The sequence below is a fragment of the Corynebacterium jamesii genome, from assembly GCF_046097395.1.
Taxonomy (GTDB): domain Bacteria; phylum Actinomycetota; class Actinomycetes; order Mycobacteriales; family Mycobacteriaceae; genus Corynebacterium.
Genome location: NZ_CP175789.1, coordinates 1,667,399 through 1,725,069 on the forward strand (window position 1 = coordinate 1,667,399; position 57,671 = coordinate 1,725,069).

Sequence of the window (57,671 nt, forward strand, 5' to 3'; positions counted from 1 at the left end):
CGTAAAGTCCATGAGCGTCCCCTCTTCTGTTCTATGTTTTTCGCCTTGTTGTTCTTGGTAGCTTATCGCAACTTTTTATCGACGCCTCCTCGTTCCACCCGGCCACCGCTCCAGTGCTCGCCCTCCAGCTATCTGACTAAAAATTAGGTAAATTTAAGCAGTGCATTGAGCAGCATTCAACAAAGCCCACCATCAGGGGGGAACTTAGCGCCGACCCGCGGCATTACATGCCACGGATCGCTAGCCGTCACTGAGAGAAGGAGACCACTCCCACATGAACAACGTTCGCACTTCCACCTCTGCCCGCCTGTCCAAACGCCTCGGCGCCGCCCTACTCACCGGCACCCTGGCCATCACTGGCCTCAGCGCCTGCTCCTTCAACTTCAGCCTTGGTGGAGAGAAGAAGGTTGCCAAGGAGGACGTGGAAAAGGAAATCTCTAAGCTCGTAAAGCAAAAGGTTGGCGACTACCCCCACGAAGCCGAGTGCCCCGACGGCCTGAAAGCGGAGGAAGGCGCGAAGCTGGAATGCAAGCTCCACATTGACGGCAGCACCTACTCCGTGGACGTCACCGCGAACACTGTCGAGGACGAAGATGTCCAGTACGATATCAAGATCGCCGACCAGCCGGACTAAACTCCGGCCAGACCGATCCCCGGCCTTCCGCACCGAAGTACGGTGCGGTGGGGGGCTGGGGTGGCGTCCATAAGAAAAGAGCTAGAACAGCCCCGACGGCTCATCCGAATAGGACCACAGCAGGTTCTTGGTCTGCTGATAGTGCGCGAGCATCATCAGGTGGGTCTCACGACCCAAACCGGACTTCTTGTAGCCACCAAAGGCCGCGTGAGCTGGGTAGTTGTGGTAGTTATTCACCCACACACGACCCGATTGGATCGCACGGCCAGCCTTGTATGCGATGGTGCCGTTGCGGCACCATACGCCTGCTCCCAGACCGTATTCCGTGTCATTGGCGATGCGCATGGCCTCGTCGAAGTCCTTGAAGGTAGTCACAGCCAGGACCGGGCCGAAAATCTCCTCCTGGAATAGGCGCATGTCATTGGTGCCCTTAAAGATGGTGGGCTCGATGTAGAAACCGCCACTGCGGCCCGAGATCTCGTTCACACCACCACCGCACAGCACCTGCGCGCCCTCCTCAGGGCCGGATTGCAGGTAGCCAGTGATCTTGTCCATCTGCTCCTGGGAAGCCTGTGCGCCCATCATGACGTCCGTGTCCAGAGGGTTTCCGACCTTGATGGACTTCACGCGCTCAATAGCCAAGGCCAGGAAATCTTCGGCGATGTCTTCCTGCACCAGGGCTCGGGACGGGCAGGTGCAGATCTCACCCTGGTTCAGCGCGAACATAGCCAGGCCCTCCACACACTTGGCGCGGAACTTGTCATCCTGGTCCATGATGTCGCTAAAGAACACAGACGGAGACTTGCCGCCGAGCTCTAGGGTGACGGGGATAAGCTTCTCCGCTACCGCCTTGTTAATGATCTTGCCGACTTCCGTGGAGCCAGTGAACGCGATCTTGTCGATGCGGTCAGAGGCGGTCAGTGCGGCGCCTGCTTCAGTGCCCAGCCCATTGACGATGTTTAACACGCCCTCCGGGATGATGTCCTGGATAAGCTCCGCGAACAGCAGGATGCTGGCGGGGGTCTGCTCGGCAGGCTTCAGCACGATGGCATTGCCGGCAGCCAGAGCGGGGGCGAGCTTCCACGCCGCCATCAATAGCGGGAAGTTCCACGGGATGATCTGTCCCACCACACCCAGCGGCTCGTTGAAGTGGTAGGCGATGAGGTCTTCGCTGATCTGGGAGGTGCGATCTTCCTGGGCACGGAGGGCGCCGGCATAGTAGCGGAAATGGTCGACAGCCAACGGAAGATCAGCTGCGAGGGTTTCACGCACCGCCTTGCCGTTATCCCAGGTCTCAGCGACGGCCATCATCTCTAGGTTCTCTTCCAGGCGGTCGGCGATCTTCAATAGGACGGCTGCGCGGTCCTGTACGGAGGTCGCTCCCCAGCCGGGCTGAGCCTTCTCTGCCGCGTCGATTGCCTTCTCAATGTCCGCCGCCTTCGAGCGCGGGACCTGACAGAACACCTCACCGTTGATGGGCGAAACGTTGTCCATGTACTCGCCGTCGACCGGCGACACCCACTGGCCGCCGATGAAGTTGTCGTAGCGCTCCTTGAAGTTGACGAGGCTTCCTTCGGTGCCGGGATCAGCATAGATGGTCATGAGAGTGCTCCTTGCGGTAACGAGATGGGATATTGAAACTACAAAAGCTCCACCCCGAATGTTTGGAGTGGGAAACTTTTGTCAGCCAATATAGTGACGCTCGTCACTTTTTACGACCCTGCTGTTTTTATATTTATATCGCCGGCAATCCCCCAGCCGTCACCAACCTTTAGACCTCACTATCAGCGACCCCGAGGGAAGTGATGACCAGCCCCGGAGCACCAGTCACGCCAGCGTCAGCCTCACCACTGCCGTCGATATCCACGCGCACCGTGTCGCCGTCGCGCACCTCGCCGGCCAGTAGCTTCTTGGCCAACTGGTCGCCGATCGCCTTCTGAATCAGGCGGCGTAGCGGCCGGGCGCCGTAGGCAGGATCGTAGCCGTGCTCGGCCAGCCACGACTGGGCGTCATCGGTAACATCCAGGATCAAACGGCGAGCCGCAAGGCGCTCAGCAAGAGCTCCCACCTGGATAGACACGATGGATTTCAGCTGGTCAGACGACAGCGGCTCGAAGATCAGCACGTCGTCGAGTCGGTTGATAAACTCCGGCTTAAAGGCGCGCTTCACGGCCTCCATGACCTCCTCGTCAGTACCGCCGGCACCCAGGTTCGAGGTCAGGATTAGGATCGTGTTGCGGAAGTCCACGGTCCGCCCCTGGCCATCGGTCAGACGACCTTCGTCCAGCACCTGCAGCAGCACGTCAAAGACGTCTGGGTGTGCCTTCTCCACCTCGTCGAACAGCACCACCGTGTACGGGCGGCGGCGAACGGCCTCGGTTAGCTGACCACCCGCGTCGTAGCCGACATATCCCGGAGGGGCACCGACAAGGCGAGCGACAGAGTGCTTCTCGCCGTACTCCGACATATCGATGCGCACCATGGCGGTCTCGTCATCGAAGAGGAAGTCGGCCAGAGCCTTCGCCAGCTCTGTTTTGCCCACGCCCGTTGGCCCCAGGAACAGGAACGATCCGGTCGGACGGTTCGGGTCTGCAACCCCGGCACGTGCGCGGCGCACCGCATCAGACACGGCATCGACAGCACTGTTCTGGCCAACCACGCGGCCACCCAGCACCAGCTCCATGTTCAGCAGCTTCTCGGTCTCCCCCTGCAGCATCTTGCCAGCGGGCACGCCGGTCCAGGCGGAGACGACATCGGCGATGGTGTCGGGGGTGACTTCCTCGGTCAGCATCATGCCTTCCTGCTGCTCAGCCACAGCCTCCTCGGCCGCGGCCAGCTTCTTCTCCACGTCCGGAATGTGACCGTAGCGCAGCTCGGCAACCTTGGCGAAGTTGCCCTCGCGCTCGGCAATTTCGGACTCGCGGCGCAGGTTATCCAGTTCCTCCTTCAGCTCGCGCAGGCTGTCGATACTGCCCTTCTCGTTCTCCCAGCGCGCGGTCAGGCCGGCCAGCTTTTCCTTCTCGTCAGCCAGCTCGCTGCGCAGGCGCTCGAGACGGTCCTTCGACGCAGCGTCGGTCTCCTTCTCTAGTGCCATCTCCTCGATCTCCAGGCGGCGGACCACACGCTCTACGTTGTCGATCTCCTCGGGGCGCGAATCGATCTCCATACGCAGTCTAGAAGCAGCCTCGTCCACCAGGTCGATGGCCTTATCCGGCAGGAAGCGGCTGGTGATGTAGCGGTCGGACAGGGTGGCGGCCGCCACCAGCGCGGAGTCCTGGATGCGCACGCCGTGGTGCACCTCGTAGCGCTCCTTCAGGCCGCGCAGGATACCGATCGTGTCCTCTGCGGTCGGCTCACCGACGTAAACCTGCTGGAAACGACGCTCCAGTGCGGCATCCTTTTCGATGTACTTGCGGTACTCGTCCAGGGTGGTCGCGCCGACGAGTCGCAGCTCACCACGGGCCAGCAGCGGCTTGATCATGTTGCCGGCGTCCATGGCGGAATCTCCGCCCGCACCGGCGCCGACGATGGTGTGCAGCTCGTCAATGAAGGTGATGACCTCGCCCTCGGCCTCCTTAATCTCGTCCAGCACAGCCTTCAGCCGCTCCTCGAACTCGCCGCGGTATTTCGCACCGGCGACCATAGAGCCCAGGTCCAGGCTGATCAGCTTCTTGCCGCGCAGGGACTCCGGCACGTCGCCAGCGACAATGCGGCGGGCCAGACCCTCGACGATTGCGGTTTTACCGACGCCAGGCTCGCCAATGAGCACAGGGTTGTTCTTCGTGCGACGGGAGAGCACCTGGACGACTCGCCGGATCTCCTGGTCACGTCCGATCACTGGGTCGATTTTGCCTTCGCGGGCACGTGCAGTCAGGTCGGTGGAGTACTTCTCCAGTGCCTGGAACTGGCCTTCCGGCTCCTCGGTGGTGACCTTTCGGTTACCGCGAACGGATTCGAAGGCGCCGCGGATGGCCTCGAAGGTCGCGCCCGCCTCGTGCATCGCCTTGGCGGCGTCGGAATCACCCTTGGCGATACCGGCCAGCAGCACCTCAGTGGAAACATAGGTGTCTCCTAGCTGCTCCGCCAGCTCCTGGGCAGCGGTCAGCGCGTTCAGCGCGTCGCGGTTGAACTGTGGGTTCGCCATATCACTACCGCTGGCCTGCGGATATCCAGCGACCAGGTTCTTGGCTTTGGTCGCGATTGCCTGCGGTTGTACGCCTGCGGCCTGCAGTACGGGCAGGGCGATGGAGTCTTCCTGCTCCAGCAGCGCGACCAGAAGGTGCGCCGGTCGGATATCCGGGTTGCCCTTGGCGGAGGCATCCTGGAGTGCAGCCTGCATCGCAGACTGGGTCATTGTGGTGGGGTTGAAGCTCGCCATTTCTACATCTACCTCCTACGGCTTCATGCCGGTCGCGGTTTCACGCTCCCGACTTTACTTGAGTACACCTCACTCAACCACCACAGCCTTGAGTCTATTCCACTCAATTTACGTATATGAGTGTGATTTACCCCACATATTTACCCCCGATCTACTTTTCTATCCAAAATCTATCTTCCATCGAGGGAGTGAGGGTTAGATGAGAGTTATCCAAATCGGAAGTTCTCTACATATATCCGTAAAAGGGATGAAGGGATCATGCTCAGACTCCGCAAGAAGAAAGCACCCGCCCGCCAAGTAGCCTCCGCCATAGCTGCTACAGCTTTGGCACTGACGCTGCCCGGCGCGCTTACCGCCTGTTCGGGCTCCTCCACCGAACCTTATGCCCCAGGCAGCACTGCCAAGTTGAAGATGGCAGATAGCTACTCACTCACACACCCCGTGGGCACGGGCGGCACGCAGCCCTTCCTCGACAGGATGGAACAGGACCCATCCATAGACGTCGAGTACTACGCCTCTGGACAGATGGGCAAGCAAGCAGACATCCCCTCTGTACTCCGCAGTGGCGTGGTCGACATGGCGGTCATCTCCCCCTCCTACGTCAGCTCCAGCTTTCCACTCAGTAGCGTGGGCGACCTTCCGGGGTTTAGCTCCGATGCATGCGTGACCGCCTATGCACTTCGCGATCTAGTGAAACCAGGGGGCGTCCTTTATGAAGAAGAACTCGAACCCATGAAGTTCATGCCGCTGTGGACCGGTTCGATCCCAGGCTACGAAGCGATGACCGGCGGCAAAGACCCCTCTCACCCCGCCAACTTCCACGGTGCGGTGCTGCGCTCCACGGGCGGCGCGCTAGACCGCGTGATCGATGAGATCGACGCAGCAGGTGTAAGCATGCCCATCGGCGACATGTACGAGGCAATGTCGCGCGGCACCGTCGAAGGAACGCTCGCCAGCCCGATCTCGATTACCCCCTACGGGCTAGAAGACGTGGTCCACGCCAGCACCTACGGCGCCCAACAAGGCAACTTCACCTTCTTCTACGGCATCAACCTAGACACCTGGAACCGACTCAACGACCAGCAGAAAGAGGTGCTGACCGATGCGGCAGACAAGTCCCAGCAATCAGTCTGCGAGGAGCTCAACGCAGCCCGTGAAAAGTCGGTGCAGAAGATGAAAGATGCCGGCGTGCGCTTCTACGACGTTACCGACGGCGAAACGGCGAAGGAGTGGGAGAACATATCTCAGCCTGTCCTGGACAAGTGGATCGAAGTCGCCGAATCCAAGGGGCACCCCGCCCAGCAGGTCGTCGACGACTTCGAGGACGCGCTGAAGCGCCATGCAGGTCGTGCGGGTGCGGGCGTCACCGATCCGAAAGCACGAGCGGAAGCAAAGAAGGAGCAATCATGACCAGTAGCAACTTCGTCCACCCCGGCCATCACGGCACCGCCGAACGCAGCAAATACGGCTACCACACCGAGGATCACCCGGGCTTCGACAAGATACAAAACACCATCTCCGGAGTATGCGCCTGGATCGCCGGCGCGGCCATTCTGGGCCTGGGGCTCGTCACGCTCGCTGAAGTCATTGCGCGCGAGTTCTTCAGTGCTCCCCTCGGCTGGAATATTTCCGTCACAGAGCGCTATCTACTTCCCATTACTGCCTTCTTTGGACTGGTCACCACCTATCGAACAGGCACACATATCGCCGTAGAATCGCTCTTCAACAAGCTCCCGCTCCGAGCGCAAAAGACTACTCTGCTGCTCATTCATCTGGCTGTGGTTATTTCCATGGTGTTCGTATTTATCGGCGGGTGGAACCAGACGTACATGGCATTCTCGCTGGGCCACGCCACTCTGCCCGGCATGGCCGATCTCGCCACCCCCGACTGGACTTACCGCGTGATCGTGCCGATTGCCGCCGCGCTGTGCGCCTTTGCGGCGGCGCTGGATTTCCTCCGGGAGCTCATCACCCCGTGGGATCGCCCCTACACCGACTATGAACCCGGCGAGGAAGAGGTATAGACCATGCTTGCGCTCTCAATCATTGTGCTGTTGGTCGCGCTGATCGTCCTGCGCGTCCCCGTCAGCTTCGCCATCTTCGGCGCGGCCACCGTAGGCCTCATTGCGCTCGGCGGTATCGAACTGGCCATCGCCACGATGGAGACCTCGCCGTTTGCCGCCGTGCGCTCCAACTCTTTGTCCGCCGTGCCGCTGTTTATCCTGATGGCACAGCTGATGCTGATGTCTGGCCTCCTCGATTCTGTTTTTGACGCCGCCAAGGCGCTCGTCGGCCGCATCCCCGGTGGTACCGCCATCGCCTCCATCGGCGCAGGCACCGCATTCGCAGCCGTCTCTGGCTCCTCCACCGCCGCGGCGGCTACGCTGGCGCAGACGTCCTCTACCCGCATGATCGACGAGGGCTACCACAGGGGCACCGCCACCGGCCTGGTCGCGGTGGTCGGCACGCTGGCAGCCATGATCCCGCCCTCGATCATTTTGGTCTTCTACGCGATTACCGCAGAGGCTCCAGTAGGCGATGTCCTGGTCGCGGGTTTCTTCCCCGGCGTGGTTGTAGCTCTGGGGTTGGTATTGGTGATGTATATCGGCTTCCTCAAGGATCGCTCCAGTGCGCCACAAGGCGAGCCAGTTCCCTTCAAAGAAAAGGGCCTCCAGCTGCTGAAATCATCCCCATTGCTGCTGATCTTCCTGGCGGTAGTCGGCTCCATTTTCACCGGCATTGCCACCCCCACCGAGGCCGCCGCACTGGGTGTACTGGCGGCCCTCGTCCTGGTAGTCGCGAAGGGCCGTTGGAATACCAAGAAGTTCGGCGAAACTGTGCTGGAAACCGTGAAGACCACCGGCATGATCTTTGCCATCATCATGGCCGCGCACGTGCTGGGGCACTTCCTCACCGAAACGCGCGTGACCCCAAAGCTGGTCAGCACCATCGGCGAATCCTCCCTGCACCCGCTAGTGGTCATGGTTCTGATCGGCGCGGTGTACCTGATCTTGGGCTTCTTCATGGATCAGATCGCCATCATCGCCCTGACTGTGCCGGTGACCCTGCCCATCGTCGAATCTCTAGGCTACGATCCGGTCTGGTTTGGTATCTTCATCGTGCTGCTGGCCGAGACCGGCATGGTCACCCCGCCCATGGGTCTGAACGTGTTTGTCGTCTCGAAGGCCGTACGTATCAACCCCATGATCGTGTTCAAGGGAGCATTCCCCTACGTCGTGATCATGCTGGTCATCGCCCTGACCTTCCTACTGTGGCCCCAGCTGGTGCTGTGGGTGCCAGAGTTAGCGGCTTAACGGTTCCAACGGGCACTGTGGCGTCTTAAAACCTCAATAATCCGCTCCGCATCGCGCGCGATCTCTCGCCCCATCCCATGACGATACCCCCCTCTGCACAGGCCAAAGCTTCTGAAGCCAGCATCATTACGCCGTCCGCATCGAACTATGGGCAAAAGGCCCCCGGGAATGCGCCGTGGATACGAAGTGACACTACCTTGTGGAGTGTGATCCATATGTATAAAGACCGCTACATTATCCTGCAAGCATCCACCTTCACCGAAGAGAATGTGGATCTCGACCTCTTTTTCGACCGGTTTCGCTGGGCCGAATTATCCCTGGGTTTTGCCTACACCGGCGATTCCGACGGAAAGGTAATCCCTCTTAGCCTTTGGGAAATTAATGATGCTACCCACGACACTATTGAAGATCTGCAGACTATTCGCGCACACTTAACCGTGCGATCGAAAGAGGATCGCTTCCCTCTTCGCCCGTTATTTGCCGTGTGGGACTCCGCATTGCCAAGTTCCGCGCTCTCAGCTCTCCACTCCATCAGTATGAGCGCGATTTCCGACTTCGGCATACCTTCAGTTTCCGATATCGAAGCTATCTCCGCTTGCGAGCGAAGCGTCAACGCATATGAACAGGACGAACCTTGGGCCAGCTCCGTCAAATCGCTCGAACAGACCATCTCTCGTCACCACATGAAGCAACGAGGGAAGATCACCGCATTCTCCGGTGGAAAAGAGGTTTCCAAGGAGGCGTACTACGCGGAAAGCTTTCGCCCCGCACTAATCTCCAGCGCCTTTGAAACTATCTTGCACGCCCTCCCCCAGGGAGAGGACTGGCGAATCACCGCCACTTCTTCAACGACGAACTCAGCTTAAGCCGCTAACGGTTCCAGCGGGCGCTGTGGCGTCTTAAAACCTCAATAATCCGCTCCGCGTCGCGCGCGATCTGCTCGGTCGAGGCAATGACGGACACCGAGGCCACCGCCGCTCCCTGACTCTCGACGCGCACGGCCACACCATCCGCGCCGTTCAAGGCCACGCCGGGGGCCACGCACTCGCCGGTCGCGCGCATGTCTGGGTACCATCGCTGGAACTTATTGATGGTCTCCTGCGAACTCTCGGACGCAGCAAGAATCCCCCACACCTGCTCGTGCCCCAGCCCGGAGAGGATCGCCCACCCCGCCGACGTCTCGAGCGGCGGGCGCTGCAAACGGTTCTGCGCCAGATACTCGAACTCGGGGTCCGACAGCGCATAGTCGAGGTAGTAGACATTGTCGCCTACCAATGACGCCAACACGGCGATATAGCCCGTCTCTTCCACCACGTCTTCCAGCATCTCGTGGGTGACCTGATCCACGGGGCGGCTACCGGCGAGGGTGCTCAGCAGGTACGGCGCCAGCCCCAGGCGGAAGGCTTTATCCCGTTCCTCCAGGTATCCGGCCGCGACCAGGCCATTCACCAGGGATTGGGTGGAACTTACCGGGGCGCCGATGGCCTTGGAAATGTCCGTGAGCCCGCGCGGCTGCGGATTACGAGCCACAAACTCCAAAATGTCCGCGATCCGATCCACGGTGCGGTGGCGGGACCTACCGGGCTGCCGGTCAATAGGAAAGGGGAACCGCGGCGCGGACTCGGAGTGGGGCGCGTCGGGCATCGGGGGTTCCTTTCAGCTTGGAGCGGCAGAGCTAACCAGAACGATAGCCGAAAAAATTAGTTTCGCTACTGAACGTCACAACTCCAAGCCATCAGAATCCTGTGGTTGCCGCTTCTTACAAAATTCGGCGTGCAGTGGATCTTCCTCGCTTAGGGGCGGACGCCCTACACATTCTCGAACGCCGTCAACGTGTTCATTTAAGCTATCCGAAATACGTGCCCATAGTGGATCGATAATGAAATCAATACCCGCACGTCGAGCATGCTTCGCCGCAGGTACAAAATCACTGTCCCCAGAAATCATTATGACCTGTGTGACAATACCCCGTTCTGCCATGGTGGCTATATCGAGGCCGATCCTCATATCCACGCCTTTTTGGGTGATATCCAGATAGAAATCCTCAAGCCGTAGATCATCGACGCTCATCGCACCGCGACACAGCTTCTTCAATGGCTCAGATTTCAGTATGTAGCCGTTTTGCGTCTCTAATTCTTCGCCCCGACGGAGGGCGACCTTGCGCTTCTTGACGATTTCTTTGAGAAATTCAGAGTTCCACCTGAACTCTTCACTCTTACCGAGATTGACTTGCTCTTGTGTCAACGGATGAAATAGGACCCTTTCCGACGGCTGACAGTCGTAATAGAAGATTCGATAGAGGTTTGCCTCTGCTGTACGGATATGACGGCGACAATATTCCACTAATTCGTTAGCTCTTTCAGCAGGGTCTTTGTCTCCAAAGAGCCGCCTGGCTCGTCTCCTGTAGAACCCTCCGTCTACCAAGATTGCAGTCACCACTGGCAACTGAGCCCCCATCTTCCTCCCCTTCACTAATCCCCCGGAAGTATGAAAGCCCTAGTCATCGGCACTCTCCTGATCAATGGAGGGTCAACGGCTTGGGCTGATGACCCTGATTTTAGTCAGAGCTACTCCTTACGCAACCCCAAACCTCATACTTTCCCAAGCGAAGCGAGAAAAGTTTTCGCAAAAACCTTTCGCAACGAAATCACTTCCCCTAGACTCAATGGTACGCAAATCGGTATTGCTCTACTTATATACGTAAGGAACTGACTGGCATGACCTCCTCACCGCTCGACCTCACCTCTTTCAACAGCCTGCTCTCCGACGAAGAGCGCATGCTGCAAGAAGCCATGGCGGACTTCGCCAACAAATCCCTCAAGCCCAACGTGCAGGAGTGGTTCGACAACGGCACCCTGCCAGCCAAGGAGCTCGGCCCGCAGTTCGGACAGCTCGGCGCCCTGGGCATGCACCTGGAAGGCTACGAGTGCCCCGGCGCCTCCGCCGTCGCCTACGGCCTGGCCTGCATGGAAATCGAGGCTGTGGATTCCGGTCTGCGCTCCTTCGTCTCCGTCCAGGGCTCCCTGGCTATGTTCGCTATCCACCACTGGGGTTCCGAGGAACAGAAGGAAAAGTATCTGCCGAAGATGGCCGCCGGTGAGTACCTGGGTTGCTTCGGCCTGACGGAGCCCGATGCGGGCTCCGACCCGGCGTCCATGAAGACGCGCGCAACCCGCGACGGCGACGAGTGGGTCCTCAACGGCACCAAGATGTGGATCACCAACTCCCCCGTCGCCGACGTGGCCGTCGTGTGGGCTCGCACCGAGGACGGCTTCGCAGGTTTCATCCTGGAAAAGGGCATGGAGGGCTTCACCGCCCCGGAGATCCACAAGAAGCTCTCGCTGCGTGCCTCCATCACCGGCGAGATCGTGCTGGACAACTGCCGCGTACCTGATTCCCAGCGCCTACCGAAGATCGACACTCTCCGCGGCCCGCTGACCTGCCTCAACGAAGCTCGCTACGGCATCATCTGGGGCGCCCTGGGTGCCGCCCGCGACAGTCTGGAAACCGCCATTGAGTACACCGAGACCCGCGAGGTATTCGGCAAGTCCCTGTCCAGCTACCAGCTCACCCAGGCGAAGCTGGCCAATATGTCCGTCGAACTCAACAAGTCCGTCTTGCTGGCCCTGCAGCTCGGCCGCCTGAAGGATAAGGGCGAGCTCGCCCCGCACCAGGTTTCCGTCGGCAAGCTGAACTCCACCCGCGTGGCCCTGGAGATCGCCCGCGAGTGCCGCACCCTGCTGGGTGCTTCCGGCATCACCCTGGAGTATTCGCCGCTGCGCCACGCCAACAACCTGGAATCGGTGCTGACCTACGAGGGCACCGCCGAGATGCACCAGCTGATCATCGGCCAGGCTCTCACCGGCAAGGGCGCCTTCCGCTAAACCCCCGCAGCCCGCTCCCCCCAACCCTCCTTAACCCTCCTCAACCCTCCTTAACCCTCCTCAACCAGAAAGGCACAAATGGGCCCCCTTGAAGGCATCGTCGTGGCCGATTTCTCCCGCGTCCTCGCCGGCCCCTACGCGACCATGATGCTGGCGGACATGGGCGCACAGGTCATCAAGATCGAACGCCCGGGCGTTGGCGACGACACTCGCTCGTGGGCACCACCCGTCAACGCGCAAGGCATGTCTACCTACTTCGCCGGCGTAAACCGCAACAAGAAGTCGGTGGAGATCGATCTCTCCACCGACGAGGGCCGCCAGCAGGCCCGTCGTATCGCCGAAGAAGCCGACATTCTCGTGGAGAACTTCCGCCCCGGCACGATGCAGCGCATGGGGCTGGATTACGAGACACTCCGCCAGCACAACGAAGGCCTGATTTACGCCTCCCTCTCCGGTTTCGGCTCCGGCAAGGGCGCAGACATCGGCGGCTACGACCTCATGGTGCAGGCTGTCGGTGGCCTGATGTCTATCAATGGCGAAAAGGACCACCCCGTGAAGGTCGGCGTGGCACTCGTCGATGTACTTACCGGCCTGCACATGGGCATGGGCATCCTGGCCGCCCTGCATTCCCGCGCCTCCTCCGGCAAGGGTCAGCACATCGAGATCAACCTGCTGCACACTCTGCTTTCCTCCCTGGCCAACCAGGCCAGCGCGTTCGTCGGTGCGGGCGTCATTGGCAAGGCCATGGGCAACACCCATCCCTCCATCGCCCCCTACCAGGTGTTTAAGACCCAGAAGGGCGACCTCGCCATCGCCGCAGGTAACGACTCGCTGTACCACCGGACCTGCCGGGTGCTGGGGCTCGAGGAGTTTATTGATGACGCCCGCTTCGCCACCAACAGCGACCGTGTCGCTCACCGCGCCGAATTGGCCGCAATCATCGAGGGCGCATTAGCGCAGGCCAGCGCCCAGGAATGGTTCCAGAAGCTGCGCAGCGCCGGAGTGCCCGCGGGCCCGGTAAACAACATCAAGCAGGCCTTCGAGTTCGCCGAATCCTTAGGCCTGGACCCGATCGTGGAGGTCGAGGGCATGCGCAGCGTGCGCAACCCGATCAACTTCTCGGCAACCCCGATCGAGTATCACACCGCCCCGCAACAGCTCGGTAATCAGGCGTTCCAGTAGAGGAGGTTCCAATTCACAGGTTGGGGTGCCACAATGAGTGGCAACCCATTCCTGGAGAGCAAGGAGACGTCGAATCCGTGGCACGCCACTCTTCACAAGACGAATACACCTTCGCAGAGCTGCTCGCGCTCATCGAAGAACATCGCCACGGCCTCATACAGCTCACTCGCGAGAAACTCCACGCCATGAACCTCAAGCCCCGGGCCGTGCATTTCCCGCATGTCACCGGCGCCGACTACACCAACCTCTCCCCCGACTTCTCCCAGACGATGGAGCTGGACGAGTCCTACCTAGACCGCACCATCCGCTTCGTTCGCCGCGGCATCACCCGTGGCGGGGAGTTTGCTTCCCTTCAGGCGAAGTTTTTGGTGGCCTCCGGTAAGGACTTCCGTAAATTCGGCGTGAGCGCGGAGCATTACGCGGCGCTAGAGTCCGCGTTGGTGGAGGCTGCTGGGGAACATATTGGCGTCACAAAAAAGCTCAGTGACACAATCAACCTCGGCTGTAGCCTGCTTGCCTACGGCGCGCTCGAGGACGAGGAGGCGGACCGTCCCGCCACGTCGGCCGCGCGGGTGCTCGAGGTGCTTCGCCCGTGCGACGCCATCGCGGTGGTACGTGCGCAGTTGGACCCGCCGTTGCCGTACTGGCCCGGCCAGCATGTGGAGGTGCGTACTCCGCACACTCCCCAGCGATGGCGGGTGCTCTCCCCGGCAATCCCTTTCAACGAGGATGGCTTGGTCGAGTTCCACGTGCGTGCGGTCGGGAATTTTTCCCATGCAATCGTGGAGGACACGCAGCCGGGCGAGCAGTGGGTGCTGGCAAATCCCTACGGGGACCTGCAGGTCTCCGGCGAGAAGCCGGTAGTGATGGTGGCCGGCTCCACGGGCCTGGCTCCGGTGCGGGCAATCCTGCTGGACCTCATTCAGTCGGAGGAACACCCGCCGATGGTGCAGCTCTTCTACGGCGCGCAGAACCCGGAGGAGCTCTACGAGTGGGAAGGCCTACTGGGCTTCGAGGATGCCTTCGATTGGTTGGACGTGTACCTGGTGGTGCAGGAAAACCAGCCCGCACCGGAGGATTTCGAGGCCTACACGGTGCGCGGACTGGTAGGTGATGTGGCCGCCGAGCGCGGAGCGTGGCGCGCCGCCGAAGTGTTAATCACGGGTGGCCCGGACATGAAGCGCCACACTGTACAGGCTTTCCTGCGTGCCGGCGCGCAGCGCGAGCAGTTGCGCTTCGATGCGCCACATAACTAGCTAGTTGCCTGCTTCTGCTCTTCGATATCGCCGACTACCTCGACTCCCAGGCCAAGCTCGCGGTCCGTGCGGTGGCCATCCAGCACTGGCAGGGACTTTCGGACTTTATCCACGTAGTTCGGGTCGATGTCGATAGTCAGCACCTGGGCGGCGTAGCCGGTCTCCGCCAAGCGGGCGCCGTTCGGGCCGATAGCCACCGAGTGGCCGATGCCAGTCGGGCCGTCGGCGGTGCCGTAGCGCTCCGGGGATCCGGGGCGCGCCATGCCGGCGGCAATGAGGTAGCTGGTGGAATCCAACGCGCGAGCGGCGGTGAGTTCGCGCCACTGCTCCAGCTTGCCCGGACCATCCGCCCAGCTAGAGGGCACAACCATAACCTTGGCACCCGCCGCTGCCATGGCCACAAAGTGCCCGGGGAAGCGAATGTCGTAGCAGGTGGCTAGGCCCACACCCACGCCGCCGACATCTATAACCACGCGACGGTTGCCGGGCTTGACGGTATCGGATTCGCGGTAGCCGAAGGCATCGTAGGTATGGATTTTGTCGTAGTGCGTCACAAAATCCGGCCCTGCAACCAGCAGGGTGTTGTGCACGCGACGGAACTGGTTGGCCTCCGGAGAATCGCTGGGCTGCTCCTCCACCAACTGCCCGCTCGGGGTGCGGTACACAGTATCGGCCGGGGTAAACATGCCCACGACGGCGGTAGTACCGTGCTTTTTGGCCGTGTCGATCACCGCCTGAGCGAAAGGCCCGTCCAGCGGTTGGGCGATGGTATCCAGCCGCCCGCTATCGAAGGGAAACATTGCCGCTTCCGGGAAAACGACCAGGTCAGCACCATTTGCCGCACCGGATGCGATGTACTTCAGCACGCGAGCCAGGTTGGCTTCCACGTCCGGCTCGGCCTTCATCTGAATGACAGCGATACGCATACCGTCCACCCTAGCGACATTGCCGACGTCGTGCCCCCCTTTCTACCCACCCCGCGACCCGCCCTGTGGATAAACCTGAGTTATCCACAGCCACGAGAACTTTTTCTTTTGTGTGCGCCCCTAGCCTCCCTACACTCACCCCTCAGAGACAGGTTGCATCCACAGGGGGAAATAAATTGCAGTATTCGACAATGGGGTTTCTAAACTATCTAGACACGATGGATCTAAACCCGGGGGCAGTACACAGGCGCTGCAGACAGATAGGTGAAGACGGGGTGCAGTGCGCCTCGGCGGGCTACTCGGTGGCTACCGCCACGGCGCCAGATGTACCGGGCGGCGCGACCACGCGCGCCGTCGCAACGGCCGCAGACAGGCTCCATGCCTCCCTGACGGGATACGGCCGACAGCTGGGAAACATGAGCCGCACCATCGCCGCGTACGCGGATGATGTAAACGCCGCCGACGGCGAAGGCGCACACGCGCTGGCGGGAGGGCACCGATGACAACCGCCACCCGCACAGTAACGGTCGATGCCGTCGAGCACGCCAATGTGGAGGCGCTGCGCACCGCAGCTGAGTTGTTCAAAAACAACGGCGACAAGGCCTCCCGCCACGCTGCGAATGCACGCGAGCAGGCCACATGGGGTGCGGACTGGTCGGGGCAGGCGGCAGACGCAGCTAACCACGCCACCGATTCCGCCGCCAACCAGCTGGATATCGCCGGTTTTAGCAGCAGAACCGTGGGCCAGGTCACGGACACCCACGCCGCTGTGCTGGACCCGACTCGGTCGGTGGTTCGCATGGTCGTCGGGCTGGCCCATAGCGCGTTAATGTCGGTGCACCAGGATGGTGAGGTCTCCGCCCTACACCTCGCTTTCATCCCCGGTATAGGCGGAACGGCGCAGGGTATCGCGCAGGCCCTTACCGGCATCCTGCGCGGGGCACTGAAGCTAGCCAGTGTGGTGGATCGTGCATCGGGCGGCACCATATCCACGATCAGCAGCGCGGTCGTGCCACCGCGCAGTGACATTGGGGAGGGCGGGATCGAGGGGGCGCCCCCACCAATGCCCCTACCCCCAGTGGAGCGAGTAGACACTCCACACGGACCAGTGGTGACGGTGGGCGATGTGGAGCACGCAGATGAAGTAATTACTCTGGTCAGCGGCGTGGGATCGAGCTCTGCGGACGCCCTGACACGGACCGAGGCGTGGGCGCGATCAACGGCGGCCGACGCGGCGGCCCACGGCAGGAACGTGGCGGTGGTGGCCTGGCATGGCTACTCAGCGCCGGGGGATTTGGCCAGCGCACTGTCGATGGGGCCGGCGAAGGAAGGCGCGACGGCGCTACGCGAACATCAACAGCAACTGCGCGAGCGGAACCCCAATGCAAGACTGCAGGTGGTGGGCTACAGCTACGGCTCAGTCGTCGTTGGCGAGGCAGCGGCGAAAGGGGGCGATGGGCTCCCTGCGGATGAGGTGCGACTCTGGGGCAGCCCCGGCGTGCATGCAGAGCATGCGAACGACCTGCAGCTGCAGGCTAAGGACGGGCACGGGGAGGTGTACAACGAACACGTGCCGGGTGACATGATCCGATTGACGACCACCCCGAATGTCGGCGTGCACGGCAAGGACCCGGCGGCGCCGGACTTCGGTTCAGAGTCAGGCAGCTGGAGTAGCTATGAATGGGGGCGGATCCTTGACCTGTACCTTATGCAGCGCGGGGAGACCGACGCGCATAGTTCGTACATGTGGTCGCCAGAGGTCAATGCGCGCTAGCAAGCAGAGACTGGCGCGTTTGCGCCTAACCCCGTTCCATACCCCGCCGCTCCAAACCCCGCTGCTCCATAACTCGCCGTTCCATCGCCAGCAGCGCCTGCTTGAGCTCCGCCCCGCCCCGGTATTCACCGATGCTCCCGTCGCTGCGAGTCACCCGGTGGCAGGGGTACAGGATCGGCAGTGGGTTCTGTGCGCACGCCGAAGCTGCGGCGCGGATGGCACGCGGTTTACCCGCCGCCGCGGCCAATTGGGCGTAAGTGATGGTCTGGCCATAGGGAATCTGCGCCAGAGCCTCCACGACTCGTCGTCGGAAGGGTGTGGTCGCGCGGGTGAAGTCGATGGGCACGGTAAACGCCTGGCGGAGCCCCGCAAAGTACTCACGCAGCTGGTCGACGGCAACTTCGAGGTGCTGAGAGGCCGGGCTCTTCCCCCATTCCTCGGCGGTGCCACTTCCTGGCTGCGGGTTGGCGAACTCGATGGCCACCACGCCACGGTCCGTGGCCTGCACCACAAGGCTGCACACGGGGTGGGGGGACCCCACTTGCAGAACCGTTTCACGACTAGCGGGCTGCATCGACACGCCCCTAACCTTCTCCGCCCAACTCACCGGTCAGTCGCGTGTGGAAGGCGGTAGAAAACTCGTTCATTCCCACAAACTCCACCGTTTTCCCGCGTTGGCGGTACTTATTTTCAATGGTATCCAGGGCCGCTACTGAGGACGCATCCCAGATGTTGGATTTCGAGAAATCAATGACCACCTGATCCGGGTCGAGGGTGTATTCGAACTGAGTAGTTAGGTCGTTACTGGAAGCAAAGAGCAACTGCCCCTCCACCGTGTATCGAACGGTCGCTTCGTCCGAATCGACTTCCCGGCGCACGTCGATGAGGTGAGCCACGCGGCGCACAAACATCACACTGGCGGTGAGCACACCTATCACCACACCGATCGCCAGATTATGAGTAGCCACAACCACTACAACGATGATCACCATGACGATGGTTTCGCTCTTCGGCATCCGCTTCAACGTCGAAGGCTTAATGGAGTGCCAGTCGAAGGTGCCAACAGAGACCATAATCATCACCGCGACTAGTGCCGCCATCGGAATAATCGCTACTACATCCCCCAGCACCAAGAGCAGGAAGATCAGGAAAACACCGGACATGAAGGTGGAAATGCGTGTCCGCGCGCCTGACGCCTTCACGTTGATCATTGTCTGGCCGATCATCGCACAACCGCCCATGCCGCCGAAGAGGCCGGATGCGATGTTGGCTACGCCCTGACCAAAGCTTTCCCGCGTTTTGTTGGAGTGAGTATCGGTAATCTCGTCCACCAGCTTCGCGGTCATCAGAGACTCCATCAGCCCCACCAGCGCCATGGCGATGGCAACCGGCGCAATAATCTGCAGAGTCTCTACGGTCCACGGAACCTGCGGGATAAACAGTTCCGGCAGGCTGCGCGGGAGCTCCCCCTTATCCCCGACAGTCGGCACAGAGAAGGAACAGACCACTACCAGCACCGTCACCACCACGATGGACACAAGGGGAGCCGGAATCGCCTTAGTTACCTTTGGGAAGAACACCAGCAGCACGATCCCGAGTGCCACCAGTGGGTACACCAACCACGGCACATCAATCAGCTCTGGGATTTGGGCAGAGAAGATCAGAATGGCCAGAGAATTAACAAAGCCCACCATCACGCTGCGGGGAATGAAGCGCATCAGCTTCGCCACGCCTAACACTGCCAGCACAATTTGGAATACACCCGCCAGCAGTACCGTGGCGATGAGGTAGTCCATGCCATAGTTCCGAGCAATTGGTGCGACCACCAACGCCACCGCACCCGTGGCGGCAGAGATCATCGCAGGACGTCCTCCCACGAAAGCAATCGTGACCGCCATAATGAAGGCGGAAAAAAGACCAACCTTCGGGTCTACTCCGGCGATGATGGAAAAAGAGATTGCCTCCGGGATCAAAGCCAACCCAACAACCAGCCCGGCGAGTATTTCGCGGATCAAGATCCGCGGCGTAGTTAGCGCAATCTTCAGCCCAGTGTCCGCCCCAGCGTTCAACCCAGCATCCAACAATTGAGGCACCCCTCTTAATCAGTCCAAAGCAACCATCGTTATACCGCCCCTGCCTCCCCCTTCGCCAATCCTCCATACATGCTTGCCCAACGATGCTGCGGGCCGGTTTTCTACACCAGTTGGTTTAAACTACCTGTGACGTTGTACGGTACTAACCGTGAATATCTCTAATAATGGGGATACCCCATCTAACCGAAATGCCTCGGAGGGCGCGAACCTGGGTGGTGCAGCTACGGCTGCCGACGCCTACCACCCCCAGGCCTCCACTGCCGAAGTGCTGGTTAAGGACGACCCACGCACCGTCCGTATGGGCACGCTCGTCAGCCTCATCATCGGCTCCACCGTCGGCGCTGGCATCTTCGCGCTGCCGCAGAACATCGCGTCTGTCGCCTCGCCGGGTGCTGCGCTGATCGGCTGGGGCATCACCGGCGTGGGCATGCTGTGCATCGCCTACGTATTCCAAGCCCTGGCCCTACGCAAGCCGCACTTGGATTCCGGCGTGTACTCCTACGTGCGCGCCGGCCTGGGCGACTTCGTCGGTTTCGCCTCCGCCTGGGGCTACTGGCTGGGCACCATCATCGCCCAGGTGGGTTACGCCACCTTGTTCTTTAGTTCACTGAGCTTCTTCTTCCCGATCTTCGGCGCCGACCACCCCCTAGTGCAGTCCATCTGCGTTTCCGCACTGACCTGGATCATCTTCATGGTGCTCTCCCGCGGCGTGCGGCAGGCGGCAATCATGAACGTCATCACCACCGTGGCCAAGATCCTGCCGATCCTGGCCTTCCTGGTGCTCGTGGCCTTCCTCGGCTTCAACACGGACGTGTTTACCTCCGACTTCTGGGGCCGCGCCGCCACCTTCGGTGAGAATCAGGACCAGGCGCTCTCGCTCGGCGACCAGGTGAAGGGCATGATGCTATTCACCGTGTGGGCCTTTATCGGCGTGGAAGGGGCCTCCACCTACTCGAAGCGTGCGCGCCACCGCAAGGATGTTTCCCTGGCAACCTTCCTGGGATTCGTAGCCGTGTTCTTCCTGCTGACGGCCGTGAGCTTTCTCTCCTTCGGCGTAGTCTCGCGCGAGGAGCTCGCCGCGATGGGCGACAACTCCATGGGCACCGTCCTAGAGCACGTTGTCGGCCCGTGGGGCGCGGGGCTTATCTCCGTCGGCCTGTGCATCTCTGTACTCGGTGCCTACGTCTCCTGGCAGATGCTGTGCGCCGAGCCAATCACCCTGATGGCTCAAGACGGCCTGCTACCGAAGGCGGTGGGCCGTACCAACGACATGGGTGCCCCGTATGTCTCGCAGTTCCTATCCGCCGTGGTGATCCAGGCGTTCATCATCGTCTTCTACCTCAACGAGTCCACCTACACCACGATGGTGCAGTTGGCTACCTCGCTGTACCTGGTGCCCTACGTGTTCTCCAGCCTGTACCTGCTGTTCCTGGCCACCCGTGGCCACGGTTTTAAGCACCCGGACGCGGGTTCGAAGTTCGACATCTCTGGCCCCGAGGTTGGCACGAAGACTAACCGCATGCACCTGCTCATCAGCTTCGTGGCTTTCGCCTACTCGCTGTGGCTGCTGTACGCCGCCGAGCTACAGTTCGTACTGCTGGGTACCTTGCTGATCGTGCCGGGTCTGGTGGTCTATGTAGCCACCCGCGTCAAGGCGGGCGGGCGCGTATTCAACACCTTCGAGTGGATCATCAGCACCATCGTCGTCGCCTCCGCGATCGGTGCCCTCTACTTGATCGTCACGGGCCAGGTCAGCCTGTAAAGGGCCAGATCAGCCTGTAACCCGGGACTAACCCACCTACCGCCGCTTCTGCCTATCCCACAGCACCACAGAGGTAGAGCGTGGCACGTGGACAATCTCGCCGCGCGGTCGACCGCCGGCGGATTCACCTCTCTCCAGACGCGCCTGCATCTCCGCCAAGCGGTGGCGCAGTGCCGCGTTTTCCTTCTCTAGCTCATCCAGCCGGTTCTGCTGGGCAATGATCGTCTTGATGCCTGCCAGGTTCACGCCCTCCTCGTGGGAGAGTCGCTGGATCTCCTGCAGCTGCTCAATGTCTTCGCGCGAGTAGCGGCGGCCACCGCCACTGGTGCGCTGGGGCGTCACTAAACCCATCCGGTCGTACGTACGCAGCGTTTGGGCATGCATTCCGGTGATGCGCGCGGCGACAGAGATCACGAAGACCTCGCGCTCGCCGCTGTTCTTACCTGCACTCATCGGTTGCCCTCCCATCCTTCACGAGGGTCGAACCCGGAGCGCTTTTCCTCTTCCGAGTACTTGCGCAGCGCGCTCATCGCACCCTCGTCGAGGTTCTTCGGCACTGCCACCTTGACGGTAACCAGCAGGTCGCCGCTGGCGCCGTTGCGCTTGTTCACGCCGTGGCCACGCACGCGCAGTGTGGTGCCATCCTGCGTGCCGGCAGGGATGCGCACCCGCACCTTGGAAGCCAGCGTAGGCACCGTCACCGCACCGCCGAGCACCAACTCGGGATAGCTCACGGGAACGGTCAGCTTCAGATCGTCGCCGTCGCGGCTAAAGATCTTGTCCGGCTTCACATGCACCGTCACAAATAGGTCGCCAGCCGGCTTGCCATGCTGCCCCGCCGAGCCCTGTCCAGCCAGGCGCACCTTCTGCCCATCGACCACACCAGCAGGCACGCGCACGGTGATCGTGCGAGTCTCGGTTGTGCGACCCGTGCCAGAGCAGTCCTGGCACTTTTCCTTAATTACCGAGCCAGTGCCGGAGCAGTCTGCACACGGGCGGGAAAACCCGAAGGCACCCCTGTTCTCACTGACCATGCCGCTGCCGTCGCACGTGGCGCAATTCTGTGGCGAGGTGCCTGCCTTGGCGCCGGATCCGTGGCAGCTTTCACACGGCTCGGGCTTAGTCAGGCGAATCGGCACGGTCACGCCCTTGGTGGCCTCGCGGAACTCGAGGGTCAGCTCGGTTTCCACGTCTGCCCCGCGGCTGCGCGGGGTCCGGCGACCACCCCGCCCGCCGAAGCGGCTGCGGGAAGCACCGGCGGAGGGGCCGTCGCCGAAGATCCCGCCGAAGACGTCCCCGAATCCGCCACTGGTGGCGTCCTGCCCAAAAAGATCAGAGACATTGAAGCCGCCACCAAAACCTGTGCCACCTGCACCACCAAAGCCGCCAGCGCCACCTGCACCGAAGCCCGAACCACCCGCGCCGAAGCCTGAGTAGCCACCGCTGGCGAGCATGCGCTTCATGTCGTCGTACTCCGCGCGCTTATCCTTGTCCCCCACCACGCTGTACGCTTCAGAGGCCTTCTTAAACCGCTCCTCCGCCGCCGTATCGCCCGGGTTTGCGTCCGGGTGATTTTCGCGGGCGATCTTGCGATAGGCTTTCTTGATCTCCTCTGCCGATGCGGTGGAGGACACGCCGAGGTCTTTGTAATAATCCTTCTCGACCCATTCACTGTGCGCCATGTGTCACTCCTTCCTTACTGCGCTGTTCACGCGGGGTGTTAATACTCAACCTTGAGTCTACCGCGCTGAACTTTTGTTATCTAATCTTCTTTAACGACGCCCCTACGTATTTATTCCCCTCAAACATCACTTCGGGTCTTGCAGCGTGCTCTGCCGGAGGCTCGGCACATGACCCAGCCGGAGCCTCGACAGCCTAAAAGTAGCTAGGGTGGAGCCATGACACCTAAGAAGCGCAACTGGTTTGGCCGGCTCTTCGGCACGGATAACTCATCGCACGACGCATCCGATAACCCTTCGTCCGCGAGTAACGGTTCGCCCGTGTCTAGCTCACCTGCTCCCAATGCGCCTACTCCCAGCTCACCTACCCCCAGCACACCGCTAGCAGAGCCCGGCCCGCAGGATCCGCCGGTGCCGCTGCCGCGCCTAGACCTGCACCAATCCACGGCACTGATCCGGCAGATTGTGCGAACACTCAATAGCTTCGGCTACGGTGCGACTCCCACGCCCGAAGTTGTGTACTACAGCAAGCCCGAGCACATCGAGAAGCCTCTGAGTTACCCGGGGCCCACCCCCGGCCCCTATGGCGGGCAACTCCCAGCGCCAGATTACGGAGAGGGGTCGATGCTGGGGCTCGAGAACATCACGAAGCAGTGCGCCAATGCCGAGGATTTCGGCAGGGACATGCCTGTGCTGGTAGAGCACTTCGTCAATAGTCTGGTCGGGCCGGCTGCTAGCTCGGAGCGGGATTTGCTTTCGCTCCCCGATGCGGAATTTTACTCCCACTTGCGGGCGCGCCTAATGGCGATCGATCTTCTGCCGGAGCAGTCGCGGGCGGATGCGCTTGAGTTCAACTCAGATTCGCCAATACGTCCTTTTTCGGATGACCTGTGCATCACTCTGGTTCTGGATACGCCGAACTCTGTAGTGTCGTTGAGTCCAGGCTCACTGGAAGATCGCGGCCCGGTTAAGGACTTGTTCCGGATTGGCTACCGCAACTTATGGCAGGAGCTAATCTCTTCCGACCTGGATGTGCAGCCTGTTCGAGCGAGCAAGGACCGTCCCAATGAGCGCTTCTGGGCGATCGAAAGCGGCTCTTACTATGCGGGGTCGGTACCCCTGCTGATGAACGAAATCCTCGAACGCTACTTGCCGCAAATCGACCCTAGCGAAGGACTTGTTTTTTCCACGCCTCATCGCCACATCACCCTGGTTCGAGAGATGGGCGAAGGCACCGACATGCTGGGTTCCATCAAGATGATGGCGGCCGTGACAGCCCAGGAGTTCTCGCGACAGGCGGGCGCGATGAGCCCACGACTGATGTTTTCGCACATGGCTGAGATCACCACGTTCACCGACATCAAGTCGAAGGGTGGCGGCAAGGCGGAGATCGACATCCAGCCCCCGGCGTACCTCATGGAGAGGATCAACCACGACAAGCGCTAGAACGGCGGTTGCGTTCCTAGAACGGCGGCTCGTCTTCCAGGTTGCGCTTTTGCTTCCTTTGGTTGTGCTCCACCACCTTCCGCGCTCGCTTCACTGCTCGGTGCCGGAAGGTGATTCTTCCCAGCGGCCCGTTTGGTGTGGTAATCACCGTGTGGCCGTCTCCGAAGCTCGTCCAGGTTTCCTCTCCGTCGGGGTTAATTGTCACGTCCCAGGCTCCCGTTGTTTTCGCGTTGTGGTGTTTGGCACAGAGGCAGTGGAGGTTTGAGGTGTCCGTCGGTCCACCGTTCGGGGTGCCATCCGATCCACCGTTCGGGGCGCCATCCGATCCGCCGTTCGAGCTACCCTGCACGAAGCGTTTAACGTGGTCCAGTTGGCATTTGTGCGCTGGAGTGTCGCAGCCCGGGAAGCGGCAGGTTCCGTCCCTGCCTTCCACGCTCGCACGGATGAGGGGCGTCGGCGTATAGCCGGCGGTGGCGGCCTTCCCCGGGGCCTGCAGGTGAGTTACCCGCTCCATCCACTCCTTCGTGGCCAGCGGGTTGAGCCAGGTGCCGGCCGCCCAGATCTGCGCCTCCGGAGCGTCCACCTGGCGGTACAGGTTGAGGTTCACCTCTGCGGTCGCACTCCCCCGCACCAGGCTCAAAAGCGCCCGCACCCTGGAACAGTTCTGCTTGTTCCTCACGCTATCGAGAGCCTGGATCAGTTCCAGCGCTTCCAACTTCGGGAGGGTCAGGTAGAACTCGGTGTAGTCGGTCGGCCGGTCGTCGATAGCCAGCCGAGTTGCGGCGCCCAGGACTGCCATGTCTTCGGTACTGACGCCCTCTACGCCCGAACCCGTGCCGTCTGCGCCTTCTATACCGTCTGCTCCGTCTGCGCCTTCTATCCCACCGCCCGCTGGCGAAGTCAGTGCAGCGGGATCGATTGGGCAAGCCAAAGGCTCGTGATCCATGACGATCTTCTTTAGGCGTTGGCGAATCGTGCTTTGCCCCAGCATCGCCTGGTTAGGCCGAGTAGGTGAGAGTGCTGAGTAAACATCGGCTTCTACGGCGGAGATGTGGGCGTCACTAACCGCAACAAGGCTATGAGCGACAATCCTCCACAGCTCGATAGAGTAAGCCCCGGTCTCCGCCAGCTCCACCAACGATGGGAAGCGGCGGAAGGTGGCTCCTACGTCGACGAGCTGAATCACTCGGAACTCCGGAAGGCCCAAGCGAGCGCCCAAGCGGGTTGTCACGTCGGTGATGCATTCGTCTTCGTGAGGTGCGCACGCCAAGGCGAGGCGCGCGTGGTTGCGATTGATGTCGCAGATCGCTGCGCTCATCGGGTCGGTGGGATCGGTAACTTTCCAGAACGGCCCCTGCGGTTGGTTCTGCGGTTGGTTTTGCGATTGGTCTTGCGGCGGTCTGTCCGGTGGTGCGGGCTGGTCGAACATCATTCCCCTTTAATGATGGAAGTACCCAGTGTTTCGCGGCTCGTGTTCCGTGATTCGTGTTCCGTGGTTCGTGTCCCGTGGTTTTCCGTACGCGATCAGCATAGAAAACGCCCCAGACAACCCCTCCAAGAAAAACCTAAATTAATCGAACACTTGTTCTAGACTTGAATCTCCTCCCACCGTCAATCTCCTCCCACCGTCAATCACATCCGCCGCAAAACCCACCCCACCACGAAAAGGAGCTCCACAGCAAAAGCCATGGAGCTCTCCAAGCCTCACGCCATCCCTAGCGCGAGCTCTTAATACCTACTGCGGATCGCCGATAATGACCATCGCATTGCGTAGCACCCGGTCATCCAGGCGGTAGCCGCGGCGCAGGACGGTGGCCAGAACCTTGTCGTCGCCGCTACTTGTATCCTGCACGGCCTCGTGACAGTTCGGGTCGAACTCATCGCCTTCCTCGCCGAACTTCTCCACCTTCATGGATGCCATCACAGACTGCAGCTTGTCCGACATGGACTTCAGCGGCCCAGTAAGGTCGCCGTGCTGTTCAGCCATCTCCAGGTCGTCCAGGATCGGCAGCAGATCGGAAGCCACCTCAGCCTTCGCGCCGGCAATCACACTCACGCGATCACGCTCCACGCGCCGGCGGTAGTTGGTGTACTCCGCCGTCACGCGCTGCAGGTCCTCGGTGCGTTCGGCTAGCTCGGCCTCGATACTGTTCTCGATATTGACGCCCTCGACATCAGCCGCAGCAGCCTCGACATCAGCCTCAACACCAGTTTCGACATCAGCCTCCACATCAGCCAGACCCTCGTCGACCCCTTGTGCCTCGGCAGCCTCCGCGGCGGCAGCTTCGGCACTTTCGGCCGAGGTTGCCTCCGGGTCGGTGTTCTCCGGGGCGCCCGGATCCTGATTCAGATCTTCAGCCATTACTTCTTATCATCCTCTGCGGAAGTGTCCTCGTCGACAACCTCGGCGTCCACAACGTTCGGATCATCGTTTGCGGCGGAGCCTGCAGCGTCAGCACCAGCACCTTCAGCACCAGCGGCTGCCTCAGCCTCGTAGATGGCCTTGCCCATCTCCTGAGACTCGGCGTTCAGCTTCTCCACTGCATCCTTGATGGCCTCGATGTCGTCACCCTTCAGGGCCTCGTCAACAGCCTTGGCTGCTTCCTCGACCTTGTTCTGGGTGTCCTCGTTGACCTTCTCCTTGTTGTCCTCGACGAACTTGCGGGTCTGGTATGCCATGGACTCTGCAGAGTTGCGGACTTCCTGCTCCTCGCGGCGCTTCTTGTCCTCCTCTGCGTGAGTCTCGGCATCCTTGACCATGCGGTCGATCTCCTCCTGGGACAGGCCGGAGCCTTCCTGGATCTTGATCGTGTTCTCCTTGCCGGTCGCCTTGTCCTTTGCGGAGACGGAAACGATGCCGTTGGCGTCAATATCGAAGGTGACCTCGATCTGCGGTACGCCGCGCGGTGCCGGAGCGATGCCCGCCAGCTCGAAGGAGCCGAGCAGCTTGTTGTGCGCAGCCATCTCGCGCTCACCCTGGAAGACCTGGATCTGCACGCTGGGCTGGCTGTCCTCAGCGGTGGTGAAGGTCTCGGAACGCTTCGTCGGGATGGTGGTGTTGCGCTCGATCAGCTTGGTCATCACGCCACCCTTGGTCTCGATACCCAGGGACAGCGGGGTGACGTCCAGCAGCAGCACGTCCTTAACCTCGCCGCGCAGCACGCCGGCCTGCAGGGCAGCACCCACGGCCACAACCTCGTCCGGGTTTACACCCTTGTTGGGCTCCTTGCCGTTGGTCAGCTCGGTGACCAGCTCGGAGACGGCAACCATACGGGTGGAGCCACCGACCAGCACGACGTGGTCGATCTCGTCCACGCTAATTTCCGCGTCCTTCAGCACTGCCTGGAACGGAGTCTTGGTGCGGTCCAGCAGATCCTGGGTGATCTTCTGGAACTCGGTGCGGGTCAGGGTCTCGTCCAGGAACAGCGGGTTCTTGTCCTCGTCCACCGTGATGTACGGCAGGTTGATGGAGGCCTGCTGGGAGCTGGACAGCTCGATCTTGGCCTTCTCCGCTGCCTCGCGCAGGCGCTGCAGGGCCATCTTGTCCTTGGTCAGGTCCACGCCGTGGCTTGCCTTGAACTTGTCAGCCAGCCAGTCGACGATGCGCTGATCCCAGTCGTCGCCGCCCAGCTCGTTATCACCGGCGGTTGCACGAACCTCAACCACGCCGTCGCCGATCTCCAGCAGGGAGACATCGAAGGTACCGCCACCCAGGTCGAATACCAGGATGGTCTGCTCCTTGTCGCCCTTCTCCAGGCCGTAGGCCAGGGCGGCTGCGGTCGGCTCGTTGACGATGCGCAGGACGTTCAGGCCGGCGATCTGGCCGGCATCCTTGGTTGCCTGGCGCTGTGCGTCGTTGAAGTAGGCGGGGACGGTAATGACTGCGTCGGTTACGTCCTCACCCAGGTAGCTCTCCGCGTCCCTCTTCAGCTTCTGCAGGGTACGGGCGGAGATCTCCGGAGCGGTGTACTCCTTGTCGTCGATGGAGACCTTCCAGTCCGTGCCCATGTGGCGCTTGACGGAGCGGATGGTGCGATCCACGTTGGCTACCGCCTGGTTCTTGGCGGACTGGCCAACCAGCACCTCGCCGTTCTTAGCGAAAGCCACGATGGACGGGGTGGTACGGGATCCCTCGGAGTTGGCGATGACCTTTGCCTCGCCGCCTTCCAGTACAGACACCACAGAGTTGGTGGTGCCCAAGTCAATTCCTACTGCGCGTCCCATATCAGTTCCTCCTATTGTTTCTGGGGCGAATAAAATCTATCGAGCCTTAGTCGAGCGGACTCAACTTCGCCCGTCTCTGCCAACCAGTATCCGCGTTTTTCGCGTCTAGTCAAGCTGACTTGAGTTTAACCCACTCAACTTGCTCACATCCCCTACAACTCATACCTGCCCAAAGTTGTTCCCACTTCGCTCAACTTTTCTTAGAAAAGCTAGAATTGTGCCCATGTCTTTCCTCAAACGCCTGGTTGGCCGTTCTTCCGGAACGGGTAATGACGCCACCTCCTCCACCCCTCCCGCCCCAGCCGAACCACCACATTCCCTGCGCCAACACTTTGCCGTCAGTGAACGGACGGAGGGCGATTCCAACGAGTTCACGGTCTACTCTGTGGCCCCCATGGAGTTCGGGGGCGCGGGCGACACGGGGGATTACGACCCGCACACCGCGGCTATTAAGGAGCTCTCCCCGGCACAGGCGGCAACGAAGGCCGTGCTGTACGTGCTGCCCGGCGGGTTTGTGAACCCGATCAAGCAACGCAACTGGGACTTCGTCGCCCAGCTGGCGGATGCGGGCGTGCGGGTGGACATCCCCCTCTACGGCATACTCCCCGAACACGACCACACAGAAGCGCTCCCGCTGATCCGCCGCTGCTACGAACTGCTGGTGGCCGAACATGGCGCTGAAAATATCACCATTATCGGGGACTCGGCCGGTGGCGGGCTGGCACTGGCGGCGCTCTCAGCCCCAGTTGGCACCCCAACTAGCGCCCCAACTAGCAACGAATTCTCGCCAGAGACCACGGCACCAAACACCACGACGCCAAAGACCACGGCACCAGCACGGCTGATCCTCAATGCTCCGTGGCTGGACATGGATCTAGCTAACCCGCGCATCCCCGACTTTGAGGCAAAAGATCCCATCCTCAACCCAGTGCAGCTGCGCCGCCAAGGAGCGCTGTGGGCTGGCGATATTCCCACGGAGGATCCGCGAGTCAGCCCCCTGCACCTCTCCGCAGACCAGCTCCAGGCAGCCTTCGGGAACTCCGCGATAACGGTGTACTGCGGCGACCGCGATATTTCACTGCCGGATGCGGAAGAGTGGGCGTCCACAGTTAAGAAACAAGGGCTTAACGTAACCCTCAACGTCGCGCGAGGTGAGCAACACATGTACCACCTCGGCAACACCCGCGCGGGCAAGGCGGCGCGGCGCGAACAGATCGCGCTCGCCAGCCACATTTAAACAACAAGAATGTTGCCTATTTAACCAGGTCAACCGGGAATTAGAAAAGTACAAATAAAGTGGCGCACCCTGCTAATCTGCCCCAGTAAGTAATTACTTCATACATAACTGGACTTGCGAGGAGCTTCACATGTACCTGCAGGCAGCAGGGCAGGCGACGTCATCCGACATCCCCTGGGGCATCACCGTCCCACTGGGCATCATTGGCGCACTGCTATCCCTCCCCGCCTGGGTGTTCTTCATCCGCGGCGCCGCCCAGATCGTGACGACAATCCGTCTGGGCCAACCGGCACTCAAGCGCACCGACAACCCGCTCGGTCGCCTGGGCAACCTGATCAAGGAAGTTCTTGGCCACACCAAGATGGCCAAGAAACCTGGAATTGCGATCGCTCACTGGATGGTGATGATCGGCTTCCTGCTGGGATCCCTGGTCTGGTTCGAGGCCTACATTCAAATCTTTAACCCAGAGGGCGGCTGGCCCATCATCGGCAAGTGGGGCATCTACCACTTCGTCGACGAGCTGCTTGGCCTGGGAACCGTCATCGGCATCATCGCGCTGATCATCGTCCGCCAGAACATCGGCGACAAGGAACAGAAGGCCCGTTTCTACGGCTCCAACACCGGCGCGGCGTACTTCGTCGAAGCCGTTGTGCTGATCGAGGGCCTGGGCATGATCTTCGTGAAGGCCTCTAAGATCGCCACCTTCGCCAGCTACGAGGGCGGCCACGTGGCTACCGACTTCTTCACGATGCAGCTGGCCAAGATCCTGCCGGAATCCCCGCTGCTGGTTTCCATCTTCGCGCTGATCAAGCTGCTGTCTGGCATGATCTGGCTGTTCATCGTCGGCATGAACATCAAGTGGGGCGTTGCCTGGCACCGCTTCATGGCGTTCTTCAACATCTTCCTGAAGCGCAACTCCGACGGCCGTAACGCCCTGGGTGCAGCGAAGCCGCTGACCTCCGGTGGCCGCATGCTGACCATGGAGAATGCAGATCCGGAGGAAGACGCGATCGGCGTTGGCAAGATCGACGACTTCACCTGGAAGGGCTGGATGGACTTCACCTCGTGCACCGAGTGTGGCCGCTGCCAGGAGCAGTGCCCGGCTTGGAACACTGCGAAGCCGCTGAGCCCGAAGCTGCTGGTTACCAACCTGCGTGACCACGCCATCGAGTCCGCGCCGTACTTGAAGGCCACGCGTAAGGACGAGAAGCACGCCGGTGGCATGTTCTCCGGCGAGGCTGCTACCGATACTGCCGTCCTGGACGATCCTTCTGTAGACGCCCACGCGGACATGCCGCTACTGCAGCTGGTTGCTGCGGGCGAGATGGGTGTTATCGACCCCGACGTGCTGTGGTCCTGCACCAACTGTGGTGCCTGTGTTGAACAGTGCCCGGTGGACATCGAGCACATCGACCACATCGTGGACATGCGCCGCTACCAGGTACTGGTGGAATCCGACTTCCCGACGGAGCTGGGTGGCCTGTTCAAGAACCTGGAGACCAAGGGCAACCCGTGGGGCCAGAACAACAACAAGCGCTCCGACTGGATCCAGAAGGCCAAGAAAGATGGCATCGAGGTGCCGGTCTTCGGCGAAGACATCGAGAACTTCGACGATACCGAGTACCTGTTCTGGGTCGGCTGTGCAGGCGTGTACGACGACAACGCAGTGAAGACCACCCGTGCAGTCGCCGACCTGCTGTACACCGCTGGTGTGAAGTACGCCGTGCTGGGCGAGGGCGAGGGCTGTACCGGTGATTCCGCCCGCCGTGCCGGTAACGAGTTCCTCTTCCAGATGCTGGCAGAGCAGAACATCGAGATGCTGGACAACGCCTTCGAGGGCGTGCCGCCGAAGCAGCGCAAGATCGTTGTTACCTGTGCACACTGCTTCAACACCCTGCGCAACGAATACCCGGACATGGGCGGTAACTACCAGGTTGTTCACCACACGCAGCTGCTGAACAAGCTGATCCGCGAAGGCCGCCTGGAGCCGGTATCTGCGCCGCAGAACGGCCGTCAGGTCACCTACCACGATCCGTGCTTCCTAGGCCGCCACAACAAGGTCTTCGAGGCTCCGCGTGAGCTAATCGGCGCTTCTGGCGCCAACCTGGTGGAGATGGATCGTAACCGAGACACCGGCTTCTGCTGTGGTGCTGGTGGTGCCCGCATGTGGATGGAAGAGCACCTGGGCGAGCGCATCAACCTGAACCGTACGGACGAGGCTCTGGCCACCGGCTCGGATGCCATCGCAATTGGCTGCCCGTTCTGTAAGACGATGATGACGGACGGCGTGAACAACCGTCAGTCCGAGATCGAGAACAAGCAGGACCGCACCCAGGTTCTGGATATTTCCCAGATGTTCCGCGAGTCCATCCTGGTCGACGGCGAACTGCCGGCTCCGAAGTCTCCGGAGTTCCTGGTTGCGCCAGAGCGTGGCTGGGTAGACGAAGAGAAGTTGGCCCGCGAAGAGGCCGAGCGCAAGGCCGAGGAAGAAGCCAAGAAGAAGGCTGCCGAGGAGAAGAAGCGCAAGGCTGAAGAGGCCAAGAAGAAGAAGGAAGCTGCTGCAGCTGCTGGCGGCGCGGCTGCTGCTGGTGCTGGTGCGGCAGCTGCTGGTGCGGCTGCTTCGGCTCCGTCTGCACCGGGGGCTCCGTCGGCTGGCGCTCCGGCAGCACCGGGTGCTCCTTCGGCTCCGTCGGCTCCGGGTGCTCCTGCAGCACCGTCTGCTCCGAGTGCTCCTGCGGCTCCGTCGGCTGGCGCTCCGGCAGCACCGTCTGCGCCGAGTGCTCCTGCGGCTCCGTCGGCTGGCGCACCGGCTGCTCCGGCTGCACCGGCTGCACCGGGCGCTCCTGCAGCTCCGTCGGCTCCGTCGGCTGGCGCTCCGGGTGCACCTGCAGCTCCGGGTGCTCCTGCAGCTCCGTCCGCACCGGGTGCTCCTTCGGCTCCGTCGGCTGGCGCCCCGGCAGCACCGTCTGCTCCGGGTGCACCTGCAGCACCTTCGGCTCCGTCGGCAGGCACTCCGGCAGCACCGTCTGCTCCGGGTGCTCCGGCTGCTCCGGGCGCTCCGGCAGCACCTTCCGCTCCGTCGGCTGGCGCCCCGGCTGCTCCGGGCGCTCCTGCAGCTCCGGGTGCTCCGGCTGCACCGCAGGCTGAGAAGGCTCCGGAAGCTGAACAGGCCGCACCGGCCGCCGCACCGGCTTCCCAACCCGCTCAGGATGGTGGCCCCATCAAGCTGAACGCGACCGCTCCGGGAGCCCCGGGAGCCCCGGGCGCGCCTGCTGCCCCGGCTGCCGCTCCGGCAGCTGCAGCTGGTGCAGGTGTTGCGGCTGCAGGTGCTGGCGCCGCTGCTGCAGCCTCCTCCGAGGACTCGGATCAGGCTGAGGCTGACACTGAGACCCCCGAAGCTCCGCAGCAGGCAGAAGCACCGCAGCAGGCAGAGGCTCCACAGGCTGCCCCGGCAGAACAGGCCGCTCCGGCTGCTGCTCCGGCTGCCCAGCCCGCACAGGATGGTGGCCCGATTAAGCTGTCGGCAATGACGCCTGGCGCTCCGGGCGCACCAGCTCCGGCTGCTCCAGCTGCCGCTGAAACTGCTGAGGCTGCTCCAGCGGAGGCTGAAACTGCTGAGGCTGCTCCGGCGGAGGCTGAAACTGCTGAGGCTGCTCCGGCGGAGGCTGAAACTGCTGAGGCTGCTCCGGCTGAGGCTGATGCTGAGGAGGCACAGCAGTCTACTGAGCCCGCTCAGCAGGCACAGCCCGCCCAGCCGGCACAGCCGACCAACGATGGCGGTCCGATCAAGCTGACCAACATCGTACCGGGCGCACCAGGCGCTCCGGGTGCTCCAGGCGCTCAGTAAGGCGCACGGTAAGCGCGACTAGCTTGCACGCTGAATAACGGCGGCGGGTCCAGAACAACACTGGATCCGCCGCCGTTTCGCTTCCGCGGTGCGTCAGGGCTAAGGGGCTGATGAGCTGAGCGCTAGAGACTGGGAATGTGCCGCAGGCACTCAGTAACCTAGAATGAAATCTCGTAGAAAAGAGCCCCCGCTCCCTTGGCCTCACACCCAGATACAGAGGTAGGTTTTCCATGACTGACGCTGACCCGACTGACAATAACAACCCCCTTAACTCGGGGAAGGCCGTAAGCGATGCCGAAGAAACCTCCGTGATGAAGGCCGTCAGCGACTCCGGCACAGCGGCCAGCCAAGAGGACACAGCGGCCAGCCACGAGCAGGCAGACGCAAACCAGGCAAGCGCTTCCGGGTACAACAGCGCCCCGGGCACACCAGACGAGTACGAAGAGGAAGAGAAGCCAAAGTCCGGCATCCGGAAGTTTTTTGGGATCATGCCCTTCTGGGCCTGGGTACTTACCCTCGGACTGATCGCCGCCATCATCGTCGCGGCAGTCGCGTTCACCACCATGCGTTCCACAGAAACGGGCGCCCCCGGAAGCACTACCAACACCGAGCAGCTGAAGCCCTCTTACCCCAAGCCCACCACCACTGGAAAGTACGATGACGACGACACCACGCCGACCCCCGACGCAGGTCCTGGCTACGGTGGCGGCTACCAGGATTATTACGCGCCTCAGCAGCCCGTACAGACGGAGCAGGAAACCTCCACCGAAGAATCCGAAAGCTCTAGTCCCTCTAGCAACCCCCAGCCCTCCCGCCCCGAGCGTGAAGGCAACCGCCCCGCACCCAACAGCAACCGAGGAAACGGCCAACCTGGCGCTGGCACCACCCGCCCCGGCGGCGGGATTGGCGGAAACGCTGGCGGCGCCTCCGACGCAGGCACAGGTGCAGGTGCTGGCGCAGGTGCCGACGACGCAGATGACGCAGCCGAGGCGGGCGACGACTAGCGCTCCCGACAGTCAGGTGCTGGCCGAACCGGCGCGAGGTGGCGTCCGGAAAAAACTATAAAAGCAGCAACCACAATGGCACAATAGGGAGAATGAGTACCCCCAAACGCCCAAGCGAACTGCGCACGTTGGATCAATCCACGAAGCTGCAAAACGTCCTCTATGAAATCCGCGGCCCGGTGAACACCGAGGCAGAGCGGATGGAGGCCGACGGGCACCGCATTCTGAAGCTCAACACGGGCAACCCCGCGGTGTTCGGCTTCGAGGCGCCGGATGTGATTATGCGCGACATGATCGCCGCGCTGCCGACGGCACAGGGCTACTCCACGTCGAAGGGCATCATCAGCGCCCGTCGCGCGATCGCCTCCCGCTACGAGGTCATCCCGGGCTTCCCCCAGTTCGACGTTGAGGATGTCTTCCTGGGCAACGGAGTTTCCGAGCTGATTACCATGACCATGCAGGCACTGCTCAACGACGGCGACGAGGTGCTGATCCCCTCCCCCGACTACCCGCTGTGGACCGCCTCCACGTCGCTGTCCGGCGGCCGCCCCGTGCACTACCTGTGCGACGAGGAAAACGACTGGATGCCCTCCATCGAGGACATCAAGGCGAAGGTCACGGAGCGCACGAAGGCCATCGTTGTTATCAACCCGAACAACCCGACGGGCGCGGTGTACTCCCGCGAGATTTTGCAGCAGATCGTGGACGTGGCGCGCGAGCACTCGCTGCTGATCCTGGCTGACGAAATCTACGACAAGATCCTGTACGACGATGCGAAACACATCAACATCGCTTCTCTGTGCCCGGACCTGCTGTGCATTACCTACAACGGGCTGTCGAAGGCGTACCGCGTGGCCGGTTACCGCTCCGGCTGGATGGTGATTACGGGGCCGAAGGGGCACGCGAAGGGCTTTATCGAGGGCATTAATGTTCTGGCAGGCACGCGCCTGTGCCCGAACGTGCCGGCGCAGCACGCAATCCAGGTGGCCATTTCCGGCCGTCAGTCCATCGACGATCTGGTGTTGCCCGGTGGTCGCCTGCTGGAGCAGCGCAACGCGGCCTACGAGGCGCTGAACGAGATCCCGGGCGTGAGCTGCGTGAAGCCGATGGGTGCGCTGTATGCCTTCCCGCGCCTGGACCCGAATGTGCACGAGATCCACGACGACGAGCAGTTCATGTTCGACCTTCTGCGCTCCGAGAAGATCCACCTGGTGCAGGGCACGGGCTTTAACTGGCCGACCCCGGATCACTTCCGCGTGGTTACGCTGCCGTGGGCCAGTGACCTGCGCGCGGCGATCGAGCGCTTGGGGAACTTCTTGGCTAGTTACCGGCAGTAGCCGTTCCACGTTGGCGCCCCGCTGGGGGTGCTTTTTATTGACGCCCCCTTATACCCCAACTACTTCTGGAAATTCAGATAGGCCTTCGAGGGGGTCGGGCCGCGCTGCCCCTGGTACTTGGAGCCCAGGGCGCCACTGCCATAGGGGGCTTCCGCCGGGCTAGTCATGGTGAATAGTGCCAGCTGGCCGATCTTCATTCCCGGGTAAAGGGCAATGGGCAGGTTGGCGGTGTTGGACAGCTCCAGGGTGATGTGCCCCTGGAAGCCGGGGTCGATAAACCCGGCCGTGGAGTGGGTCAGTAACCCGAGGCGCCCCAGGGAGGACTTGCCTTCCAAGCGCCCGGCCAGGTGGGCGGGAATGCCGAAGCACTCCAGGGTCGCGCCCAGGACAAACTCGCCGGGGTGCAGGATGAATGCCTCGTCGTCGGGGACCTCCACCAGAGTAGTGAGCTCCTCCTGTGGCTGCTTCGGGTCGATGTGCGTGTACTTGGAGTTATTGAACACGCGGAACAGGCCGTCGAGGCGCACGTCGATGCTGGATGGCTGGACCATCTGATCGTCGTGGGGGTCGATCGTCAGCTCGCCGGAGTTGATGGCGGCGCGGATGTCTCGGTCTGAAAGTAACACGCTCTATAGCCTAGCGGGTATAGGGCTGGCTACGGCCAGCTATCCCCTGCAGCTATCCCCGACCCAGCGCCAGGAACTTCCAGCCCGCGGCTTCCCATTCCTTGCGCGGCAGGCAATTGCGGCCGTCCAACACGGCGGGGTTGTCCCCCGCCACCAGCTCGCGGGCGGCCACCGGGTCGAGCTCCTGGAACTGCTTCCACTCGGTTGCCACGATCACGATCTCCGCCCCACTTAGCGCTTCCTCTACATTCGGCGCGTAAGTCAGAGTCGGGAAGATCTTCGCTGCGTTCTCCATGCCCTGCGGGTCGTAGACCGTCACGTTCGCACCGCCCAGCGATAGCGAACCAGCCACAGACAGGGCCGGGGAATCGCGCACGTCGTCACTGTTGGGCTTGAAGGCTGCGCCCAGAACCGTCACGTTACGGCCGATCAGGGAGCCGCCCAGGGTTTCGCGCGCCAGCTCTACTGTCTTTTCACGGCGGCGCATATTGATGGCGTCTACCTCACGAAGGAACGTCAACGCCTGGTCGGCGCCGAGCTCACCCGCACGCGCCATGAACGCGCGGATATCCTTCGGCAGGCAACCGCCGCCGAAGCCCAGGCCGGCGCCGAGGAACTTCCGTCCGATGCGCTCGTCCATGCCAATCGCGTCGGCTAGTGCGGTAACGTCCGCGCCGACGATTTCGCACAGTTCCGAAACTGCGTTGATGAAGGAGATCTTAGTGGCCAAGAAGGCGTTGGCGGAGACCTTGACCAGCTCCGCAGTCGGCAGGTCCATCACCAGGAACGGTGTGCCTTCCGCCAGCGCGGGGGCGTAGATCTCGCGGGCGAGGTCCTCTACACGCTGCTGCTCAGCGCGGTCGTCACCATTGGAGCTATCGCCGCCGAGGCCCAGGACGATGCGGTCAGGGTGCAGCGTGTCTTTTACCGCATGGCCTTCGCGCAGGAACTCTGGGTTCCACGCGATGGTGATGTGGGCATTGTTTGGTGACGCCGCCACGATCTCATCCGCTTTCTGCTGCAGCTCGTGCGCAGTGCCCACCGGCACGGTGGACTTGCCGAAGATGGTGTGATTGCCCTTGGCTAGTGGAGCGAGGGTTTCGATGACGGCATTTACATAGGTGGTGTCTGCGGCATAGGAGCCCTTGCGCTGCGGAGTGCCCACGCCAATGAAGTGTACGTCGGCGAAGTCGGCAGCTTCGGCGTAGTCGGTGGTGAAGCGCAGGCGGCCAGCCTCGATGTTGCGAGTGAGGATCTCCGGCAAGCCGGGCTCGAAGAAGGGCACGCGCCCTTCGGAGAGAGCCTGGATTTTCTTCGGGTCGACATCGACTCCGAGCACGTCGTGGCCCATTTCGGCCATGCAGGCGGCGTGGGTTGCGCCGAGGTATCCCGTTCCAAAGACTGTCATACGCATAACAGGCAAATTTACAATTGACAGGTGAACAGGAAGTGACCTTTAGGTGATCTTGTCCGCAGCGTTAGGTTAACGGCGCTTATGTACACTAGGACAGAAACTATACAGCGACTATGACGGCGGTACGCCGTAGTCATGCATAGGGGATAAGTGCCTCATGAGATAAATTGCGCCACACATCCCCCCCTATATTCACCCCCGGCACACAATCAAGGCGACACGCCGAGTAGGGATGAAAATATGTACATAGCTGCGAAAACGCTCCGGGCTTGTGGACATTCTTCCGCACCCCAGATCTTTCGTGATCCATATCACCAGGAAAGTCACTCCCCCACTTTCCACCCTGCCCAAATGGCTGTTAAGGTTGGTCTTCGTTAGGACTTGCCAGCGTTTCTCCAGCTTCGTTGCCAGATTCTCTTATAAAAGAGCTAATGGCCGCCAAGGAGTTACGGGAAACTTGAGTGAAGTCCTTGACTTCGAACCACTCACATTTTCAGAAAGGCATTTCAGATGCGTAAGTTCCGCAACGCAGCTCTGGCTGTTGCTACCGCTACCACCGTCGCCATCTCTGGCGTTTCCGTTGCTTCCGCTCAGGACACCGGTAACGATACCCCGGCTTCCCCCCTCTCCGGCTCCTCCGAACTGAAGGACAAGCTCGGCTGGGGGCAGGACTTCACCGGTGACCAGGTCGGAAACTGGCTGAACCCGAAGTACGACGGCGAGGACAAGAACGACCTGCCTCTGTGGACCAAGATCTTCGTCGGTGGCGGCATCGCTGCTGCAGCTGCTTCCGTTCTGGGCCTGGTCGTTGCTCCGGCCTACAACTTCCTGAAGTACAACGGCTTCCTGGGCTAATTCCAGAGCTGCAATTTTCTTTCATCACACGATTTCTAAGGAAAAGGATTCCTAACATGAAGAACTTCCGCAAGGCCGCTCTGGCCATCGCCACCGCTTCCTCCGTTGCCCTGGGCAGCACCGCTGTAGCTTCCGCTCACGAGAACCTGTCCCCGATCTACGGCTCCTCCGCTGAGGCTAACGAGAACGTCGGCAAGGCTCTGAACACCGGCGACAAGGTTCACGGCGCTAACCTGTGGGGTAACGAGCAGATCGACAACCAGCCTGGCTGGTGGATCCTGACCAAGACCCTGACCTTCGGTGCTATCGCAACCGCTATCGCTGGTCTGGGCATCGCCATCGGCAACCACCTGAAGAACCAGGGCGTCATCATCTAAGACCCTTTAGAGCTCTAAGCTCTGGGCTTTGATAGCCAAAGGGGCGGGAACGAAAAATCGTTCCTGCCCCTTTTCGCATGCCCACAGTTCTCCGTATGCCTACAGTCGCTGGGCTCGCATTCCTACCGCCCCGCAGCCCCCAGAGCCACCGGAGGCTTAGGCTCCTACTTACAGGTCACGATCGGCTGCGGGTCGTAGACTGTGCGCTGGGTCTCGCGGGACAGCTCCTTGCCCTTCAGGTCCTTCACCACGCGGGTGTCGGTGGTGGTGAAGCCCGGCGCGCCCGAAGACGGCGAGCAGTCGTCACCATCCAGCTCAATCTTCTTCGGCGAGGTCGGGTTCGTCCGCTCGCCGGGGATGGATTCCACATCCACCTGCTTTACACCGTGCAGCTCCACCTTCACCTCGTTGCCGCTCACGTGCGTGGTGATGCGTACCGGGGTATCGAAGGGGTTCTTAAACTTCAGGTCGATCGCGCCCTCGAACACCGTTGCCTCACGGCCAGCCGGGTAGCGAGAAATGTAATAAGAGTGCGGGGTGTGCTCCACGTCTTCCATTCCCGCGAAGTACGAAGCGTTGTACAACGTGGTCGCGAACTGCGAGATACCACCGCCAACCGCCTTACCAGCGTGACCGTCAATAATAATGCCGGATTCCACAAAACCCTGCTCCGTGCCGCGTGGGCCAGTATGGCCGTTCAAAGAGAACGTCTCCCCCGGCAGCACGATCGCGCCATTCACCATCTCCGCCACACGGCGGATGTTGGTGCCCGACGGCCCGCTGAATCCGCTGGTGGTAAACGAACCCACCACGTCGTCGAAATTCGCCTTCCTCGCCTGCTCAGTGGTGTATTCGGCCTTCTTGTCCTCGTACACAACCTTGTGCTCACGCTTCTTCTTATCCAGCGCCTTAGCCTGGAAGTCGCCCAGCGTCTCCTTCCATTTGATGGCCACCCCATCCTTGGATGGCACCACCTTGATGTCGTCACCGCTGAACTCGAAGCTCGCGTCGCGGTACTCCACCTCGGTGCTGGAGAGCTGCTCACCCAGGATCTCCTGCGCCTTCTTCGTGTTCCACTCCGGCATAAACTCGCCGCCGTCCACCTTGAAGGTCAGGATCTCGTGCCAGTTCTGCGGGGTAATCACACCATCGACCTTGTCGCGGCCATGGAACACCAAGTTCTTCGCCGTCGCCGGCTTTACATACTGCTTGGCAGCCCGCTCGGCGGCATCCTTGTCCGCATCCGCCGGAGTGATCGTGGCCTCCACGTTCACGCGCCCGTCGGTGTTCAGCCAGTTTTCCCGCACCTCGGTATCCAGCAGCTCCCGATCCACGGTCTGCCCCGGCTTGTCCTCCTTAATATCCGCCTTGCCGTCCGCACCGACGGACAGCTTGGCGTTTTCCGCGTCGCGGGTAAGCTCCCGCTCCACGCGGTTCAGCGACCTGTTCAGCCCCTCGTCGGTAATCTTCGAGATGATGCCCACCTCGCGAGTCTCGAAGAACGAGCGGATGCGAGTAATCGGGTTCAGCGGCTGCTGTCCCGCCTGATCCACCGTGGCACCCCAGTCCACCTGCATGCCGGACTGGGCGGGCTCGATGGTGGAGCTCATGTCGCCTGCCAAGACCGTCACCGGCTGGCGAGTGCGTTCGCCCAGGTCATTGCGCAGGCGCTGCTCCGCTTGAGACTTATCCACACCGCTGATGTCCACGCCACCGACGGTTACACCCCGGGGAACCTTGCCTTCACTCATGGCCAGATCTACGCCGTAGAGGATGCCCCCCAAACCGATCAAGCCGATAAAGAACCAAGCCCACCACGGAATACCCCGTCGCTTGCGGGGCTTAACGGGACGGTTCCCGTCCCCCACCTGCGCACGGTGCCGGCCGTGTGGGCGACCTTTGCTCGTCTGATCCTGAGAATTCACGCAGGTTAGTGTATCGCGAAACCCCCCGAGCGGGGAATTCTTTTACTCCGGAACACAGGTTCGGTTCACAGAATCCCGGACGCGTTCTTCCGGGATCCGCCCGTCGTCAATCGCCACGCGGATGGCCTCCACCACATCGGGGATCTCCACAGCCCCCGCTGCGGCAAGCGCCACGTCCGCTCCCGCCTCCAGTGCGGCCACGGCTGCCTCCGGGCCGGGGTAACGATCCGTCACGGCCTTCATGCCCGTTAGGTCGTCGGTGTAGATCACGCCGTCGAAACCTGGGGCGTCATGCCTCGGCCCATAACCGCCTTCCCGCAGCAGCTTGTAGGCCGCCGGGTTCACCGAGGACGGCAATGGCTCGCCCAGCCCCGGCACCTCCACGTGGCCAACCATCACGGCCATACCCTCAACATCCACCAGTTCACGGAAAGGCAGCAGGTCGTTGGCCTGCATCTGCTCCAGCGGCGGGGTGGTTACGGCGCCTAGGTGCGAATCCCCTGTCGCGTGGCCGTGGCCCGGAAAGTGCTTCAGTACTGGGGTAACCCCGGCTTGTTGCAACCCTTCCGAGTAAGCGCGCGCGTAGTCCGCCACCACCTGCGGATCAGCGCTAAACGAGCGCGAGCCGATCGCGTTGTCGGAGACATTCTGCCCACCCGCCAGGTCCACCACCGGCGCGAAGTCCACGGTGATGCCCAGGTCGCGGATCTTCCTGCCGTGCTCTGCCATCAGGTCGCGCACCTGCTCGGGGCTCATCGTCTCCGCCATCTCCTTGGCGCTAGGCAGTTCGCCGACGACCTCAGACAGGCGCTGCACCAGCCCGCCTTCCTCATCCACACTCACCGTGAGTGGTTCACCCGCGCGCTTTTCCAGCGCCGCCAGGCTACGCGCGGGATCGCCCTGCCCGTTCAGAATGGATTGATCCGTCTGCGAGCCTATAAAAAGGTGCCGCACACCTTCGTCGACGGCTTGCTCTGCCGATTCATAGGTTGTGACGCCCACAGCAAGCATCCGCCCGGCCATCTCCCTAGGGGCCATACCCTCCACCCGGGCACAAGTCTGCGGCGGCTCCACCGGGGGCGCACTGGATTCGGACGCGCCGAAAATCCCGGAGCTGGGCGCGGCGGACGTGACCGCGGAGGGGGAGGTATCGGCGGGCTGGCCTGTGGGCGTCGATGGCAATAGAGAGCAAGCGCTAGAAGCAACAACAAGAACGAAACCTAAAGCGCCAGCGGCTACGTGTCTACGGGGCATAGTATTAACGTAGTAACAAACGCAACAAGTAACGCACCAATCGAGGGTGCAATCGAGGAGCGATAGATATGACCGAGCCAGCACAGCAGGCACAGCAGGCAGAGCAGGCACAGCAGCAGACCTTCGACGCCAGCGGCGATACCGTGCTGATCGCCTACGACGGCTCCGCTGAGGCTCGTGGCGCCGTGGAGCACTCCGGGCGCTTCCTGTCCGCGAAGAACGCTTACATTCTGACGGTATGGGAGCCGATCCACCGCCAGGCGGCACGTGCAGCGGGCATGAGCGGCATGATGCAGCACGACTGGTCTAACGAGACCGGCGAGCACCCGGAGGACGACGATCCGGCGTACGCAGAGGCAGTGAACATCTGCAACGAGGGCGTGGAGCTGGCCAACTCCCATGGTTTTGTTACCGAACCCTTTCTGGTAGAGTCCGGGACAGCTATTTGGAGCGCCATCGTGGACGCTGCCGACGAGCTGGATGTAGATCTGATCGTCACGGGCACCCGTGCACTGTCTGGCTGGAAGTCCTTTCTACAATCCAGCGTGTCGGATAGCATCATCAAAAACGCTGGTCGCCCGGTACTGATCGTTCCGCCGATTGAGGATGAGGACTAGTTTTCTCAAACGAAGATTTATTGGCGTTTCGTTAGGTACGATCTACAAGAAGCTAGTACGCTAAAACCACTACAGCCCCACTAGGAACAGGAACTAACATGGCTAACGAAACCGCCTCTAATCGCCGCGGCCTGGGCGCCCTGGTCGCCTCCGCAGTCGCAGGCCTGGTCCTGGGCGGCGCCGCAACTTTCGGCGCCGGCGCCATGGCCGACTCCACGGAACTGCCCACCGACGAACAGATCGCCGTCAACCAGGACAACGCATTCCTGGGCGCAGTCCAGTACGGCGGCCGCACCACCGACTAAAAGCGCACCACCACGTGCCAGCCACGGCGCATCGCCCCCTTTCCCGCCGCGCGTGGGTGCTAAGCACCCTCGCGTGGTTTCTTTTCGCGTTCCTCCAGTCCCCCGGGCTGACCTCGGCCGATACAAAGCTGGACCTCACGGCCGACCCGTGGGGTTTCCTCGGCCAAGCACTGTACCCCTGGACGGATACTTTCCCGTTGGGGCAGCTGCAAAACCAGGCCTATGGGTACCTGTTCCCCCACGGCCTGTTCTTCGCGGTGTTCTCCTTCCTGCCCGGGTGGATTACGCAGCGCCTGTGGTGGGGGTTATTGCTGGCACTAGCCTTCTCCGGCACAATTCTGCTGCTGCAGCGGCTGCGGATCGGCAGCCGGAGCTCGCGCGTCATCGCGGGCGTGCTGTTTGCCCTGTCCCCGCGCATTCTGACCACGCTGGGGGCCATTAGCTCCGAAGCGTGGGTGTGCGCGTTGGTGCCGTGGGTGCTGCTACCGGTAGCGAGTGCGGCGATGCTGGCACATGGCACCGACGGGGCGCACAGCAAACGCAGCTGGCCAGATCGGCGCACACGCTCCCACCTGGCGAAATACGCCCTGCTCAGCGCCCTAGCCGTACTGTGCCTGGGTGCGGTAAACGCCGTGGCCACCGCCGTGGCCATCGTGCCCGCCGTGACCTTCTGGCTCGGCATGTGCCTGCGCCGCCCGCGCGTGGGCCTGTACTTCGCGCTGTGGTGGGTGCCGGCCGGCCTGCTGGCCACATTCTGGTGGATCGGCCCGCTCCTGCTGCTGGGCAAGTACTCCCCGCCGTTTACGGACTACATCGAGTCTGCATCGCTGACCACCAACTGGATGAACCTGGCCGAAATCCTCCGCGGCACAACCAGCTGGACCCCCTTCCTCTCCGCTGAACGTCAGGGCGGCTACGCACTGGTTGGCGAACCCGTCTTTGTCGCCGGCACTCTGTTGGTCGCATTCCTGGGCTTGTGGGGGCTTACCCGCCCGCACCTGCCGTTCGCCCGTCGATGGCTGGCGATCCTGTTGATTGGAGTAGGCGCGATGGTCTTCGCCACCGCCCCGATCTCTCCCCTGGCCGACTGGGGCCGGGCCTTTTTAGACGGTGCGGGTGCCCCCTTGCGCAACCTGCACAAATTCGACCCGCTGGTACGACTGGCGCTAATGGTGGGTATCGCCCACGGCCTGGCGCACCTGCCCTGGCCGGGGCTTAGCCGCGAGCGCTGGGCGCGGTGGCTTAGACCCGAGAAGCACCCAGAGGTTCCCCGCGCCATAGCTATCGGTCTGCTGATCGCCGTCGTGACCGCGACAGGCTGGTCCGGGCGCATCGCAGCGGCAGATGCCTACCGAAAAGTCCCCGACTACTGGGTCCAAGCCGCAGAATGGCTGAACTCCGAGGTCGCGAAAGAGGCCGGAGATACCCACGTTCCGGCTCGCACCATGATCCTGCCCAAGGCCCGTTTCGCCCGCCAGACCTGGGGCAACACTCGCGACGAACCCGCCCAGCCCCTGTTGGACGTGCCGTGGGTCGTGCGCGACTCCGTGCCACTTGTGCAGCCTGAGGCCATCCGCGGCCTCGACGGCGTGCAGCGTGAGCTAGAGACTGGCACAGCCATCCCCTCCCTCGCCGCCGCACTATGGCAGCAGGGTGTGGGCTACCTGGCGCTGCGTTATGACCTCACCACTGCCGCCGACACCCCCGGCGCTAAGAAGATCGAGCGGACCCTCCAACGCTCCGGCGGTTTTAGCAAGGCCGCCACCTTCGGCGAGGATAGCCAGGTGCGGATCTACCGGGTCGAACCTGGCACTCAAGGCGTTGCGGGCACTGCCGGCACTTCAGGCACTGCGGGCGCTGCGGACGCTTCAGGCACTGCGGGCGACCTGCGGATTCTAGACGCCGAACGGCTCGACATCACCCATTCCAGCGCCGAAGTTTTCCCCCGCCTGGCTGCAGCAGACGCTGCCCTAGGTAGGCAGGGTGCGGCGCGGGCACGCGTGGGGGCGTCCGAAGGTGAAGAACTAGGCCTAGCAGCACAGACAGTGACGGATACGCCTGCGCTGCGCGACCACAACTACGGCAACGTGATGGGCGCGGACAGCGAGATCCGCAGTACAGACGACCCGGTTCAGGTACTCAACCCGGTGCGCGACTACCCCGTGCGCGGCACAGATGGGCAGGCGCTAGCGCCGGAACAGATGACTCGCGTAAAGGGGCGCGGCGAGGTGCGTGTATCCTCCAGCGCGGCGGATCCGACGAGCTTCGGCGGAGCGGAGACGTACTCCTCAGCAACCTCCGCGGTGGATGGCTCGCGCCGTACCGCATGGCGCCCGACGGTCGGCAACGTGGCCGGACAGTCTATCGAGTTCCGGCTGGACGAAGCACACAACAATCTGAGGTTGCAGCTCGATACCCAGGGGCGCCCCACGCGGGTGCAGGTGACGGCGTACCTGCAGGATCGAGTTGTGGCGGGCACGTCGCAGACCCTTAAGGCCGGTGAGACCAACAAGGTGAAGGTACCCGCAAGCCGAGCAGACGCTATTCGTGTAACGATCGTCGGAGCATTCGGCGACTTCGGCGTAGCCGAGGCACACGTGCTGGCCGACGGAGACCAGGACGTTACGCCACAACGAGTGCCGACGGTGCCTACGCCGTCCTCCCTGCCCGCAATGGATGATGGCCGGCTCCTCAACCGTTGGGTGTTCGGCCAGGAAGTCAGCGAGTCCGTGATGCTGCGTGGCTTCGAGGTGCCCACGAACATCGGCAACGGTGCCGGCGAACTGCCGGTGGTGGTGCACACAGCCGACTGCGCTGGCGGGGCTCCAACACCCGACCAAGACCAAGCCCCGGTGGCCATCGACGGCCGGGACTACTTCTGCGGGGACACGCTAAACCTGACCGCTGGCAAGCATGTTGTGTCCACCACGGCGCGCTGGGTGGCGCTGTCTGTCGCCGAGCCGCTGTTCGGTGCGGCGGTACGGGAGACCCCGGCGGCCCAAGCCGTGGAGCAGGCGACCCCGCGAGAGAAGCTCTCCCCCGGCGAGCAGTCCGCTCGCCTGGAAGTCGCGGACAAAAAGCGCGTGCTGTTTAGCCCCTCACAAGCGAACCCGGGGCGCATCGCTACGCTGGAAAACAACGGCGAGACCATGCAGCTCACGCCCATCACCATTAACGGTTGGCAGCAGGGCTGGATCGTGCCAGAGGGCAAATCCGGGGTGGTGAGGATCCACTTCGAGGGCACACAGCTGTACCGTGCGTGGCTGGCTATCGGGCTAATAGCAGCGCTGGTTCTAGTGGGGCTGTGCATCTTCGTGGCCCGGCGAACCCGCCGGATGCCAGCACTGCCGGAGGTAGCACTGCCGGAGGTAGCGGCGAATAGTGCAGCCACCGCCGAGAGCGACTCCCCGGCCTCCGGCCACGTCTCCCGCATCCGCCGTGCCATCCTCGTCGGCAAGGCCGTCACGGGCGTGGCAGCGCTCCTCGCACTACTGCTGTGCGTCCGGGGCGCTTGGGGCAGCGGCCACTACTACGCGGGTGGGTTCGTGGTCAACGGTGCGCTGGCCGTCGTACTGCTGGCCGTGGTGGTCTCTGCCTGGGCATCTGCAGCCTCTGCAGCGCGAGCCTCGCGCTTGGCATCCCGCACTGAACGCCACCAAGAGTTAATGGCCCGCCGCGCGGACTCCTCCACCAGCGCGTAACTCAGTGCGGCCACAGGCACGCTCAGCACGAACGTTACCACCAACACCAGCGCCGTATGCCCGCTGAAAAGGGGAACTCCCAGCAGCGGAAACACCAGCGACAGCAGCGACATGTGCCACAAAAAGATCGCATATGACCACCGTCCCAGCGCCTGCATCGGCGCCGACTCCAGGAACTTCGACCGCGGCGCAAGCGTGTAGGGCACGATCAACGCGGCGGCGAACACCAGCCCATACAGCGTCCGGCGGGCAAATTCCGCCGGCGCGGCGTGTGTCAGGCCTTCCGGCCCGTCCGAGGCCGCGACCGCCAGCGCGCCGATGGCCAGTAGCCAGAACACCCAGCGAAACCGTGCGATGGCTCGCACCTCGGGCAGCTGATAGCGGGCGTCGATCCCCTCGGCTGCATCCTTACCAGTGCGCGCGTAGGCACGGTCCTGCACGATGGACTCCAGCTCCGCGCCGAGCAACCCTACGCCGAACCATGCGATAAACGCAGGTGGCATGATGTGCGGGTTCACGCCACCGGGGGCCGGTGGCTCGGCGAACGCAGGGATAAAGGCCCAGCCGAAGCTGGCCGCCGCTACTACAACGATCCACACGATGCGCCATTTTCTTTCGCGGCGCCCCCACGCCACCGCAATCACGGGCAGCACCAGGTAGAAAGCCATCTCTACGCACAAGCTCCACAGGTGGGTCAGGCCGCCAATCAGACCGCCGTCGACGTAGATCTGTGCCATGATGACGTTCGATAGCATCTGCCATACCGTTGGCGCGCCCGCGACCGGGAAAAACAGCAACACGACAGCGACGGTGACCAGATAAGCGGGGAAGATGCGCCCCAGGCGCTTCACATAATAGCCAGCCAGGGCCAAGAGGTTGTCCTGCGAGGTGGATACGGCGAAATCCGCCCGGTGGCGGCGCCACAGCAAGAACCCAGAGAGGGCGAAGAACACGGGAACGAAGAAATCCGTGCGTGCCATCATGCGGTTCAGCAGGTTGCCGGTATCCGCGCCGGTTTGGAAGGCGACGTGGGTGATGATAATGCCGGAGCAGGCAATCGCACGCAGACCTTCCAGCGCGGGAAGAAAAGGTGCGGGGCGGGCAGAGGATATCGTCGTGCTCATCGGCAACAGCATAACCGCAGGCACCGGGGCTATCACCACCTTTTCTAGAAAAATATTTTGAAACCGCGAAGTATCTAGTTTTGATTGGCTAAAGTATTGGAAGCTTTACAGGCTAACTACAGTCACCGGATAGATATAGACAGATAGAATCAGGAAACCCCCTCCTATGAAGAGAATCCTCTCCTCCGTAGCGATCGTGCTCGGCGTAGCCTTGCTGGTCTTTGCCATCGCGCTGCCCACCTATGTCGTGCCGAAGGGCAAGGTGCTGCCGCTGGACCTCGTATCCACCACCGGCACCGCGAAGATCCCTGGTAACCTGCTGGATTCCGGCGCGCTGGCAGCCGGCAAACCGGTGGGCGATAACAAGGACAAGCCCGAATGCAAGGGCGACAACCCGCAGGTGAAGTGCTTCATCAACAAGGGCCTGGAGCTGCAGTCCCAGCGTTTCACCACCGCCCAGGAGCCCTCGAACGACGATGTCGTGACCCTGGAGGCCGGCCAGACCCTGTACCGCACGGACCGGGAAGAGCCGAAGAACCTAATCAGCGCTTCCATCGACCATGTCACGTTGGATCGTAAGACCCAGATGCCGGTGCCGGACCCGACCTCCTCGATCGAGTTGAACGCACCGGCACTGGATGCGGCAGCCAACGAGGGCAAGGACGAAGAGGTCGAGGCATCCGTGGCTCCGTTCACCCGCCCCGGCATCACCTACCAGTTCCCGATGGGCACGGATCGCAAGTCCTATGATTACTTCGACATGCAGATCCTGAAGACCCAGCCGATCGACTACGTCGGTGAGGAAGAGCAGGATGGCGAGAAGGTCTACCGCTTCGAGCAGACCGTTCCCCCAACTGAGCTGTACCCGGCACTGCGTGAGCGCCTGGAGGCCGACGGTGAGCTGTCCAAGGGCGACAAAGGCACCCTGGCCGCGCTGCGCCTGAAGTTCCCGGCGAAGGTCTGGGGTATCGACCCGGCCGATGTTAAGAACGAGGCCGAGGACAAGAACGAGGACAAGGCTGACGAGAAGAAGGAAGGCGAGGACGGCGAGAAGTCCGAGGAGGAAGACCTCGGCCCCGAGGTAGAGCTGTCCCGCTACTACACCGTCCACCGCGTGCTGCGCGTACAGCCGGATACCGGCGTGATCGTCAACGGTTCCGAGGAGGTCTTCCAGTACTACGCACAGGACGACGAAGAGGCGCAGGAGATCTTCGATAACAAGGAAGAGGAGATCAACAACCCGACCCGCACTGCCGTGTACTTCCCGGGCGCATGGGATGACGATTCCCGTGCAGCACAGATGGAAAAGGCCAACGAGGGCAGCAAGAAGCTGAAGATGCTGGGCACCATCCTGCCGTGGATCCTGGGCGCAGTTGGCTTGATCCTGCTGGTAATCGGCTGGATTGCTCACCGCTCCGCACGCCTTGCGTCCAAATAATTCCCCCCTGACGCATTAAACTATTGGCTGTGAACTCGCAGCCTCCCAAGACCACCGCCACGCGCGATCGCCGGATCGTGCTGGGGTGGTCTTTCTTCGTATCCCTGGTGACGTTGTGGCCGTTTTGGCTGGGCTTGCGCCCGGATGCCTCGAAGGCTTTCATGCTGCGGGATATGTTCGTGCCGAACTCCCTGCCGGAAAACTCGAACAACCTGGGCATCAACGAAGGCGCCCCACGCGCCTTGCCACAGGATGCGATCCTTACCCTGTTCTCCCCCGCGATCCCCGCATCGTTCCTGGCCAGCGCCCTCGTGATCGGATCCTGCCTGATGGGCTGCTACTTCGCCGCGGCAATGGTGCGTGACATGGCGGGCGGGCGGCTATCCGCACAGCTGGTCGCCGCTTTATTTGTGGTGTGGAACCCCTTTGTGATCGAGCGTTTTCTGCAGGGGCAGTGGACTGTCGCTACTGCGGCCATGCTGTTGCCCGCGATCGCGTTTCTGGCCGCCGCGCGCTATCACGGCCTGCTGTACGTGGCGATCTGCCTCAGCGGGTTCGTCCCCACCGGCCTGATCCTGGCGCTCATCACAGCACTGGTCTTCGCCCCGTCGCACGGAGAACGGCTGCGCAACCTCGCTGCCAGTGCCGTCGCCGCTCTGCCCTGGCTGCTGCCGGCTCTGTGGGTCTCTACCCCTGCGCAGACCCGCTCTGATGCCCTGTCTGCATCCCTATTCTCTGCCCGTGGCGAGACTTTCTTGGGACCCCTCGCCTCCACAATGGGTCTTTCGGGAGTGTGGAATGCGGAGGCCAGCCCGCCGTCCCGCACCCTGTTCTCGGTGATCGTCGGCGTGCTGCTGTGTGTGGTTCTTTTGCTCGGCTTTAAGGAACTATGGCGCGTGTATCGCGCCGTTGCAATACTGACGGTTCTTGCCTTAGTAACGCCCCCTCTGCTAGCCACCCCCTGGGGCGTTGATTTGATGGGCTTTGCTATTAGCCATGTGCCCGGCGCGGGCATATTCCGCGATACCTCGAAGTTCGTCTGCCTAGCAATCCCGGGATTAGTGCTGCTGATCGCTGTGGCCGTGGAGCGGCTGGATCCGCGCCGCAGCATCGGGGTGAACCACAGGGAAGCCCGGTCTGAAACTGGGCCGGCGAACTCCGGCCGGGCTCACTGGGCGCCGCGCGCCGCGGCGGTGGGTCTGGCTGCCGCATGCGTGCTCACCGTCCCGGCATATCCCGCGGACATGGCACCGCTGAAGCGGGTGGAGCTGTCGAACACGTGGGGTCAGATGTTCAACATCGTCTCCGGGGCACCGAACGGCAAAATCGTGTTACTGCCGCCGGGCAACTATCGCACCCGTGACGGCCGTCCGCACGTGGATCCGGGGCTGAAGCTCCTGCCGGGTTCGCCGATGGACCCGGGATTCCTCATCGTCGACGGCCAGGTGGTGGATGGCAACCCCGCCAGCATGGCGATCCTCTCGGATCTGATGAAAGGTAAGAACTCCCTGAAGCGCAATGGCGTGAGCTGGGTGCTCGTGGACTGGTACTCCATCACCGACGGCGCCGCGATGGCCAAGGCGCTACAGGTGTTGAACTCCACGGGCATCCGTCGGGTTATCAGCGCTGATAACTACGACCTCTACAGAGTGCAGAGCCCCACCGTGCCACGTTCGCCAGTGCAAGACCGCGCCCCGCTGTTCGTGGGCATGACGTTTTACTGGACGCTGATGATGTGGGGCATGTGCGTCTGGCTATGGCGCATCGCCCGCCAAGTCCAACTGACCGGTCGCGGCCGCCTCCTGTCTGCCGCAACGGCTCTGGCCAAGGCAACTGACGCCGAGGACGACTAACTACCGGTTCCGCGCAACCTCTTGGCGCAGCAGCCTTTCCCAGGCCGCACCGGTGGCTTCCCAGGAAAACTCCTCCGCCCGGCACTTCGCAGCCCGGCCCATCTCCCGGCGCTTCTCCGGGTTATCCAGCAGGTACTCGACTGCATTCATGAGGCCGCCAGGGGAATCACACAGCAGGCCAGTCACCCCGTCGATAATGGAATCGCGCAGCCCAGCGGAGGATTCGTAGCCCACCGTCGGCACCCCGTGCTGCCCAGCTTCGATCACGGCCAGGCCCCAGCCCTCCTTGCGGGAAGGCATCACGTGAACCGATGCGCGGTTGAGTATCCGGTGTTTCAGCTCTTCGGACACGTAGCCGTGGAAGACCACTAGTGGCTCGATACCCAACTCCCGGGCATAATCCCGCAGTCGATCCGCCCACCAGCCGTCGCCGATGATGTCCAGGCGCACGTTCGGATGGGTGCGCGCGACGGCGGCCACCGCGTCCATGGCGTGCTCGATCTGCTTGTGGGGCACCAGTCGGGATAACGCCACCAGGTGAATCGTCTGCTCCTGGCTGGCATGGTCGGAGTTGGGGCTGGGGGCGTCCGGAATCAACGAAGGGGCGACCGGGTCGATGCCGTTACGAATGATCTCGATGTTGCCGCGCGGAACGCCGAGCTCCACCAGCTCGTCAGCGGAGGGTGCAGAGACGGTGACCCAGCGACGGCGACGGTGGCACCACGGAGAGAGCGTCGATTCGATGAACCAGCCGATGCGCGACAGCACTGGCCCGGCCACGGACCACTGCTCGCGATGGCAGTGGTGGGTTAGCAGGACGGTGGGGGCACCACTAACGAGAGAGGCAAAGAAGGGCACACCGTTTTGCGTGTCCACCACGACGTCCGGGCGGCCGATGTCCGCCAGGGAACCCCGCCCCCGGCGGGCGGCCACAATCGCCGCGAGGGCGCGCGGGTACACCGACAAGTTGCCACCGCCGCGAGAAAAGCGGAAGTTGGCTTCGACCTGCTGCGAGCGCGCGGAACCGGGATAGTGGGCAGTACGGAACACCACCTGGTGGCCCTGGTCTGCCAGGTACTGCCCCACTCGCTCCAAGTAACGCTCGCTGCCGCCACCTTCGGGGTGGTTTGTGTCGCGCCAACAGAGAAGCAGTACTTTCATGATGAACACTATTCTAGTCTTCGGCGCCTGCGCCTTTGCGGGCTTTGCCGAATCCAGCGCGCTCAGCCCGCGCAACCTGACAAGATGGACACTCGATGAGCCCGAAAAATCACCCCTCCCGCCAGCGCCAGGCACTGCGTTTCTTCCGCCACCACGCCACCCTGGGGCGCTCCTTCGGCCTGCTTAGCGACTTTAAGTACGAGCAGACCCGCCCCGACATCTTCTACGGCCGTCTGGCCGAAGACACGGTCGGCCTGATCCGCGACATCTATGCAGGGGTGCGCGAGGCAGGCAGGGGCGAGCCTCTGCGGGGCGCGAAGATCCTGGACGTCGGCGGTGGCCCGGGCTATTTCGGCGTGGCCTTTGATAAGGCTGGTGCGGACTATTACACCTGCGAACCCGATGTGGGCGAGATGGCCGCCGCGGGCATCAAGCTGCAGACCTCGGTGCGGGGGTCGGGGCTGGATCTGCCTTTTCTTAGCGACGCCTTCGACATCACCTATTCCTCCAATGTCGCCGAACACGTACCGGATCCATGGCGGATGGCGGACGAGATGCTGCGGGTGACAAAGCCAGGCGGAGTGATGATTTACAGCTACACGGTGTGGCTGGGCCCATTCGGTGGGCACGAAACGGGCCTATGGCAGCACTACGTGGGGGGTGAATTTGCTGCCCGGCGCTACGAGAAAAAGATGGGCAAGCCGCCGAAGAACCGGTGGGGAGCAAGCCTGTTTAACGTGTCTGCCGCCGACGGGTTGGACTACGCGCGCGGGGTGCATGGCGATGGCCAGCAGGATGTCGAGCTAGTGGCCGCCTTCCCGCGCTATCACCCGTGGTGGGCGTGGTGGATGGTGCGGGTGCCAGTGCTGCGAGAGTTTGCAGTTTCCAACCTGGTGCTGGTGTTCCAGAAGCGCTAGTGAAGCCCCACCAGCAGGGCGCCGCGGGCGTTCGGTTCTAGCGGGGGCAACGTGCAGGGGCAGAAAAACACATAAGACTACAACTATTTCCCCAAAGAACGGGTAATGTGGCGTGAGACACAAGGTTAGTGTTTTGTGAGCACACATCACTAACGGATCACTGTACTAACGGATCACTGTCGAGAACGAACTGTCGAGAACGATAGGAAATAGGACTGACATGACCAGTAACACTGGCGCCCCCGAGGCATTCATTTACGACGCCGTCCGCACCCCGCGTGGCAAGGGCAAGCCGGGCGGTTCCCTGCACACCGCCAAGCCCGTCGACCTGCTCTCCGGCCTGATCGAGGCGATCATCGAGCGTAACCCGGGCATCGACCCCAACCGCATCAGCGACGTCATCGCTGGCTGTGTCACCCCCGTCGGCGACCAGGGCATGGATATCGCCCGCACCGCCGCTCTGAACGCCGGCCTGCCGTACACCGCCACTGGCCTGCAGGTGAACCGCTACTGTGCCTCCGGCCTGACCGCCGTGAACCTGGGCGCGCAGAAGATTCGCTCCGGCTGGGACGACCTGGTCTTCGTCGGTGGTGTGGAGTCCATGTCCCGCGTTCCGATGGGCTCCGACGGCGGCGCCCTGGCCATGGATCCGGCCTCCAACTTCTACAACGACTTCATCCCGCAGGGCATCTCCGCTGACATCATCGCCAGCCTGGACGGCCTGACCCGCGAGGATCTGGATACCTTTGCAGCCCGCTCCCACGAGCGCGCTTCCACCGCCTGGGAAGAGGGCCGCTTCGACCGCACCGTCGTGCCGGTCAAGGACCAGAACGGCGTGAACCTGCTGGACCGCGACGAGACCATCCGCCCCGGCACCACCGTCGAGGGCCTGTCCAGCCTGAAGCCTGCCTTCGCCATGATCGGCGACCAGGGTGGCTTCGACGCTGTCGCGCAGACCAAGTACCCGCAGCTGGAGCGCATCAACCACCTGCACCACGCTGGTAACTCCTCCGGCATTGTCGACGGCGCAGCCCTGCTGGCCATCGGTTCCGAGCAGGCCGGTAAGGACTTCGACCTGACCCCGCGCGCCCGCGTTGTCTCCGTCGCTACCTCCGGTGTGGAGCCGACCATCATGCTGACCGCCCCGGCACCGGCCTCCCGCGCCGCACTGGCCAAGGCAGGCCTGAAGCCCGAGGACATCGACATCTGGGAGATCAACGAGGCATTCTCCTCCGTCGTCCTGCGTGCACAGCGCGAGCTGAACATCCCGGACGAGAAGTTGAACGTCTCCGGCGGCGCCATCGCCATGGGCCACCCGCTGGGTGCAACCGGCGCGATCATCACCGGTACCGCCGTCGACGAGCTGCACCGCACCGGCGGCCGCTACGCCCTGATCACCCTCTGTGTCGCAGCCGGCATGGGTGTGGCCACGATCATCGAGCGCGTCTAACTGACCTTTCCCGCACACCAAAAGCACAAGAAACACTCAAAATTTCCTCTGACCTCCTCCCGCGAACGCAAGCGTGAGGGCGTCGATAAATAAAACAAGGAGCATCACACATGAGCATGTTCAAGTGGGACCAGGATGGCGACGGCATCGTAACCATCACCATGGACGACCCGAACCAGCCGGTCAACACCATGAACGACACCTTCCAGGGCGAGCTGCCCGACCTGGTGGAGAAGCTGCAGGGCGCAGTGGAATCCGGCGAGGCCAAGGGTGTAGTCATCACCTCCGCGAAGAAGACCTTCTTCGCGGGCGGCGACATCAAGTCGATGATCAAGTCCACCCCGGAAGACGCGGAAGCAATCACCAAGCAGATCAACGGCATGAAGGCCGGCCTGCGCGCCATCGAGACCCTCGGTGTGCCGGTTGTCGCCGCCATCAACGGTGCGGCGCTCGGCGGTGGCCTGGAGATCGCTCTGGCTACGCACCACCGCATTGCTTCGGACGCCAAGGGCCTGAAGGTCGGCCTGCCAGAGGTCACCCTGGGCCTGCTGCCGGGTGGCGGCGGTGTGACCCGCGTGGTCCGCATGCTGGGCATCCAGGACGCACTGATGAAGGTCCTGACCACCGGCAAGCAGTTCCGTGCGGAGGACGCACAGAAGACGGGCCTGATCGACGAGATCGTCCCGGCCGACAAGCTGATCGAGACCGCTAAGCAGTGGATCAAGGACAACCCGGAAGCCACCCAGCCGTGGGACCAGAAGGGCTTCAAGATCCCGGGCGGCACCCCGACGAACCCGAAGCTGGCGCAGTTCCTGCCCTCCTTCCCGGCTAACGTGACCAAGCAGATCAAGGGCGCGCCGATGCCGGCCCCGAAGGCCATCCTGAAGGCCGCTGTTGAGGGCGCACAGCTGAAGAACATCGAAGAGGCTCTGGCTGTAGAGACCCGCTACTTCGTTGAGCTGGTCACCGGCACGACCTCCAAGAACATGATGCAGGCATTCTTCTTCGACCTGCAGTACTGCAACGGTGGCGGCCAGCGCCCGAAGGACGTCGAGAAGAAGCAGTTCAAGAAGCTGGGCATGGTCGGTGCCGGCATGATGGGTGCAGCAATCGCCTACGTGGCAGCGAAGGCTGGCATGGAGGTTGTGCTGAAGGACATCAAGATGGAGGCCGCCGAGAAGGGCAAGGCTTACTCCGAGGGCCTGGAGGCCAAGGCGCTGAAGCGCGGCAAGACCACCGAGGAGAAGTCCAAGGCTCTGCTGGACCGCATCACCCCGTCCGTGGACTACTCCGACCTGTCCGACTGTGACATCGTGATCGAGGCCGTGTTCGAGAACACCGAGCTGAAGCACAAGGTCTGGGCAGAGATCGAGGCAGCCGTGCCGGAGGACTGCGTGCTGGGCTCCAACACCTCCACCCTGCCGATCACCGAGCTGGCTACGGGCGTGAAGCGCCCGAAGGACTTCATCGGTATCCACTTCTTCTCCCCGGTAGACAAGATGCCGCTGGTGGAGATCATCAAGGGCGAGGAGACCTCCGACGAGACCCTGGCTGCGGCCCTGGACTTCACCGGCCAGATCCGCAAGACCCCGATCGTGGTCAACGACTCCCGCGGCTTCTACACCTCCCGCGTTATCGGCTTCTTCCTGAACGAGGCTATGCGCATGCTGGCTGAGGGCATCGACCCGGCCGTCATCGAGGCCGCTGGCCGCCAGGCTGGCTACCCGGCACCGCCGCTGCAGCTGCAGGACGAGCTGAACCTGAAGCTGGCCCGCAAGATCGGCGCCGAGACCAAGGCTGCACAGGAGGCCGCTGGCCTGTCCACCGACGACGGTGGCGTGACCGAGATCGTAGACAAGATGCTGGACGTCTACGACCGCCCGGGCAAGCTGGAGGGCAAGGGCTTCTACGAGTACAACGAGGAAGGCCGCCGCGCCGGCTTGTGGCGCGGCCTGTGGGACGAGCTGGGCGCTGGCAAGGTGAAGGTCGCCGACGGCGAGTCCACCGTTGCGGGCCACGGCCTGGAGACCGCCGCTACCGGCGCAGCCCAGAAGGCTGCCGCCGACTCCACCGGCGTATCCGCTGGCTCCAACGTTCCGGCTGACGCACCGGCCTTCATTGACCTGGTGGAGCGCCCGCTGTTCGCCGAGGCTCTGGAGACCCAGAAGTGCATCGACGAGGGCGTGCTGACCTCTGATGCGGATGCCAACATCGGCTCCATCATGGGCATCGGCTTCCCGGCATGGACCGGTGGTACCCGCCAGTACATCAAGAACTACGACCGCCCGGCTGCCGCTGCCCTGCCCGAGGGCAAGGTTGCGGACCGCGACGGTGGCGACTACCCGACCCGCGGCGTTGCAGGCTTCGTTGCCCGCGCTGAGGAGCTGGCCGCTAAGTACGGCGAGCGCTTCACCCCGCTGGAGTCCCTGAAGAAGTAGTTCTTCCTCCCCTTTAGGCAATAGCCCCGGTTAATGGTTCTGCGGAGCCGCTAATCGGGGCTAGTCTTTTACCTCCGTCTTGTGCAGCTGCGCGTCCAGGTCCTCCGGGTCCAGGTTCGCCTCGGAGAATGCACTGGTCAGCGGCAGGCGTAGCTCCAGGTCGGTGCCCGGGCAGAGCTCGATCTTGCCTTCTTCCAGGGTGAAGTCCAGCACGTGCCCGCCGACGGTGCGCGAATCAT

Annotated in this window: 44 protein-coding genes and 2 pseudogenes (2 of these 46 running past the window's edge); 26 read left to right on the plus strand and 20 right to left on the minus strand. The window is 62.3% G+C overall.

Annotated elements, in window-relative coordinates; translation table 11 throughout:
* Positions 1-12, minus strand: a pseudogene (locus tag ACKFRT_RS07490) (sodium/glutamate symporter) (it extends 1,345 nt beyond the left edge of the window).
* 262 nt (positions 13-274) lie between these two features.
* Between ACKFRT_RS07490 and ACKFRT_RS07495 the strand changes: the two are divergent.
* On the plus strand, positions 275-634 hold the full coding sequence (locus tag ACKFRT_RS07495) for a DUF4333 domain-containing protein (protein WP_296212412.1): 360 nt from the start codon (positions 275-277) through the stop codon (positions 632-634).
* 81 nt (positions 635-715) lie between these two features.
* Here the strand turns inward: ACKFRT_RS07495 and ACKFRT_RS07500 are convergent, their stop codons facing one another.
* Both ACKFRT_RS07500 and clpB read right to left on the minus strand, forming a co-directional pair.
* Positions 716-2,236: an aldehyde dehydrogenase family protein gene (locus ACKFRT_RS07500; protein ID WP_408924859.1), complete on the minus strand. Its 1,521-nt coding sequence runs from the start codon at positions 2,234-2,236 to the stop codon at positions 716-718.
* A 169-nt stretch (positions 2,237-2,405) separates the two neighbouring features.
* Positions 2,406-5,012: an ATP-dependent chaperone ClpB gene (gene clpB, locus ACKFRT_RS07505; protein WP_408924860.1), complete on the minus strand. Its 2,607-nt coding sequence runs from the start codon at positions 5,010-5,012 to the stop codon at positions 2,406-2,408.
* 258 nt (positions 5,013-5,270) lie between these two features.
* On the opposite strand from clpB, the gene dctP reads away from it, so the two are divergent.
* The 4 genes from dctP (at position 5,271) to ACKFRT_RS07525 (ending at position 9,192) form a co-directional block, all read left to right on the plus strand.
* Complete coding sequence (gene dctP / locus ACKFRT_RS07510) at positions 5,271-6,422, plus strand: TRAP transporter substrate-binding protein DctP (RefSeq protein ID WP_408924861.1); 1,152 nt, start codon at positions 5,271-5,273, stop codon at positions 6,420-6,422.
* Complete coding sequence (locus ACKFRT_RS07515) at positions 6,419-7,036, plus strand: TRAP transporter small permease (protein WP_408924862.1); 618 nt, start codon at positions 6,419-6,421, stop codon at positions 7,034-7,036. Before dctP ends, ACKFRT_RS07515 begins: the two co-directional genes overlap by 4 nt.
* Positions 7,037-7,039: 3 nt before the next feature.
* A complete protein-coding gene (locus tag ACKFRT_RS07520; protein ID WP_408924863.1) occupies positions 7,040-8,326 on the plus strand; it encodes a TRAP transporter large permease in 1,287 nt (428 codons plus the stop codon).
* A 206-nt stretch (positions 8,327-8,532) separates the two neighbouring features.
* Positions 8,533-9,192, plus strand: a complete 660-nt coding sequence (locus tag ACKFRT_RS07525) for a hypothetical protein (RefSeq protein ID WP_408924864.1) — start codon at positions 8,533-8,535, stop codon at positions 9,190-9,192.
* Positions 9,193-9,196: 4 nt separating this feature from the next.
* On the opposite strand, the gene ACKFRT_RS07530 is transcribed toward ACKFRT_RS07525, so the two are convergent.
* Both ACKFRT_RS07530 and ACKFRT_RS07535 read right to left on the minus strand, forming a co-directional pair.
* The gene (locus tag ACKFRT_RS07530; protein WP_408924865.1) at positions 9,197-9,970 is read right to left on the minus strand and encodes an IclR family transcriptional regulator; all 774 of its coding nucleotides are present in this window, start codon (positions 9,968-9,970) and stop codon (positions 9,197-9,199) included.
* 75 nt (positions 9,971-10,045) lie between these two features.
* Positions 10,046-10,783 (minus strand): NYN domain-containing protein, encoded by a 738-nt coding sequence (locus tag ACKFRT_RS07535; protein ID WP_408924866.1) that lies wholly within the window; start codon positions 10,781-10,783, stop codon positions 10,046-10,048.
* Between the two features lie 260 nt (positions 10,784-11,043).
* Between ACKFRT_RS07535 and ACKFRT_RS07540 the strand changes: the two genes are divergently transcribed.
* The 3 genes from ACKFRT_RS07540 to ACKFRT_RS07550 all read left to right on the plus strand — a co-directional run bounded on the left by ACKFRT_RS07540 (position 11,044) and on the right by ACKFRT_RS07550 (position 14,648).
* Entirely contained in the window at positions 11,044-12,210 is a 1,167-nt protein-coding gene (locus tag ACKFRT_RS07540; protein ID WP_034986721.1) for an acyl-CoA dehydrogenase family protein, read from the plus strand.
* A 78-nt stretch (positions 12,211-12,288) separates the two neighbouring features.
* Positions 12,289-13,392, plus strand: a complete 1,104-nt coding sequence (locus ACKFRT_RS07545) for a CaiB/BaiF CoA transferase family protein (protein WP_408924867.1) — start codon at positions 12,289-12,291, stop codon at positions 13,390-13,392.
* A gap of 77 nt (positions 13,393-13,469) precedes the next feature.
* A complete protein-coding gene (locus ACKFRT_RS07550) occupies positions 13,470-14,648 on the plus strand; it encodes an FAD-binding oxidoreductase (RefSeq protein ID WP_408924868.1) in 1,179 nt (392 codons plus the stop codon).
* Here the strand turns inward: ACKFRT_RS07550 and ACKFRT_RS07555 are convergent.
* Positions 14,645-15,574 carry a carbon-nitrogen hydrolase family protein gene (locus ACKFRT_RS07555; protein WP_408924869.1) on the minus strand — a complete coding sequence of 310 codons (930 nt, stop codon included), beginning with the start codon at positions 15,572-15,574 and terminating at the stop codon, positions 14,645-14,647. The genes ACKFRT_RS07550 and ACKFRT_RS07555 overlap by 4 nt on opposite strands.
* A 191-nt stretch (positions 15,575-15,765) precedes the next feature.
* On the opposite strand from ACKFRT_RS07555, the gene ACKFRT_RS07560 reads away from it, so the two are divergent.
* Both ACKFRT_RS07560 and ACKFRT_RS07565 read left to right on the plus strand, forming a co-directional pair.
* Positions 15,766-16,077: a hypothetical protein gene (locus ACKFRT_RS07560; protein WP_296212451.1), complete on the plus strand. Its 312-nt coding sequence runs from the start codon at positions 15,766-15,768 to the stop codon at positions 16,075-16,077.
* Complete coding sequence (locus tag ACKFRT_RS07565) at positions 16,074-17,348, plus strand: alpha/beta hydrolase (protein WP_408924870.1); 1,275 nt, start codon at positions 16,074-16,076, stop codon at positions 17,346-17,348. The genes ACKFRT_RS07560 and ACKFRT_RS07565 overlap by 4 nt, the downstream gene beginning before the upstream one ends.
* Before the next feature lie 25 nt (positions 17,349-17,373).
* Here the strand turns inward: ACKFRT_RS07565 and ACKFRT_RS07570 are convergent, their stop codons facing one another.
* Together ACKFRT_RS07570 and ACKFRT_RS07575 are read right to left on the minus strand one after the other, a co-directional pair.
* Positions 17,374-17,889 (minus strand): methylated-DNA--[protein]-cysteine S-methyltransferase, encoded by a 516-nt coding sequence (locus tag ACKFRT_RS07570; RefSeq protein WP_408924871.1) that lies wholly within the window; start codon positions 17,887-17,889, stop codon positions 17,374-17,376.
* Between the two features lie 43 nt (positions 17,890-17,932).
* The gene (locus tag ACKFRT_RS07575) at positions 17,933-19,432 is read right to left on the minus strand and encodes a SulP family inorganic anion transporter (protein ID WP_408926077.1); all 1,500 of its coding nucleotides are present in this window, start codon (positions 19,430-19,432) and stop codon (positions 17,933-17,935) included.
* Between the two features lie 274 nt (positions 19,433-19,706).
* Here ACKFRT_RS07575 and ACKFRT_RS07580 point away from each other — a divergent pair, with 274 nt between their 5' ends.
* The gene (locus tag ACKFRT_RS07580; protein ID WP_296212572.1) at positions 19,707-21,203 is read left to right on the plus strand and encodes an amino acid permease; all 1,497 of its coding nucleotides are present in this window, start codon (positions 19,707-19,709) and stop codon (positions 21,201-21,203) included.
* Between the two features lie 36 nt (positions 21,204-21,239).
* Here ACKFRT_RS07580 and ACKFRT_RS07585 read toward each other — a convergent pair whose 3' ends face one another.
* Together ACKFRT_RS07585 and dnaJ are read right to left on the minus strand one after the other, a co-directional pair.
* Positions 21,240-21,656 carry a heat shock protein transcriptional repressor HspR gene (locus ACKFRT_RS07585; RefSeq protein WP_296212460.1) on the minus strand — a complete coding sequence of 139 codons (417 nt, stop codon included), beginning with the start codon at positions 21,654-21,656 and terminating at the stop codon, positions 21,240-21,242.
* Positions 21,653-22,885, minus strand: a complete 1,233-nt coding sequence (gene dnaJ, locus ACKFRT_RS07590) for a molecular chaperone DnaJ (RefSeq protein WP_408924872.1) — start codon at positions 22,883-22,885, stop codon at positions 21,653-21,655. Before dnaJ ends, ACKFRT_RS07585 begins: the two co-directional genes overlap by 4 nt.
* Before the next feature lie 216 nt (positions 22,886-23,101).
* On the opposite strand from dnaJ, the gene ACKFRT_RS07595 reads away from it, so the two are divergent.
* The gene (locus ACKFRT_RS07595; protein ID WP_408924873.1) at positions 23,102-24,328 is read left to right on the plus strand and encodes a hypothetical protein; all 1,227 of its coding nucleotides are present in this window, start codon (positions 23,102-23,104) and stop codon (positions 24,326-24,328) included.
* Positions 24,329-24,344: 16 nt separating this feature from the next.
* Here ACKFRT_RS07595 and ACKFRT_RS07600 read toward each other — a convergent pair whose 3' ends face one another.
* The 3 genes from ACKFRT_RS07600 to dnaK form a co-directional block, all read right to left on the minus strand.
* A complete protein-coding gene (locus ACKFRT_RS07600; RefSeq protein ID WP_408924874.1) occupies positions 24,345-25,646 on the minus strand; it encodes an HNH endonuclease signature motif containing protein in 1,302 nt (433 codons plus the stop codon).
* A gap of 417 nt (positions 25,647-26,063) precedes the next feature.
* Complete coding sequence (gene grpE, locus ACKFRT_RS07605; protein ID WP_408924875.1) at positions 26,064-26,690, minus strand: nucleotide exchange factor GrpE; 627 nt, start codon at positions 26,688-26,690, stop codon at positions 26,064-26,066.
* Positions 26,690-28,552, minus strand: a complete 1,863-nt coding sequence (gene dnaK / locus ACKFRT_RS07610; protein ID WP_049050180.1) for a molecular chaperone DnaK — start codon at positions 28,550-28,552, stop codon at positions 26,690-26,692. The genes grpE and dnaK overlap by 1 nt, the downstream gene beginning before the upstream one ends.
* Before the next feature lie 223 nt (positions 28,553-28,775).
* Here dnaK and ACKFRT_RS07615 point away from each other — a divergent pair, with 223 nt between their 5' ends.
* The 4 genes from ACKFRT_RS07615 to ACKFRT_RS07630 all read left to right on the plus strand — a co-directional run bounded on the left by ACKFRT_RS07615 (position 28,776) and on the right by ACKFRT_RS07630 (position 35,977).
* Entirely contained in the window at positions 28,776-29,789 is a 1,014-nt protein-coding gene (locus ACKFRT_RS07615) for an alpha/beta hydrolase fold domain-containing protein (RefSeq protein ID WP_408924876.1), read from the plus strand.
* Between the two features lie 130 nt (positions 29,790-29,919).
* Complete coding sequence (locus ACKFRT_RS07620) at positions 29,920-33,636, plus strand: (Fe-S)-binding protein (protein ID WP_408924877.1); 3,717 nt, start codon at positions 29,920-29,922, stop codon at positions 33,634-33,636.
* A 230-nt stretch (positions 33,637-33,866) separates the two neighbouring features.
* Positions 33,867-34,640 (plus strand): hypothetical protein, encoded by a 774-nt coding sequence (locus ACKFRT_RS07625; RefSeq protein ID WP_408924878.1) that lies wholly within the window; start codon positions 33,867-33,869, stop codon positions 34,638-34,640.
* Between the two features lie 92 nt (positions 34,641-34,732).
* Positions 34,733-35,977, plus strand: a complete 1,245-nt coding sequence (locus tag ACKFRT_RS07630) for a pyridoxal phosphate-dependent aminotransferase (RefSeq protein ID WP_296214806.1) — start codon at positions 34,733-34,735, stop codon at positions 35,975-35,977.
* A 59-nt stretch (positions 35,978-36,036) separates the two neighbouring features.
* Here the strand turns inward: ACKFRT_RS07630 and dcd are convergent, their stop codons facing one another.
* Both dcd and ACKFRT_RS07640 read right to left on the minus strand, forming a co-directional pair.
* A complete protein-coding gene (gene dcd, locus ACKFRT_RS07635; RefSeq protein ID WP_296214808.1) occupies positions 36,037-36,603 on the minus strand; it encodes a dCTP deaminase in 567 nt (188 codons plus the stop codon).
* Positions 36,604-36,655: 52 nt separating this feature from the next.
* Positions 36,656-38,017 carry a UDP-glucose dehydrogenase family protein gene (locus ACKFRT_RS07640; RefSeq protein ID WP_408924879.1) on the minus strand — a complete coding sequence of 454 codons (1,362 nt, stop codon included), beginning with the start codon at positions 38,015-38,017 and terminating at the stop codon, positions 36,656-36,658.
* A gap of 510 nt (positions 38,018-38,527) precedes the next feature.
* Between ACKFRT_RS07640 and ACKFRT_RS07645 the strand changes: the two genes are divergently transcribed.
* Together ACKFRT_RS07645 and ACKFRT_RS07650 are read left to right on the plus strand one after the other, a co-directional pair.
* Complete coding sequence (locus tag ACKFRT_RS07645) at positions 38,528-38,872, plus strand: hypothetical protein (protein WP_408924880.1); 345 nt, start codon at positions 38,528-38,530, stop codon at positions 38,870-38,872.
* Positions 38,873-38,928: 56 nt separating this feature from the next.
* Positions 38,929-39,249, plus strand: a complete 321-nt coding sequence (locus tag ACKFRT_RS07650) for a hypothetical protein (protein ID WP_408924881.1) — start codon at positions 38,929-38,931, stop codon at positions 39,247-39,249.
* Between the two features lie 164 nt (positions 39,250-39,413).
* On the opposite strand, the gene ACKFRT_RS07655 is transcribed toward ACKFRT_RS07650, so the two are convergent.
* A complete protein-coding gene (locus ACKFRT_RS07655) occupies positions 39,414-41,174 on the minus strand; it encodes a VanW family protein (protein ID WP_408924882.1) in 1,761 nt (586 codons plus the stop codon).
* A 42-nt stretch (positions 41,175-41,216) separates the two neighbouring features.
* Positions 41,217-42,356: a glycoside hydrolase family 3 N-terminal domain-containing protein gene (locus tag ACKFRT_RS07660; RefSeq protein WP_408924883.1), complete on the minus strand. Its 1,140-nt coding sequence runs from the start codon at positions 42,354-42,356 to the stop codon at positions 41,217-41,219.
* Between the two features lie 140 nt (positions 42,357-42,496).
* On the opposite strand from ACKFRT_RS07660, the gene ACKFRT_RS07665 reads away from it, so the two are divergent.
* The 3 genes from ACKFRT_RS07665 (at position 42,497) to ACKFRT_RS07675 (ending at position 47,051) form a co-directional block, all read left to right on the plus strand.
* Entirely contained in the window at positions 42,497-43,045 is a 549-nt protein-coding gene (locus tag ACKFRT_RS07665) for a universal stress protein (RefSeq protein WP_408924884.1), read from the plus strand.
* A 98-nt stretch (positions 43,046-43,143) separates the two neighbouring features.
* Positions 43,144-43,350 (plus strand): DUF2613 domain-containing protein, encoded by a 207-nt coding sequence (locus tag ACKFRT_RS07670; protein WP_296214822.1) that lies wholly within the window; start codon positions 43,144-43,146, stop codon positions 43,348-43,350.
* Between the two features lie 14 nt (positions 43,351-43,364).
* Positions 43,365-47,051, plus strand: a complete 3,687-nt coding sequence (locus ACKFRT_RS07675) for an alpha-(1->3)-arabinofuranosyltransferase family protein (protein ID WP_408924885.1) — start codon at positions 43,365-43,367, stop codon at positions 47,049-47,051.
* A 65-nt stretch (positions 47,052-47,116) separates the two neighbouring features.
* On the opposite strand, the pseudogene ACKFRT_RS07680 reads toward ACKFRT_RS07675, so the two are convergent.
* A pseudogene (locus ACKFRT_RS07680) lies at positions 47,117-48,187 on the minus strand (acyltransferase family protein); the annotation flags it as partial.
* A gap of 154 nt (positions 48,188-48,341) precedes the next feature.
* Here ACKFRT_RS07680 and ACKFRT_RS07685 point away from each other — a divergent pair.
* Together ACKFRT_RS07685 and ACKFRT_RS07690 are read left to right on the plus strand one after the other, a co-directional pair.
* Positions 48,342-49,613, plus strand: coding sequence for a DUF3068 domain-containing protein (locus tag ACKFRT_RS07685; RefSeq protein WP_408924886.1), 1,272 nt, complete (start codon positions 48,342-48,344; stop codon positions 49,611-49,613).
* A gap of 29 nt (positions 49,614-49,642) precedes the next feature.
* Positions 49,643-51,466 carry a hypothetical protein gene (locus ACKFRT_RS07690; RefSeq protein ID WP_408924887.1) on the plus strand — a complete coding sequence of 608 codons (1,824 nt, stop codon included), beginning with the start codon at positions 49,643-49,645 and terminating at the stop codon, positions 51,464-51,466.
* On the opposite strand, the gene ACKFRT_RS07695 is transcribed toward ACKFRT_RS07690, so the two are convergent.
* The gene (locus tag ACKFRT_RS07695) at positions 51,467-52,627 is read right to left on the minus strand and encodes a glycosyltransferase family 4 protein (protein WP_408924888.1); all 1,161 of its coding nucleotides are present in this window, start codon (positions 52,625-52,627) and stop codon (positions 51,467-51,469) included.
* 95 nt (positions 52,628-52,722) lie between these two features.
* On the opposite strand from ACKFRT_RS07695, the gene ACKFRT_RS07700 reads away from it, so the two are divergent.
* The 3 genes from ACKFRT_RS07700 (at position 52,723) to ACKFRT_RS07710 (ending at position 57,432) form a co-directional block, all read left to right on the plus strand.
* Positions 52,723-53,544 (plus strand): methyltransferase domain-containing protein, encoded by an 822-nt coding sequence (locus ACKFRT_RS07700; protein ID WP_408924889.1) that lies wholly within the window; start codon positions 52,723-52,725, stop codon positions 53,542-53,544.
* A gap of 220 nt (positions 53,545-53,764) precedes the next feature.
* Entirely contained in the window at positions 53,765-54,994 is a 1,230-nt protein-coding gene (locus ACKFRT_RS07705) for an acetyl-CoA C-acetyltransferase (protein ID WP_408924890.1), read from the plus strand.
* 110 nt (positions 54,995-55,104) lie between these two features.
* Entirely contained in the window at positions 55,105-57,432 is a 2,328-nt protein-coding gene (locus ACKFRT_RS07710) for a 3-hydroxyacyl-CoA dehydrogenase NAD-binding domain-containing protein (protein ID WP_408924891.1), read from the plus strand.
* A gap of 60 nt (positions 57,433-57,492) precedes the next feature.
* On the opposite strand, the gene budA is transcribed toward ACKFRT_RS07710, so the two are convergent.
* Positions 57,493-57,671 carry the 3' portion of an acetolactate decarboxylase gene (budA, locus tag ACKFRT_RS07715; RefSeq protein WP_408924892.1) on the minus strand. It continues 553 nt past the right edge of the window, so 179 of the gene's 732 nt are visible here — the last part of the coding sequence; the start codon falls outside the window, past its right edge; its stop codon occupies positions 57,493-57,495.

Excerpts from the sequence above, each read along its gene's own strand:
- ACKFRT_RS07495 (WP_296212412.1), top strand. The coding sequence starts at position 275 with ATGAACAACGTTCGCACTTCCACCTCTGCCCGCCTGTCCAAACGCCTC.
- ACKFRT_RS07640 (WP_408924879.1), bottom strand. The coding sequence starts at position 38,017 with ATGCGTATGACAGTCTTTGGAACGGGATACCTCGGCGCAACCCACGCC.
- ACKFRT_RS07705 (WP_408924890.1), top strand. The coding sequence starts at position 53,765 with ATGACCAGTAACACTGGCGCCCCCGAGGCATTCATTTACGACGCCGTC.
- ACKFRT_RS07560 (WP_296212451.1), top strand. The coding sequence starts at position 15,766 with ATGGGGTTTCTAAACTATCTAGACACGATGGATCTAAACCCGGGGGCA.
- ACKFRT_RS07530 (WP_408924865.1), bottom strand. The coding sequence starts at position 9,970 with ATGCCCGACGCGCCCCACTCCGAGTCCGCGCCGCGGTTCCCCTTTCCT.
- ACKFRT_RS07515 (WP_408924862.1), top strand. The coding sequence starts at position 6,419 with ATGACCAGTAGCAACTTCGTCCACCCCGGCCATCACGGCACCGCCGAA.
- ACKFRT_RS07585 (WP_296212460.1), bottom strand. The coding sequence starts at position 21,656 with ATGAGTGCAGGTAAGAACAGCGGCGAGCGCGAGGTCTTCGTGATCTCT.
- ACKFRT_RS07685 (WP_408924886.1), top strand. The coding sequence starts at position 48,342 with ATGAAGAGAATCCTCTCCTCCGTAGCGATCGTGCTCGGCGTAGCCTTG.
- ACKFRT_RS07710 (WP_408924891.1), top strand. The coding sequence starts at position 55,105 with ATGAGCATGTTCAAGTGGGACCAGGATGGCGACGGCATCGTAACCATC.
- ACKFRT_RS07670 (WP_296214822.1), top strand. The coding sequence starts at position 43,144 with ATGGCTAACGAAACCGCCTCTAATCGCCGCGGCCTGGGCGCCCTGGTC.
- ACKFRT_RS07645 (WP_408924880.1), top strand. The coding sequence starts at position 38,528 with ATGCGTAAGTTCCGCAACGCAGCTCTGGCTGTTGCTACCGCTACCACC.
- ACKFRT_RS07555 (WP_408924869.1), bottom strand. The coding sequence starts at position 15,574 with ATGCGTATCGCTGTCATTCAGATGAAGGCCGAGCCGGACGTGGAAGCC.
- ACKFRT_RS07700 (WP_408924889.1), top strand. The coding sequence starts at position 52,723 with ATGAGCCCGAAAAATCACCCCTCCCGCCAGCGCCAGGCACTGCGTTTC.
- dnaJ (WP_408924872.1), bottom strand. The coding sequence starts at position 22,885 with ATGGCGCACAGTGAATGGGTCGAGAAGGATTATTACAAAGACCTCGGC.
- ACKFRT_RS07615 (WP_408924876.1), top strand. The coding sequence starts at position 28,776 with ATGTCTTTCCTCAAACGCCTGGTTGGCCGTTCTTCCGGAACGGGTAAT.
- ACKFRT_RS07650 (WP_408924881.1), top strand. The coding sequence starts at position 38,929 with ATGAAGAACTTCCGCAAGGCCGCTCTGGCCATCGCCACCGCTTCCTCC.
- ACKFRT_RS07665 (WP_408924884.1), top strand. The coding sequence starts at position 42,497 with ATGACCGAGCCAGCACAGCAGGCACAGCAGGCAGAGCAGGCACAGCAG.
- dnaK (WP_049050180.1), bottom strand. The coding sequence starts at position 28,552 with ATGGGACGCGCAGTAGGAATTGACTTGGGCACCACCAACTCTGTGGTG.
- ACKFRT_RS07620 (WP_408924877.1), top strand. The coding sequence starts at position 29,920 with ATGTACCTGCAGGCAGCAGGGCAGGCGACGTCATCCGACATCCCCTGG.
- ACKFRT_RS07600 (WP_408924874.1), bottom strand. The coding sequence starts at position 25,646 with ATGAGCGCAGCGATCTGCGACATCAATCGCAACCACGCGCGCCTCGCC.
- ACKFRT_RS07695 (WP_408924888.1), bottom strand. The coding sequence starts at position 52,627 with ATGAAAGTACTGCTTCTCTGTTGGCGCGACACAAACCACCCCGAAGGT.
- grpE (WP_408924875.1), bottom strand. The coding sequence starts at position 26,690 with ATGGCTGAAGATCTGAATCAGGATCCGGGCGCCCCGGAGAACACCGAC.
- ACKFRT_RS07500 (WP_408924859.1), bottom strand. The coding sequence starts at position 2,236 with ATGACCATCTATGCTGATCCCGGCACCGAAGGAAGCCTCGTCAACTTC.
- ACKFRT_RS07520 (WP_408924863.1), top strand. The coding sequence starts at position 7,040 with ATGCTTGCGCTCTCAATCATTGTGCTGTTGGTCGCGCTGATCGTCCTG.
- ACKFRT_RS07535 (WP_408924866.1), bottom strand. The coding sequence starts at position 10,783 with ATGGGGGCTCAGTTGCCAGTGGTGACTGCAATCTTGGTAGACGGAGGG.
- ACKFRT_RS07540 (WP_034986721.1), top strand. The coding sequence starts at position 11,044 with ATGACCTCCTCACCGCTCGACCTCACCTCTTTCAACAGCCTGCTCTCC.
- dctP (WP_408924861.1), top strand. The coding sequence starts at position 5,271 with ATGCTCAGACTCCGCAAGAAGAAAGCACCCGCCCGCCAAGTAGCCTCC.
- ACKFRT_RS07625 (WP_408924878.1), top strand. The coding sequence starts at position 33,867 with ATGACTGACGCTGACCCGACTGACAATAACAACCCCCTTAACTCGGGG.
- ACKFRT_RS07565 (WP_408924870.1), top strand. The coding sequence starts at position 16,074 with ATGACAACCGCCACCCGCACAGTAACGGTCGATGCCGTCGAGCACGCC.
- ACKFRT_RS07630 (WP_296214806.1), top strand. The coding sequence starts at position 34,733 with ATGAGTACCCCCAAACGCCCAAGCGAACTGCGCACGTTGGATCAATCC.
- ACKFRT_RS07595 (WP_408924873.1), top strand. The coding sequence starts at position 23,102 with ATGACACCTAAGAAGCGCAACTGGTTTGGCCGGCTCTTCGGCACGGAT.
- clpB (WP_408924860.1), bottom strand. The coding sequence starts at position 5,012 with ATGGCGAGCTTCAACCCCACCACAATGACCCAGTCTGCGATGCAGGCT.
- ACKFRT_RS07545 (WP_408924867.1), top strand. The coding sequence starts at position 12,289 with ATGGGCCCCCTTGAAGGCATCGTCGTGGCCGATTTCTCCCGCGTCCTC.